At 41.0% G+C, this 55,247-nt stretch carries 74 protein-coding genes (2 of these 74 running past the window's edge); 51 read left to right on the forward strand and 23 right to left on the reverse strand.

The window, feature by feature from the left end:
- Positions 1-48: the 5' portion of an acetyl-CoA carboxylase biotin carboxyl carrier protein gene (gene accB / locus CWI32_RS07940; protein ID WP_005096830.1), read on the reverse strand. 369 nt of this gene lie to the left of the window's left edge; 48 of the gene's 417 nt are visible here — the first part of the coding sequence; its start codon is at positions 46-48; its stop codon lies beyond the left edge, outside the window.
- A 16-nt stretch (positions 49-64) separates the two neighbouring features.
- On the reverse strand, positions 65-520 hold the full coding sequence (gene aroQ, locus CWI32_RS07945) for a type II 3-dehydroquinate dehydratase (RefSeq protein ID WP_100535034.1): 456 nt from the start codon (positions 518-520) through the stop codon (positions 65-67).
- 915 nt (positions 521-1,435) lie between these two features.
- Between aroQ and ybaK the strand changes: the two genes are divergently transcribed.
- The 3 genes from ybaK (at position 1,436) to CWI32_RS07960 (ending at position 3,877) form a co-directional block, all read left to right on the forward strand.
- Positions 1,436-1,903, forward strand: coding sequence for a Cys-tRNA(Pro) deacylase (gene ybaK, locus CWI32_RS07950; RefSeq protein ID WP_074382819.1), 468 nt, complete (start codon positions 1,436-1,438; stop codon positions 1,901-1,903).
- A gap of 172 nt (positions 1,904-2,075) precedes the next feature.
- The gene (locus CWI32_RS07955; RefSeq protein ID WP_100535035.1) at positions 2,076-3,329 is read left to right on the forward strand and encodes a YncE family protein; all 1,254 of its coding nucleotides are present in this window, start codon (positions 2,076-2,078) and stop codon (positions 3,327-3,329) included.
- A 62-nt stretch (positions 3,330-3,391) separates the two neighbouring features.
- On the forward strand, positions 3,392-3,877 hold the full coding sequence (locus tag CWI32_RS07960) for a hypothetical protein (protein ID WP_100535036.1): 486 nt from the start codon (positions 3,392-3,394) through the stop codon (positions 3,875-3,877).
- 112 nt (positions 3,878-3,989) lie between these two features.
- Here CWI32_RS07960 and CWI32_RS07965 read toward each other — a convergent pair whose 3' ends face one another.
- The 4 genes from CWI32_RS07965 to tusD are packed head-to-tail and all read right to left on the reverse strand — an operon-like array spanning position 3,990 to position 5,383.
- Entirely contained in the window at positions 3,990-4,301 is a 312-nt protein-coding gene (locus CWI32_RS07965; RefSeq protein WP_005171043.1) for a TusE/DsrC/DsvC family sulfur relay protein, read from the reverse strand.
- A gap of 14 nt (positions 4,302-4,315) precedes the next feature.
- Positions 4,316-4,600, reverse strand: coding sequence for a DsrH/TusB family sulfur metabolism protein (locus CWI32_RS07970; RefSeq protein ID WP_100535037.1), 285 nt, complete (start codon positions 4,598-4,600; stop codon positions 4,316-4,318).
- Positions 4,601-4,619: 19 nt separating this feature from the next.
- Entirely contained in the window at positions 4,620-4,970 is a 351-nt protein-coding gene (locus CWI32_RS07975) for a hypothetical protein (protein ID WP_074382816.1), read from the reverse strand.
- A 44-nt stretch (positions 4,971-5,014) separates the two neighbouring features.
- Positions 5,015-5,383 (reverse strand): sulfurtransferase complex subunit TusD, encoded by a 369-nt coding sequence (tusD, locus tag CWI32_RS07980; protein ID WP_005096839.1) that lies wholly within the window; start codon positions 5,381-5,383, stop codon positions 5,015-5,017.
- Positions 5,384-5,454: 71 nt separating this feature from the next.
- On the opposite strand from tusD, the gene CWI32_RS07985 reads away from it, so the two are divergent.
- Together CWI32_RS07985 and fumC are read left to right on the forward strand one after the other, a co-directional pair.
- Complete coding sequence (locus CWI32_RS07985; RefSeq protein ID WP_100535038.1) at positions 5,455-6,465, forward strand: NAD-dependent epimerase/dehydratase family protein; 1,011 nt, start codon at positions 5,455-5,457, stop codon at positions 6,463-6,465.
- A gap of 135 nt (positions 6,466-6,600) precedes the next feature.
- Positions 6,601-7,995, forward strand: a complete 1,395-nt coding sequence (fumC, locus tag CWI32_RS07990) for a class II fumarate hydratase (RefSeq protein ID WP_100535039.1) — start codon at positions 6,601-6,603, stop codon at positions 7,993-7,995.
- A 320-nt stretch (positions 7,996-8,315) separates the two neighbouring features.
- On the opposite strand, the gene CWI32_RS07995 is transcribed toward fumC, so the two are convergent.
- The 11 genes from CWI32_RS07995 to CWI32_RS08040 all read right to left on the reverse strand — a co-directional run bounded on the left by CWI32_RS07995 (position 8,316) and on the right by CWI32_RS08040 (position 13,558).
- Entirely contained in the window at positions 8,316-9,437 is a 1,122-nt protein-coding gene (locus tag CWI32_RS07995) for a phage integrase Arm DNA-binding domain-containing protein (protein ID WP_100535040.1), read from the reverse strand.
- A 3-nt stretch (positions 9,438-9,440) separates the two neighbouring features.
- A complete protein-coding gene (locus tag CWI32_RS08000) occupies positions 9,441-9,650 on the reverse strand; it encodes a hypothetical protein (RefSeq protein ID WP_100535041.1) in 210 nt (69 codons plus the stop codon).
- Positions 9,647-9,808, reverse strand: coding sequence for a hypothetical protein (locus CWI32_RS15200; RefSeq protein WP_167381274.1), 162 nt, complete (start codon positions 9,806-9,808; stop codon positions 9,647-9,649). The genes CWI32_RS08000 and CWI32_RS15200 overlap by 4 nt, the downstream gene beginning before the upstream one ends.
- Positions 9,801-10,172 (reverse strand): DUF551 domain-containing protein, encoded by a 372-nt coding sequence (locus CWI32_RS08005; RefSeq protein ID WP_100535042.1) that lies wholly within the window; start codon positions 10,170-10,172, stop codon positions 9,801-9,803. The genes CWI32_RS15200 and CWI32_RS08005 overlap by 8 nt, the downstream gene beginning before the upstream one ends.
- Entirely contained in the window at positions 10,172-10,468 is a 297-nt protein-coding gene (locus CWI32_RS08010) for a hypothetical protein (RefSeq protein ID WP_100535043.1), read from the reverse strand. Before CWI32_RS08010 ends, CWI32_RS08005 begins: the two co-directional genes overlap by 1 nt.
- Before the next feature lie 52 nt (positions 10,469-10,520).
- Positions 10,521-11,420, reverse strand: a complete 900-nt coding sequence (locus CWI32_RS08015) for a DUF2303 family protein (RefSeq protein ID WP_100535044.1) — start codon at positions 11,418-11,420, stop codon at positions 10,521-10,523.
- Between the two features lie 18 nt (positions 11,421-11,438).
- Positions 11,439-11,813, reverse strand: a complete 375-nt coding sequence (locus CWI32_RS08020) for a YfdP family phage-associated protein (protein ID WP_005103684.1) — start codon at positions 11,811-11,813, stop codon at positions 11,439-11,441.
- A 16-nt stretch (positions 11,814-11,829) separates the two neighbouring features.
- Positions 11,830-12,045, reverse strand: coding sequence for a helix-turn-helix domain-containing protein (locus tag CWI32_RS08025; protein WP_100535045.1), 216 nt, complete (start codon positions 12,043-12,045; stop codon positions 11,830-11,832).
- Positions 12,042-12,308, reverse strand: a complete 267-nt coding sequence (locus CWI32_RS08030; RefSeq protein WP_100535046.1) for a hypothetical protein — start codon at positions 12,306-12,308, stop codon at positions 12,042-12,044. The genes CWI32_RS08025 and CWI32_RS08030 overlap by 4 nt, the downstream gene beginning before the upstream one ends.
- Positions 12,305-12,640: a hypothetical protein gene (locus CWI32_RS08035; RefSeq protein WP_100535047.1), complete on the reverse strand. Its 336-nt coding sequence runs from the start codon at positions 12,638-12,640 to the stop codon at positions 12,305-12,307. The genes CWI32_RS08030 and CWI32_RS08035 overlap by 4 nt, the downstream gene beginning before the upstream one ends.
- 225 nt (positions 12,641-12,865) lie before the next feature.
- Positions 12,866-13,558, reverse strand: coding sequence for an XRE family transcriptional regulator (locus CWI32_RS08040; RefSeq protein WP_100535048.1), 693 nt, complete (start codon positions 13,556-13,558; stop codon positions 12,866-12,868).
- A 218-nt stretch (positions 13,559-13,776) separates the two neighbouring features.
- Between CWI32_RS08040 and CWI32_RS08045 the strand changes: the two genes are divergently transcribed.
- The 41 genes from CWI32_RS08045 to CWI32_RS08245 all read left to right on the forward strand — a co-directional run bounded on the left by CWI32_RS08045 (position 13,777) and on the right by CWI32_RS08245 (position 43,980).
- A complete protein-coding gene (locus CWI32_RS08045) occupies positions 13,777-13,962 on the forward strand; it encodes a hypothetical protein (RefSeq protein WP_100535049.1) in 186 nt (61 codons plus the stop codon).
- Positions 13,963-14,059: 97 nt separating this feature from the next.
- A complete protein-coding gene (locus CWI32_RS08050) occupies positions 14,060-14,719 on the forward strand; it encodes a Rha family transcriptional regulator (protein ID WP_100535050.1) in 660 nt (219 codons plus the stop codon).
- Complete coding sequence (locus CWI32_RS08055; RefSeq protein ID WP_100535051.1) at positions 14,716-15,528, forward strand: phage replication initiator YdaU family protein; 813 nt, start codon at positions 14,716-14,718, stop codon at positions 15,526-15,528. The genes CWI32_RS08050 and CWI32_RS08055 overlap by 4 nt, the downstream gene beginning before the upstream one ends.
- A gap of 35 nt (positions 15,529-15,563) precedes the next feature.
- Positions 15,564-16,133: a restriction endonuclease gene (locus tag CWI32_RS08060; RefSeq protein ID WP_252146099.1), complete on the forward strand. Its 570-nt coding sequence runs from the start codon at positions 15,564-15,566 to the stop codon at positions 16,131-16,133.
- Entirely contained in the window at positions 16,130-16,666 is a 537-nt protein-coding gene (locus tag CWI32_RS08065) for a hypothetical protein (RefSeq protein WP_100535053.1), read from the forward strand. The genes CWI32_RS08060 and CWI32_RS08065 overlap by 4 nt, the downstream gene beginning before the upstream one ends.
- Positions 16,663-16,923 carry a hypothetical protein gene (locus tag CWI32_RS08070; protein ID WP_100535054.1) on the forward strand — a complete coding sequence of 87 codons (261 nt, stop codon included), beginning with the start codon at positions 16,663-16,665 and terminating at the stop codon, positions 16,921-16,923. The genes CWI32_RS08065 and CWI32_RS08070 overlap by 4 nt, the downstream gene beginning before the upstream one ends.
- On the forward strand, positions 16,920-17,276 hold the full coding sequence (locus CWI32_RS08075; protein WP_100535055.1) for a hypothetical protein: 357 nt from the start codon (positions 16,920-16,922) through the stop codon (positions 17,274-17,276). The genes CWI32_RS08070 and CWI32_RS08075 overlap by 4 nt, the downstream gene beginning before the upstream one ends.
- A 50-nt stretch (positions 17,277-17,326) precedes the next feature.
- The gene (locus tag CWI32_RS08080; protein ID WP_100535162.1) at positions 17,327-17,704 is read left to right on the forward strand and encodes a hypothetical protein; all 378 of its coding nucleotides are present in this window, start codon (positions 17,327-17,329) and stop codon (positions 17,702-17,704) included.
- 13 nt (positions 17,705-17,717) lie between these two features.
- Positions 17,718-18,122 carry an antiterminator Q family protein gene (locus tag CWI32_RS08085; protein WP_100535056.1) on the forward strand — a complete coding sequence of 135 codons (405 nt, stop codon included), beginning with the start codon at positions 17,718-17,720 and terminating at the stop codon, positions 18,120-18,122.
- Positions 18,123-18,179: 57 nt separating this feature from the next.
- On the forward strand, positions 18,180-19,244 hold the full coding sequence (locus CWI32_RS08090; protein ID WP_100535057.1) for a hypothetical protein: 1,065 nt from the start codon (positions 18,180-18,182) through the stop codon (positions 19,242-19,244).
- A gap of 254 nt (positions 19,245-19,498) precedes the next feature.
- Positions 19,499-19,735, forward strand: coding sequence for a hypothetical protein (locus CWI32_RS08095; protein WP_004646432.1), 237 nt, complete (start codon positions 19,499-19,501; stop codon positions 19,733-19,735).
- Positions 19,736-20,593: 858 nt separating this feature from the next.
- On the forward strand, positions 20,594-20,812 hold the full coding sequence (locus tag CWI32_RS08100; protein ID WP_100535058.1) for a hypothetical protein: 219 nt from the start codon (positions 20,594-20,596) through the stop codon (positions 20,810-20,812).
- Between the two features lie 29 nt (positions 20,813-20,841).
- Complete coding sequence (locus tag CWI32_RS08105) at positions 20,842-21,063, forward strand: hypothetical protein (protein ID WP_100535059.1); 222 nt, start codon at positions 20,842-20,844, stop codon at positions 21,061-21,063.
- A 5-nt stretch (positions 21,064-21,068) separates the two neighbouring features.
- Positions 21,069-21,422 carry an HNH endonuclease gene (locus tag CWI32_RS08110; RefSeq protein ID WP_100535163.1) on the forward strand — a complete coding sequence of 118 codons (354 nt, stop codon included), beginning with the start codon at positions 21,069-21,071 and terminating at the stop codon, positions 21,420-21,422.
- On the forward strand, positions 21,422-21,601 hold the full coding sequence (locus CWI32_RS08115) for a hypothetical protein (RefSeq protein ID WP_100535060.1): 180 nt from the start codon (positions 21,422-21,424) through the stop codon (positions 21,599-21,601). Before CWI32_RS08110 ends, CWI32_RS08115 begins: the two co-directional genes overlap by 1 nt.
- A gap of 98 nt (positions 21,602-21,699) precedes the next feature.
- Positions 21,700-22,191, forward strand: coding sequence for a phage terminase small subunit P27 family (locus tag CWI32_RS08120; protein ID WP_100535061.1), 492 nt, complete (start codon positions 21,700-21,702; stop codon positions 22,189-22,191).
- 232 nt (positions 22,192-22,423) lie between these two features.
- A complete protein-coding gene (locus CWI32_RS08125; protein WP_252146100.1) occupies positions 22,424-23,917 on the forward strand; it encodes a terminase large subunit in 1,494 nt (497 codons plus the stop codon).
- The gene (locus CWI32_RS08130) at positions 23,917-25,182 is read left to right on the forward strand and encodes a phage portal protein (RefSeq protein ID WP_100535063.1); all 1,266 of its coding nucleotides are present in this window, start codon (positions 23,917-23,919) and stop codon (positions 25,180-25,182) included. Before CWI32_RS08125 ends, CWI32_RS08130 begins: the two co-directional genes overlap by 1 nt.
- Entirely contained in the window at positions 25,151-25,996 is an 846-nt protein-coding gene (locus tag CWI32_RS08135) for a head maturation protease, ClpP-related (RefSeq protein ID WP_100535064.1), read from the forward strand. The genes CWI32_RS08130 and CWI32_RS08135 overlap by 32 nt, the downstream gene beginning before the upstream one ends.
- Positions 25,997-26,059: 63 nt before the next feature.
- On the forward strand, positions 26,060-27,268 hold the full coding sequence (locus CWI32_RS08140; protein WP_100535065.1) for a phage major capsid protein: 1,209 nt from the start codon (positions 26,060-26,062) through the stop codon (positions 27,266-27,268).
- Between the two features lie 49 nt (positions 27,269-27,317).
- Positions 27,318-27,650 carry a hypothetical protein gene (locus CWI32_RS15245; protein ID WP_201951142.1) on the forward strand — a complete coding sequence of 111 codons (333 nt, stop codon included), beginning with the start codon at positions 27,318-27,320 and terminating at the stop codon, positions 27,648-27,650.
- A gap of 9 nt (positions 27,651-27,659) precedes the next feature.
- Complete coding sequence (locus tag CWI32_RS08150) at positions 27,660-28,133, forward strand: head-tail connector protein (protein WP_100535066.1); 474 nt, start codon at positions 27,660-27,662, stop codon at positions 28,131-28,133.
- A complete protein-coding gene (locus tag CWI32_RS08155; RefSeq protein WP_100535067.1) occupies positions 28,134-28,490 on the forward strand; it encodes a phage head closure protein in 357 nt (118 codons plus the stop codon).
- A complete protein-coding gene (locus CWI32_RS08160; RefSeq protein ID WP_100535068.1) occupies positions 28,472-28,942 on the forward strand; it encodes an HK97-gp10 family putative phage morphogenesis protein in 471 nt (156 codons plus the stop codon). The genes CWI32_RS08155 and CWI32_RS08160 overlap by 19 nt, the downstream gene beginning before the upstream one ends.
- Positions 28,939-29,313, forward strand: a complete 375-nt coding sequence (locus tag CWI32_RS08165; protein WP_100535069.1) for a DUF3168 domain-containing protein — start codon at positions 28,939-28,941, stop codon at positions 29,311-29,313. Before CWI32_RS08160 ends, CWI32_RS08165 begins: the two co-directional genes overlap by 4 nt.
- 67 nt (positions 29,314-29,380) lie before the next feature.
- Positions 29,381-29,866: a phage tail tube protein gene (locus CWI32_RS08170; protein WP_100535070.1), complete on the forward strand. Its 486-nt coding sequence runs from the start codon at positions 29,381-29,383 to the stop codon at positions 29,864-29,866.
- Positions 29,859-30,308: a hypothetical protein gene (locus CWI32_RS08175; RefSeq protein WP_100535071.1), complete on the forward strand. Its 450-nt coding sequence runs from the start codon at positions 29,859-29,861 to the stop codon at positions 30,306-30,308. The genes CWI32_RS08170 and CWI32_RS08175 overlap by 8 nt, the downstream gene beginning before the upstream one ends.
- Positions 30,309-30,349: 41 nt before the next feature.
- On the forward strand, positions 30,350-30,520 hold the full coding sequence (locus CWI32_RS08180) for a hypothetical protein (RefSeq protein WP_350337691.1): 171 nt from the start codon (positions 30,350-30,352) through the stop codon (positions 30,518-30,520).
- Between the two features lie 114 nt (positions 30,521-30,634).
- The gene (locus tag CWI32_RS08185; RefSeq protein ID WP_252146101.1) at positions 30,635-31,426 is read left to right on the forward strand and encodes a hypothetical protein; all 792 of its coding nucleotides are present in this window, start codon (positions 30,635-30,637) and stop codon (positions 31,424-31,426) included.
- Positions 31,427-31,512: 86 nt separating this feature from the next.
- The gene (locus CWI32_RS08190) at positions 31,513-32,196 is read left to right on the forward strand and encodes a hypothetical protein (RefSeq protein WP_100535073.1); all 684 of its coding nucleotides are present in this window, start codon (positions 31,513-31,515) and stop codon (positions 32,194-32,196) included.
- Between the two features lie 80 nt (positions 32,197-32,276).
- Entirely contained in the window at positions 32,277-32,930 is a 654-nt protein-coding gene (locus CWI32_RS08195; protein ID WP_167381275.1) for a zinc ribbon domain-containing protein, read from the forward strand.
- A gap of 62 nt (positions 32,931-32,992) precedes the next feature.
- On the forward strand, positions 32,993-35,569 hold the full coding sequence (locus tag CWI32_RS08200; RefSeq protein ID WP_100535074.1) for a hypothetical protein: 2,577 nt from the start codon (positions 32,993-32,995) through the stop codon (positions 35,567-35,569).
- Positions 35,569-36,045 carry a hypothetical protein gene (locus CWI32_RS08205; RefSeq protein ID WP_252146102.1) on the forward strand — a complete coding sequence of 159 codons (477 nt, stop codon included), beginning with the start codon at positions 35,569-35,571 and terminating at the stop codon, positions 36,043-36,045. The genes CWI32_RS08200 and CWI32_RS08205 overlap by 1 nt, the downstream gene beginning before the upstream one ends.
- Positions 36,045-36,569: a DUF1833 family protein gene (locus CWI32_RS08210; RefSeq protein ID WP_100535076.1), complete on the forward strand. Its 525-nt coding sequence runs from the start codon at positions 36,045-36,047 to the stop codon at positions 36,567-36,569. The genes CWI32_RS08205 and CWI32_RS08210 overlap by 1 nt, the downstream gene beginning before the upstream one ends.
- The gene (locus CWI32_RS08215; protein WP_100535077.1) at positions 36,566-36,940 is read left to right on the forward strand and encodes a hypothetical protein; all 375 of its coding nucleotides are present in this window, start codon (positions 36,566-36,568) and stop codon (positions 36,938-36,940) included. The genes CWI32_RS08210 and CWI32_RS08215 overlap by 4 nt, the downstream gene beginning before the upstream one ends.
- Positions 36,915-39,788, forward strand: a complete 2,874-nt coding sequence (locus CWI32_RS08220) for a host specificity factor TipJ family phage tail protein (RefSeq protein ID WP_100535078.1) — start codon at positions 36,915-36,917, stop codon at positions 39,786-39,788. The genes CWI32_RS08215 and CWI32_RS08220 overlap by 26 nt, the downstream gene beginning before the upstream one ends.
- A 39-nt stretch (positions 39,789-39,827) precedes the next feature.
- Positions 39,828-41,633, forward strand: coding sequence for a glycoside hydrolase family protein (locus CWI32_RS08225; RefSeq protein WP_157799538.1), 1,806 nt, complete (start codon positions 39,828-39,830; stop codon positions 41,631-41,633).
- A 1-nt stretch (position 41,634) separates the two neighbouring features.
- Entirely contained in the window at positions 41,635-42,705 is a 1,071-nt protein-coding gene (locus tag CWI32_RS08230) for a hypothetical protein (protein ID WP_100535080.1), read from the forward strand.
- A gap of 168 nt (positions 42,706-42,873) precedes the next feature.
- Positions 42,874-43,155, forward strand: a complete 282-nt coding sequence (locus CWI32_RS08235; protein ID WP_100535081.1) for a phage holin family protein — start codon at positions 42,874-42,876, stop codon at positions 43,153-43,155.
- Positions 43,152-43,415 (forward strand): DUF7940 domain-containing protein, encoded by a 264-nt coding sequence (locus CWI32_RS08240; RefSeq protein WP_252146103.1) that lies wholly within the window; start codon positions 43,152-43,154, stop codon positions 43,413-43,415. The genes CWI32_RS08235 and CWI32_RS08240 overlap by 4 nt, the downstream gene beginning before the upstream one ends.
- Positions 43,396-43,980: a glycoside hydrolase family 19 protein gene (locus CWI32_RS08245; RefSeq protein ID WP_100535082.1), complete on the forward strand. Its 585-nt coding sequence runs from the start codon at positions 43,396-43,398 to the stop codon at positions 43,978-43,980. Before CWI32_RS08240 ends, CWI32_RS08245 begins: the two co-directional genes overlap by 20 nt.
- 98 nt (positions 43,981-44,078) lie before the next feature.
- On the opposite strand, the gene CWI32_RS08250 is transcribed toward CWI32_RS08245, so the two are convergent.
- Positions 44,079-44,525 (reverse strand): right-handed parallel beta-helix repeat-containing protein, encoded by a 447-nt coding sequence (locus tag CWI32_RS08250; RefSeq protein ID WP_100535083.1) that lies wholly within the window; start codon positions 44,523-44,525, stop codon positions 44,079-44,081.
- A gap of 801 nt (positions 44,526-45,326) precedes the next feature.
- Here CWI32_RS08250 and CWI32_RS08260 point away from each other — a divergent pair.
- The 5 genes from CWI32_RS08260 (at position 45,327) to CWI32_RS08280 (ending at position 49,355) form a co-directional block, all read left to right on the forward strand.
- Positions 45,327-45,818, forward strand: coding sequence for a hypothetical protein (locus tag CWI32_RS08260; RefSeq protein ID WP_100535085.1), 492 nt, complete (start codon positions 45,327-45,329; stop codon positions 45,816-45,818).
- Between the two features lie 430 nt (positions 45,819-46,248).
- Positions 46,249-46,851 (forward strand): nitroreductase family protein, encoded by a 603-nt coding sequence (locus CWI32_RS08265; protein ID WP_100535086.1) that lies wholly within the window; start codon positions 46,249-46,251, stop codon positions 46,849-46,851.
- Positions 46,852-46,980: 129 nt separating this feature from the next.
- Positions 46,981-47,343 carry an immunity protein Imm33 domain-containing protein gene (locus CWI32_RS08270; RefSeq protein WP_100535087.1) on the forward strand — a complete coding sequence of 121 codons (363 nt, stop codon included), beginning with the start codon at positions 46,981-46,983 and terminating at the stop codon, positions 47,341-47,343.
- On the forward strand, positions 47,344-47,712 hold the full coding sequence (locus CWI32_RS08275; protein WP_100535088.1) for a hypothetical protein: 369 nt from the start codon (positions 47,344-47,346) through the stop codon (positions 47,710-47,712).
- An 881-nt stretch (positions 47,713-48,593) separates the two neighbouring features.
- Entirely contained in the window at positions 48,594-49,355 is a 762-nt protein-coding gene (locus tag CWI32_RS08280; protein ID WP_100535089.1) for an alpha/beta fold hydrolase, read from the forward strand.
- 7 nt (positions 49,356-49,362) lie between these two features.
- Here the strand turns inward: CWI32_RS08280 and CWI32_RS08285 are convergent, their stop codons facing one another.
- The 5 genes from CWI32_RS08285 to tssH all read right to left on the reverse strand — a co-directional run.
- Positions 49,363-50,319, reverse strand: a complete 957-nt coding sequence (locus tag CWI32_RS08285; protein ID WP_171304334.1) for a M15 family metallopeptidase — start codon at positions 50,317-50,319, stop codon at positions 49,363-49,365.
- Between the two features lie 167 nt (positions 50,320-50,486).
- On the reverse strand, positions 50,487-51,299 hold the full coding sequence (gene icmH, locus CWI32_RS08290; RefSeq protein ID WP_074383165.1) for a type IVB secretion system protein IcmH/DotU: 813 nt from the start codon (positions 51,297-51,299) through the stop codon (positions 50,487-50,489).
- An 8-nt stretch (positions 51,300-51,307) separates the two neighbouring features.
- Positions 51,308-52,672, reverse strand: a complete 1,365-nt coding sequence (gene tssK, locus CWI32_RS08295) for a type VI secretion system baseplate subunit TssK (RefSeq protein WP_074383166.1) — start codon at positions 52,670-52,672, stop codon at positions 51,308-51,310.
- Between the two features lie 8 nt (positions 52,673-52,680).
- Complete coding sequence (tssA, locus tag CWI32_RS08300; RefSeq protein ID WP_100535091.1) at positions 52,681-53,790, reverse strand: type VI secretion system protein TssA; 1,110 nt, start codon at positions 53,788-53,790, stop codon at positions 52,681-52,683.
- Positions 53,791-53,836: 46 nt separating this feature from the next.
- On the reverse strand, positions 53,837-55,247 hold the 3' portion of the coding sequence (gene tssH, locus CWI32_RS08305; protein ID WP_100535092.1) for a type VI secretion system ATPase TssH. The gene runs 1,256 nt beyond the window's last position; only the last 1,411 of its 2,667 coding nucleotides appear in the window; its start codon lies off the right edge, out of view; the stop codon is at positions 53,837-53,839.

Genomic DNA, 55,247 nt, shown 5'->3' on the forward strand with positions numbered 1-55,247 from the left:
AGATTCAATCATCAAGTCGATGAGTTTCTTGATTTTACGGATATCCATGAGACAGTATTCCTAATTAAGATTTTGTAGAAGATTGTATTTTTTCAATGACATAGTCGAGCGCAGCAGCATAGCCTTTTGCACCCAGACCACAGATCACGCCGATGGCTTTATCGGACAAGTACGAATGATGTCGAAATGCCTCGCGTGCATGGACGTTTGACAAATGGACTTCAATAAAAGGAATGGCAACGCCAAGCAGGGCATCGCGAACCGCAACAGAGCTATGGGTCAATGCTGCCGGATTGATAATGATATATTCAACGCCGTCGAGTTGGGCTTGATGAATTCGGTCAACGATTGCACCTTCCCAGTTGCTTTGGAAGGTATCGAGTTGTAATGTGGCCTGTTGAGCCTGAGCAGTCAGTTGCTGATTAATATCGCCAAGCGTAAGATGACCATAAACTTCTGGTTCGCGCTTTCCAAGCAAATTTAAATTCGGTCCATGAATAACCAAAATGGTCGAACTCATCCAGCATGCTCCAATTAAAAAGTATCGAGATTTGTTTGCAAGATAGCTGCAAACTCTGCTTATTATTGCATGATTTTCTACATGACTATTTATAATTTCTTTGAATTGACGTAGAAAGCATATCCTAAACAGTGGCGCTATAATGAAAACTTTGCAGAGATTTGGCAATGTTAAAAAATTACAATTCGCAGGGTATTCAGATTGTTTTCATTGTAAACCCAATTGGCAAAAACAGTTAATATCCTTTATGTAACTGTATCTTCATGTTAAGGATCAGCTCTGCTGTTTGATCATATTTTTAATCTTGCAAAAATTCATGTCTGGCCTAAACGATTAGGACATTCAATCGAGAGATCCTTGATTTGCGTGAGAGGATGACTAGCCTAACTTTGCCTTTAACCGTGCTTCCCTTAATGTCAAAATCTCATCTTGAAAAGATGGAGAAATACTTAAAAAGGCAAGATAAGACAATATGTTAATAAGCTTATTTTAATATTTTAGTCTGTGTTTTTATATGCATTTTATTACAAAATACCAGATAAAAATGAGTTACTTCAATTTAGAGATCCGTTTTATGTTCTGTTTCTAAATTTATAAAGCTGACTAAGAAACAGACATCGAATTTAAAGAGATTTATAGCGAAGGGTTTGGAAAAATTTAGATTGTCGCTATCTTGATGAAATGACGAATATGTTCATTTCAAAGCATTCTAAATCGCTAGGCACAGGCGCATCTGATATCTAGATAGTGGCAAAAACACATATCTTTGTTGGTATTTTGCACGCCACTTTCTTTGCAAAAAATCTCAGAAACAGCTTGTAGTCATGCATATGGAGCAGAGGTATGGGGCAAAAACATTAACTTCTTGAGCGAATATTTATATACTAAGGCGATCAGACTTGAGCCAGAAGTATTATGACACCTGCATGTAAACTCTTAAAAACTCAAAAAATTGAATATAGTATTCATGAATATGAACATGATGCCAATGCGAAAAGCTTTGGTTTAGAGGCTGCAGAAAAATTAGGATTACAAGTCGAAGAAGTCTTTAAAACGCTATTGGTAACGGATGAAAAACAGTATTTCGTTGCCGTGTTACCAGTCAATCATCAGCTTAATCTAAAAAAAGTAGCGGCAGCTTGTGGTTGCAAGAAACTGCAAATGGCAGATCCGAAACATGCCGAACGTTTAACCGGTTATCTGGTCGGTGGAATCAGTCCAATCGGACAAAAGAAGCGTTTAAAAACAGTCATTGATGTATCGGCAGAAAAGCTCAATAAAATATATGTGAGTGGCGGTAAAAGAGGCTTGGATATCGGACTGAAACCGGCTGATCTTGCCAAAGTGCTGAATGCACAGTTTGTCGATGTGCTGGATGTATAAGGTCAAATTCCCCTGAAGATTTATATGAATAGCGTTTGAAGTGATCTTTTTTTGGTCGGAAAAATCAGCAAATCATTTTATACCTTTGTATATTAGGTCACGAATAAGCACAGCGGAAATGTGCGCAATAAAGAATTAAAAATAATAAAAATGATTATGCGGAGCATAAAGGATGAAAGTTCAAAATAAAAAATGGCCACGATTCTGTCTGACCTTATCTGCAATGGCGATACTGTCTGCGTTTCCGAGTGTACAGGCCGCTTCTGCGCCTTCAGCTGCACCTGCCAATTCACAGCAGGTTTTCTTTGTCGGAAACAACTGGGATGGCACAGTGACTGTGATTCGTCCATCGGGTGATTTTGGCAAAATTGGCGTCATTAACATGATTCCTGACCGTAAAGAGCGTCTCAAAGAAATTCATCTCAATCCTATCAAGCTGATTGCCTATACCTATATTCAGGCCACAGCGGGTGAAGGTAATGATCAGTTGGTAGATGATATGTACTCGACGCCAGATGGTCAGTCCATCGTGGCATCGCGTCCAAGTTTCGCCGATGTGGTCTCTATTAATATCAAAACAGGCAAGATGAACTGGCGTACACCGGTTGAAGGTTTTCGCGCCGATCACATGGCGGTTTCGCCAGATGGTCAACGCGTGGCGGTGTCAGCATCTTCAGGCAATGTGGTACATGTCCTGGATATTCACACTGGCAAAGAGTTAGGGCGTTTTGCTACGGGTGATAAACCGCATGAAAATATCTACTTCGATGATGGTAACAAAATCCTGAACTCCGCGATTGGCAATGTTGAAACGTCAATGGATGCACAGTGGCAGGATTTCACCAAAGGAAAACGCTACATTAGCATCGCGGATGCCAATACCCATCAAGTGCTGAGAAAAATTGATTTCAGACCTGCACTCGATGCATTTGGTCGCAAGGATTTATCCAATTCAGTTCGCCCAATGGTATTTAGCAAGGATGAAACGAAACTTTATGCCCAGGTTTCATTTTTTAATGGTCTGATTGAGTACGATCTGAATCAGAACAAGATTAGCCGGATCGGACAGCTCCCTGGTAGTGATAGTATCCCGAAAGACCGGACAAAATGGGTCAATGATTCGCGTCATCATGGTTTGTCAATCAGTGCTGATGGTGAAAAGCTCTGTGTTGCAGGAACCATGGATGACTATGCCACAATTGTAAATCGCAAGACGCTGACTGCGGGCAAATTGATTCCTGCCGGCAAACCCTATTGGGCAACGCGTAGTCCAGATGGTAAAAGCTGTGTGATTTCCGAAAGTGAAACCGATGTGGTGACCGTGATTGATTTTGCCACAGGGGATAAAGTGCTCAGTGTACCAGTTGGGAATCATCCACAACGTGTCCGGATCGGCTATGCACCAGTAGACTGGTCAACGCCGTAGTCGAGCAACGATACAGGCAGCGTTTTGATAAGAGCTGTCTTTATTGGGTTGAGGAGATCAAGATGAAAGATAAGACCGTTCTTTTATATCTCATCATCGGATTACTCTTGTTCGGCATTTTGGTGGCTATTGCTTACCAGATACGACAAGACATCTATCGGACTGATTTTTCCAATCAAGCCCAAGCCCATCGTGATCAGGTTGCCCGACTTGAAAAATCACCCAGCTATATGTCTCTGAGTTTTAAGAGCAATAGCCAAAATACACAGGCTGAACCAAATAATGTAGCTACAAAGCAAAGCCTATTGTTAAAGCAGCAACAGTTATATCTAGACTTTGCTCAAATCCTCAGTGCTTTAGGTCAGGGGCAACAACCAGATCCTAGACAGGTCAGTTTGCTGGTTAGTCTACAGCAGACGCTGGTAGAAGCTAAACTGGTGACTCGAGACGAGGCGAAAGCACAAATTGAGTTTCTGCTGAAAGTTCTGCCAGAAATGGATCATGAATTGCATCGGGCTTTGCGAACCTTAGAACAAATCCGAAGTTGACGAATTCAAGCCACGAAGATCTTTTATTATTTTAGATGTGAAAATTGCTTTCATAAAAAAGCCCAAATGAGAATTCAGGCGTTTAGATATAAGTATTGAAGACAGCGTACTTTTATAAACAATTCGCAGGCTTGGGTACGCCGGCCAAACGGCTTAAGTGACGGGCCACCAGACCAGTATTAAACTTTTCCTGAAGCATGGCATTGTTAATGTCAGCACTAACCGTTTTCATTAGGAATTTAATTAAGGGACGTGTGGCCGGTGAATGGCCAAACTGCTGATAGAACTGACGCACTGCTTGCAGAATTTCAAAATGCCACGGGGTTAAGTTCAGTTCCAGGTTATTGGCCAGGACTTGCGCGACTTCTTCACTCCAAATGGTGTAATCGATCAGATGACCATCTTGATCCAGTTCTAAATTCATATTTAACTCATTGATTATTTCATTGAAATACAGCGATTAAACCCGAGGCAAAGATCGGCAAAATCGGCAAAATCGAGAAGCTTGACCTGATCCGGCAAAGACTGTGTCAAAAGCTCTGCATCATTTTCCAGCATGTAAATTTGCGGCAAATTTTGTAGAAATGAATGCTCCAGCTGTAATACGGCTTCACCCATCAGTACGATCTGATCACCTGGGGTATAAATTTGAGCGAGTTGTTCCAGAATCTGCGCCGTTACCGCATAGTTCGATTGGATCAGATAAAGTGTGTGATTTGACATTTTATATATCCTTTATTCCTTACCAATACAGCACATGATCAAAGCCTTGAATAAACGCTGGGCTTAGCTCAATAAATTCAATCTCTTGTTCGTTCTGAGCCACAAAGGGCGAGTTCTGGTTTTTCTGTTCAATCAGAATTGGAGTGAGGTCATAAAACTCAAAACTGTCGACCATATTCGATGCCAGTTTAAAGGCATGTTGTAACTGATCAAATTGCAGTTCTGAGCGTAGAAGACTAAGGCCTGCACCTTGTAGCAGAACTTTCACTTCCGCACCAAATGTCGCCAAAACCATGGTCGCAGACAGGCTTTCATGCACTTGCAGGCTGGTCAGATTGGCTTGGGTTAATATAACAAGTACAGATTTCACACAAGATTCCTTGGAAAAGCAACACATTCTAAAAAATGGAACATCTAGAATTGAATCAGACGTTGTGAGGATTGAACAGCATCGGCAAGTTCACCTAAACCGACCAATTCAAAGGCATCCGCCAGATTATGCTGCTGAATATTGTGACGTTGAGCATTGTCCTGATCTGTAATCCCTCGCGCCAGTGCTGCACTTACACAGACCGGTAGGCGAATATTGAGTGCTTGCCAGGCATGTGTAAGATGACGTTGATCGTCGGGCACCCATTGCAGTGCATTTGCGACCGACACGCCGTCCTGATAAAAGAATACGCGGAATTCTTGGTTTTTGTTGTGTAATGCCTGCGCCAAACCAAGGGCATGCCAGGCATAAATAGAAGTTGGTGCGGAGGTAACAAGAATTAAGGTGCTCATCGAAATTCACTACAGGCTTGATCAATAGCAACAGCTTGATCTGGGCTTCATCAGAAAGTAGGTAGTATACAATGATTTTAGTGACGGGTGGATTAGGCTTTTTAGGCTCACATATTGCTTTAAGTCTGTTAGCACAAGGATTAGAGGTCATTGTGGTCGATAATTTGGCCAATGCCAACTTGCAGACGCTGGAGCGACTTGAATATATTTCCGGGATGTATGTGCCTTTTATCAAAATTGATATTCGCAATACGCCTGCATTAAACAAAGTATTTGAACAGCATTCGATTCAGGCTGTCGTACATGCTGCCAATTTTAAGTCGCTAGAAGAATCAGTATTAAAACCCCTTGAATATTATAATGATAATGTCAGCTGTATTATGAGCTTAATGCGCGCCATGCAACGTACCGGCGTACGGCATCTGGTGCATTTATCCAGTCTGGCAGTCTATGGACAATCCGGTACGGATCTCAATGAAGATCTACCTTTTAACTATACTTATCCCAATCCCTATATTAAATCGCAACAGATGGTTGAGGAAATTATTCGGGATACTGTCAAAACAGATAACGAGTGGCGCATTGCCATCTTAAGACTATCTAATATTAGCGGCGCCTTCGAGCATGGTGTCCTAGGCGAGGCGGTGCCACCTTTACCGAAAAATATTGTGCCTTTGGCAATGCAGGTCGCTGCGCAGCAGCGCGAATATCTGGAATTACGCCGTCAGGCTTATACTGCGGATGGAACAGTAGAGCGGAGTTTTCTGCATGTGGCAGACAGTTGTGATGCGGTGATTAAATCCTTGCAGTGGCTATGGCAACAACAGGAATTAAAATGTGAAGCCTTCAATATTGCTGGAACGCTCATTTCGATACAGGATTTGTTGGATCAACTGGCAGAAGTGACCCAGTCTGTAATTAGAACAGTCGATGCCTTGTCTTATCCTCATGCAGAGCTTGACCAGCTAGGCGCGAATATTGAAAAGGCACAGCAGATTTTGCATTGGCAACCGCAGCGTTCACTGAAAAAGATGCTTGAGGATGAATGGCTATTTTATCAAAATATACTGAGAGGACAGTAAATGAGATAAGTAAAAAATATTTGATAATAATTATCATTTACATATTTAATATAATCGATTACTTTTCATTAATCTAGCAAAGTATCGTGATAGATGCTTTTAAAATCAGCGATATGTAAAAAATTGAGGTTGAACATGCAAACACGTATTGAACATGACACCATGGGCGAAGTGGCCGTACCGAGTGAGGCTTTATGGGGCGCTCAGACCCAGCGTAGCTTGCAAAACTTCAAGATCGGCAATGAACGCTTGCCACGGGCCATGATTGGTGCAATGGGACTGGTAAAAAAAGCTGCAGCCTTGACCAATGCTAAACTGGATCAGATTCCTCAAGAGCTGTCGGGCTATATTGTGGATGCAGCAGATGAGGTGATTAGCGGGCAGTGGGATAGCCAGTTTCCACTGGTGGTCTGGCAAACCGGTTCAGGCACGCAAAGTAATATGAACTGTAATGAGGTGATTGCCAATATTGCCAATCAAAAATTGGGCAATCATTTAGGTGCGCAAAAACCGGTTCATCCAAATGATCATGTCAACCGTGCCCAATCGACCAATGACTCTTTCCCGACTGCGATTCATGTCGCAGCGAGTTTGCAGATTAATCAACTTCTTATTCCAGCGCTTACCCGTCTACGCGATACCTTGCATGCAAAATCTTTAGCCTTTGCCGATATTGTCAAAATTGGCCGGACGCATTTACAGGATGCGACACCTTTAACCCTAGGTCAGGAATTTAGTGGTTATGTATCCCAACTTGATCATGGCTTGATTCGCTTACAGCAAGCTTTACTGGGTTTGTATGAATTGCCATTGGGCGGGACGGCTGTTGGTACAGGTCTAAATGCCCATCCTGATTATGCAGTTCAGGCCGCAGAGACACTGGAGAAGCTGACAGGTCTACCATTTGTCACTGCTCCGAATAAATTTGAAGCTTTGGCCGGCCGTGATGCTGCGGTATTCGCATCTGGCGCATTAAAGACTTTAGCAGTTAGCCTGAATAAGATTGCCAATGATATTCGTTGGCTGGCCAGCGGGCCTCGCTGTGGTTTTGGTGAATTGCGTATACCTGAAAATGAGCCGGGTTCTAGCATCATGCCCGGTAAGGTGAACCCGACGCAAAGTGAAGCAATGACCATGGTGGTTGCACAAGTTCTCGGAAATGACACCACCATTAACGTGGCAGGCGCATCAGGTAACTTTGAACTGAATGTGTTTATGCCGGTGATCGCCTATAACCTGTTGCAATCTATCCAGCTTTTAGGGGATGCGTGTAACAGTTTTAATGATCATTGCGCCGTAGGTATTGAGCCGAATCATGAGAAAATTGAACATTTCCTGCATGATTCTTTAATGCTGGTTACAGCCTTGAATCCGGTGATTGGTTATGAGAATGCAGCCAAGGTTGCCAAAACAGCTTATAAGGAAGGAAAAACCTTAAAACAGGTGGCTGTTGAACTTGGTTTAGTTACCGCTGAACAGTTTGATGAAGTTGTGCGTCCTGAACAGATGGTCTCACCGAATGCCAAATAAGGGCTGTAGCGCTTTTATTTTCAATCTTTCCTCCTGTTTTATCATGGAATAGTCAGCAGTGGTTTTTATCTCAGGCAGAGTTGCGTACAATAGTGCTAGATGAGACTAACCACTGATGATTGTTTTATGCTTGATATTTATTTATTATATCGTTTATAGGTTTTCAAGCGTCTGATTTTAAATAGAAAGCTACTATTAAAAATGCTTAAAAACATGTCAATTTGGGTGCTTATGTGAACTATGTAAAACAATAACTTACGATATAGTTTTGCAAGGCAATCTTATGTCAATTAAATCAATTTGAGGGCTCCCCAGGGAGCTTAGTCAAAGAAGGGTAGATCGATACCAACATCTGCATCGTTCCATATAACTTCATGCCCAGACGCGTATTTCTCAGTCATTTTTTCTGAAGCATGTCCCGCCAATACCTGAGCCGATTTTCCTGCCTTTTTATGTAAATGAATAGCTAGTGCACGGATTTCATGAAAACTTGGAATTTGTCTTCCACTTAAATCAGGATATGCATTCGATTTTTTAACAGCATTAAGAAACTCGCGAGAAACATACTGTGCTTCGAGTTGAGTCCAGTGTTCTTTGGATTGGCTTTTGTTTTTAGTTTTACCTATTGGCACTCGATGGATGATGAAAGGACTAACCACATCATCTTTGCAGCGATCTAAAACCTTTTGCAGTTCTGTATTAATTTTTATTCGTACATATCCTGCACCTTCAAGCAATTCAAAATCGTCCTCAGGATCATCTGTCGTTTTTTCTTGTGCAACGTGCAAATACCCATCCCAAATATCCGACCATTTCATATTGATGATATCGATTCGACGCTGGGTAGTTAAAAGGGCAAGATCAATCGCATTTTTTAACCATTGCGGTGCTGCACTCCGCACATCCTGAAGACCTTCGAGAGTATGTCGCTTACGTTGCTTAATCCGATAACGCTTTATGGTCTGGGCCGCTGGGTTGTCTACAACTAAACCTTTGCTAATCGCAAGATCAAAAATTTGAACAAGCAAACTACGTGTTTCAATACTTGTTGAGGCAGGCAAACTATCAAGTAGCTTATTAACCCTTAAAAGCGTGATTGAACTAAGTGGAAGTTCTTCCCACTCCGCACATCGATTTAAACTATGTGTGTATGTTCGAATAGAGTTAGGAGCAAGCGGTCTGCCATCTTTTCTACGTTTTTCAGCCAAAAACTTTTTAGAAAATTCACCAAAGGTCACTTCACCAATGACAGAAGCCACCAAATCAATAGATGGCACTAATAGGTCATTGAGCTTACGTGCTGCGATAATGGCTTTAGCTTTATCATCCCCCATACCGTGAAATTTACCCGTCAAAGGGTGGCGGTATCTCCAAGTGTTGATACCGCTCCGATATAAGTTAGCCGGTAAGTCTTTATTGCGTTTGGTGCGCGGACGAGCCATTTTTTAGTTTCCTAAAACTTTATCAACTAAATCATTACCAGTTTGCTTTTGATAAACGTTCCAATTGATGTACCACAGTTTGCCTTTTTGTTCGGCAGGTAGCCGACCTAGTTGGCATTGTCGCACAATTGTTTGGCGAGCTGGAGGTGTACCATCCTCACCGTATACCCGTTTAATAAACTCTGAAACTTTAACTAGACAAGCTTTACTCACGACACTTCTCCTAAACTCAGTCTTACACTCTCAGGCAACCCGAAAAAATCATTTAGAGTTTTATCAAAACCACCGTCAGCAATAAATTGATCCATGAGATTTACCTGCTTATCGATCTCTAATTCTTCATCGGCAGTGTTTTGTTGAACTTCAGTCATTGGCTGGCTCCTGTGTTTCGGGTGGCTCAGGCAGTGGCGCCCAGTGGGTGACGTTTGACAAATGAAATCCAAATTTTGTGTATTGACAGAAATTATAGGCAGTTGGGTTATGTCCTTGTTTTTCTAAAAAGACCATCACATACACCCCAATCTCAGGGAGTTTATCTTCAACTGAGATCCATTCAGGCACCGCTTGGGCTTTGGTTCTATTCAACCCAATGAGCCAAGAATCCCATGCAACTTGAGTTGGTTCATGCAAATACTCATCACACTCATCAACCGCAAAACCATAGCCTGCAAACTCAACAAGACCTGTATCAGTTAAATGCTGCTCAAATGCTTCTCTTTCTTTTTGAATATCCATCACGCTGCCATCCTTAATACTTTTGGTGCCTGAGCCCGTAAAGAAACCAGTAAGGGCTTACCAACTTTCAAATACTGCTTAAGAAAAATGGCATATCGCTTTTGGGTGGCTTCACTCATCTTTCCAGTGCTATCAATTTCAAGCGTAGGTTTATTTGATTTACTGTATCGAACCAAGGCTGCATGCTTGACCAGTTTTGGTTGATACCCGTCATTCAATAGCCAGTTTTCAAAAGGTGCAGCCAGGCTAAAATGAATTTTCTTGGTGCCTTTGGGTTCAATGGGTGGGTAATTCATTTCACTATCCTTTAAATGACCATGCGCAGTGCATGGCCATCCGGTCTAATGGTTAGATATTTGCAGAGCCTTCAAGGATCGTCACAAATGATGGAACACCTGGTAACGCCGTTTCAGTATCATCATTATTGAAAACGGTTTTGCCTTCGCGGATATAAGTCACGGTATCTTCCATAGACTTTTCAATCGCTTTTTCGAGCTGGTCCAAGTCGTACCACAAAGCAATATTTCCATCCTTGATGCGGTAGCGGAAACGAGCTGGAAGGGCATAGTGCTCACCACCACGATGTACCTGAATACCAAATACAATTTGCTCAGGAATATTCAAGTTGCCTTGGCGTCCTGCACTGGCTTCAATGTTTTCGTTGTAGGTCAGTGACACTTGGCCATTGTCAGTACGAGTACCAGATTTAAAATCGATATTGGTTTTGGCCTGAAGGGTATTCACGATTTCATAAAGCTCAGCTGCAGCAGGCTGATTCACATACGGCATTACATCTTCAAGGAATAATGCAAAATCCATCTGTGACATTTTTCGGCCAGAGTTCGCTACAACTTTTTCAAATTCTGGAGTTTTACTAACGATGAAATGGGCAGTGTGCTTGCAATGGCGTTGATAAGCATTCGAACCATAACCTGTAACTTTTTCGGCTTGATGGAAGTCCAGTACCGCTTGAATTTTTCCACCCAACACATCTACAAAAACCATTGAGTCTTCATCTGCAAAGCGATTAACGTAGGCAATCAGGTCTTTTGCTGTATGCAAGATTGTTGCTTGCTTAAGTTGAAGTGGGCGCTCCAATGTTTCTTCAAAGGTGTGTACGCTGCTATCGTCAGATGTAACTACGAAAGGTAAAACGCCACCAGCTGCCTGTAGAGAAGTTTGACCAATTACGAAAGCATCTTTATGCACTGTTGTACCTGCTTGATTGTTTTGTTCAGAGTTATTCATGTTGTTAAGGCCTTTTAATTAGCTGAGGTTTTTGAAAGTTGGTTTTTTGGTTTCCGGCAGTGCTTTCACATCTACTGGGCCGCTTGATTGGATCTGTTCAAGATTCAATTTCTGTTGGCGTGGATCTTCACGAACCAGCTGCTGTTTTCCATCGGTGAATAGAACCGTTGGTTCTTTATCGAACTTAGGAAGAATCGACTTAACGTCATCCATAATTTTGTAGACGCCGTTGCCGTTTGGCTTAATGGTCAAAGAGATAGTGACCTTGCTTTGCTTGCCGGTATCCGCCGTTGCCTGAAGTGCTTCAGTAAGCAACTCGTCAATTTCTTCAGCCACAGTACCGTGACGTAAATTTTCAAGTGTTTGAGCGAAAGAGGTTTTGTTTTTTGACATGGTTATTCTCCAGAAATTACTTGTGTAAGCCGTGTTGAATTAATTTTTTGCGAAAAGTTCCGCGATTTAAGCCCAGTATTTCGGCAGCCTTTGTCTGGTTGCCATAACACTCGGTCATTACTTCTTGGAGCAATGGTTTTTCAAATTGAGCCAAGGCTTTGTGGTACGCCGTTCCGTTGTTGGCTTCAAAAAATGCAGCAGTGAACAGGGGTGTATTTATTTTTGCGTTCATGCTTCCTCCTCATCCCATTCAAAGTCTTCGCCAAGCTGATCAGAGTTATCTGTATCGACCAGAATCACAGAGATAATTTCCCAATCAGGAATTGAATTCTGTATTTTTTCAATCAACTCAATGAGTTCAACATCCAGCTTGTTAGTGATTGTTCTAATTTGAGTGGCTGAACCAAGCTTTGCTAATTCTTCACCAAATGCTTCTACTGCTTGCTCATTGGTTAAAGTTTTGCGAATACGCACTTGATATTTTTTAGTACTCACTTCACACCCCCAGCAATCGCAGCATTAATTTTTTCAATCTCATAACGATCAACGTAAGCATTAATCGTCTTGTCAAAATGAACCACGTTCAGAATGTCCAGAAACTCGACTGAAGCATCATCCAAGCGGTACTCGACATAGATGCTGTAATTGTTAGCCTTGACAGTAGCGACACACACTTGATTGCAGTGCATGCTTTCAACTTCGTAATGCTGTGCAGCGATGTCGATTTGCGGCTGGTCTTCGATAGACTCAGCTTGAGCGAAGCAGCCTGATAGCAATATGGCTATCGAAAGCAGTGCTGCCTTGATTGGGATCGTTTTTACATTCATAATAATTTCACTCACGTAAGGGTGGGTCACGCTCCAGGTAGTTGTCGCTACGCTGGGGCTTTTTATTGTTTACGATTTTTATGTTAATTATAGTTAACTATTTAGTCAAGAGATGAGTTGAATAAAGTTTACTTTAGTTAATTTAGACGCAAAAAAACCCCCTTTAAAAGGAGGTTAATTTGTTAATAAATGTAAATCAGAGAATTTGTGCTTAAATTTTTAAAGTTAATCTGCGAAATTTAATGACTTACTTAGGATCGCTTCAGCCTTGCCATAAATTTCACATACATCAGGTTCAATGAAGTCGACCATATTTGTAAAGGGAGCCTCTTTATTGATGGGTTGTAAATAATCACCAGAGGTGTCTTTGTGTAAAACACGCAGTACTGGGTTATTTTTTATTATTGCCAAGACTAGGTCTCCATTTTCATAAGACGCTGGTTTAAAATTAATAGCAACAAGTGATGTTGGTGGGATTCTCGGAAGGTTAGCATTGCCGATATCCTTTACCCAAACCCCATCTCCTTGCTCAATTCCTTTTGGAAGAGGCATCACTTCCAGATCAGAAGGTAGAGTAAGTTCTTTATTGTTACCACTTTTTGCTACGTGCATTTGCAAAGATTCTCCTATTTCTACAAGGTTTATAATTGGTCCATAACGCACTCTCGAATGTGAAGAATCTTTACTTTCTTGAGAGTGCGATATTTGAATAGGTTCTTTTCCTGATAAGAGATATTCAACTGATGTATCTAATAGTTTTGCTAAATCATGAATATATTTTGATGAAGGTACACTTTCTCCTTTTGTCCACTTTGTTACAGCTGCTTTACTAACCTTTAAAAATCTCGATATATCTGCACCAGATATATGTCTGCTTTCCATTAGGTGGATTAAGCGATCTGCAAAATAAAAACCCATGTGATGATCTCCGATTTATTTTTTTACAAGGCTCATCTGAGTCCTCATACATATGTCTTGTGGCTTAAACCTGCCACCAAGGTTTACTTAAATAATTTAGTTAACGAATTTAGATGTTTAAACCCCCAAACGTTAACTTATATTAACACTGGTTGTTGAAGCTTGCATTGACCTGTGTTAACTTAAATAAACTAAAAAAGTAAATTAAAGTGAACGAAATGAAGGTGTCTGATTTAAAGAAATTTTATGGAGTGAGCTCCAACATAGAGCTTTCTAAAAAAATCAAACGAACGCGAGTGACTATTTGGAAGTGGCAAAAGCAAGGAATTCCAGTACGAACTCAGGCCGTATTTGAAGTTGAATCGCAAGGGCGGTTGAAGGCTGAGCTTTCAAGAGCTTCTTAATTTTTGGTGGGTGGTATGAGCATGCACATCAAATACAAAAAAGCCCATCTGCTGTAACAGATGAGCTCGATGTTCAAAATCTTGAAGGAAGTGAACAATGAATATGTTAGCACAAACTAAATTCAACTTAAAAACAATGAGTACTCGAGAGGTTTCGAGTATGTCTGGTAAGCAGCACTCTCATGTTATTCGGGATGCCAAACAAGTAATTGATCAGATTATAGATGATCCAAATTTGGATGATCCTTTTTTTCAAACTATTCAGGATGGGCGTGGCTACATATCTGAAATCCATATGGATCGGAATTTAACTTTGTGTTTGGTTTCTGGATATAGCGTCTCACTTCGCATGGCGATAATCAGAAGGTGGGATGAACTAGAAAACCAAAACGCCATCCAACTTCCTCAAACATTTGCAGAAGCACTTCAATTAGCAGCCGATCAGGCTCGAAAAATTGAACTCGACAAGCCAAAAGTGGAGTACTACGAAAAAATCGTAGTACGTGACACCTTGCTTAACGCCACTCAAGTAGCCCAGAAACTTCGAATGTCAGCCATGGCAATGAATAAATACCTTGATCAATTCGATGTGTATAGCCGTGGTGTCAAACGTGCGCGTGTATTCCAGCAATGGTTTATTGATAAAGGCTTTGGTGAGCTTAAGCAAACTGAGCTTGGATTTTCTCAACCAATGTTCACTACAAAAGGCGAAGCATGGGTAATTGAGAAGCTTACAAGTGAAGGAGTGGTGGTATGAGTAGTTTTGTTCCTAATAGCTTTCAACTACCTAATGCTCTCATTGATGACGGCGTAATGGCTGAAATGAAAGGTGCAGCACTGGCAATCTATATTCTGATTGTTCGCAAAACTCGTGGCTGGCAGAAAGAAACTGATGCAATCAGTATTTCGCAATTTATGAAATTTACAGGCTATGGAAAAGATGCTGTGATTTCTGGTGCTGAAAAATTAGTTTCACTTGGTTTGGTAGAAAGAATTGGTCGTGATCACCAGGCAACACTCTACTCCTTAAGTGATCTTGCTGAGCGTGAAATTTCCAACTTGTCGGAAAATCCGACTACTGCAAACTTGTCGGAAAATACGACAGGGGTAGTCGGAAAAACCGACATCAACTTGTCGGAAAATCCGACACACAATAACAACTCAAAAACAACTAATACAAAAACAAATAAAGATAAGGGTGATCAGAAGAAATCTGGTTCTGAAAAAACTGAGAAATCCACCTCTAAAAAACAACCGTTGTTTGATGCAAAAGCAATTGAGTTACCAGTGAACGTAAATCGTGATCTATGGATTCAATATGTTGATATGCGAAAAACAATCAAAAAGCCAAACACTGAATTCGCTGTAAAACTTTTAATTAATAAATTAACTGACTTCGGTGAATTAGCAAATCAAGCGTTGGAATATTCAATTATGGGTGGTTATCCAAGTGTTTACCCACCTAAACAACAAACTCCAGTTCAAAACCAACAGCCAATGCAGCGCCGTCGCTTTGGCAACCAGGTAGATCCAAATCAGATGCGCACAGTGGGAGAGTCAAACTAATGAGCAATATTCAATTATTCGAGAACGCTTTTGCTGTGAACTTTCCAGTTGAAGTAGCAGAACTGGTTTTAAACCGCATTGGTGATGTCTACGGCGCTGAGTTCACTAAAAAATACGCAGGTTATTCAGATGAAGAGCTTGTTCAGTTGGCATGCACTGTTTTGAGTGGCCTGACTCCGGCTGATATCACTCGCGGCATCTTGCGTATGAATTCTGAAGAGTGGTGTCCAAACCTTCCGAAATTCCGTAGCTGGTGTGAACAAGGTGGTGACTGGTGGACTGCAGATATGGCATGGGCCAAAGCGTTGCAGTTTGAAAATGATAAAAAATCGGAAATTACGACACTTGCGAAACGTAGCCTGGATGAAGTGCGCCATATCCTCAACGTAGAGGGGCAGAAAGCAGCGCATTACGCCTTTAATGCGATTTATCAGGACTACCTTGCCCGGGCTAAGGAAAAAGGCCGTGTGCAGGAAATGTGGAAGAAAGAGGGCAAGACTAAGTCTTTAATTTATGACGAGCGCAATCGTAAAGGAGTGCCGTGTCCGCCTGAGTTGGCTGCAAAAGTGAAAGGTGCTTTTAAGCGTGCGGGGAGAGCAGCATGAACGAGATCCTAGAACAGCGCATCACATCAATACAGATGGGCAAAAACATTACTCATGCACAGATGGAAGCTAAACGTGGTTTGCGTGACCAGCTGGAGCGTGACTTGGAGGAATTCTTTACACGTGGTGGTGAGGTTAAGAAATTAGATCGCGGCTTTACTCATTTTAAAAATGGCATTCTTCCAGCAGGCGCTGCAAATGCTGTGAGAAGTGAGCAGGATCGGATTGATCGCGAAAAGGCCATTGAAGCGAAGAATGAAGAAATTCGAAAGCATAAGGCGGCCCTTAAAGAGCAACGCCGATTAGCATCAAAACAAAAGGTTGAGGCTCAAATGAAAGAACAGGCTGAGGTACTAGGTCGGTTTGTTAGTAAGTACCCAACCAAGGAAGACTTTAAGCGACTTTCTGAAATAGTGGGTTATCAAACTCGACATTTGCGTGATGCTGCGAGAGGCCATACGAAACTTGCTGTTGATCGATGGGAATTGGTTAAGAAGGCTGTGAAAACTTTTAAATCGGTAGGTGCTGTATGAATTTAATCGAAAAATATGGCGTAGATGCTCAAGGCTTGGTGCGGCGCTATGGTGGCATAGAAAGGTGCCGTGAGATTGTGGAAAAGGCTCCAGAAGGTGCGGAGTGCTACTCGTGGCGTTTGGGGGATTCTGGCATTAGAGACAAAACGGTTTACCTGGATGATCTGAGAGCGGCAATCGCCGATCACGACCGCATTGATACATGCAGTGATATCAAGAACCACATCAGCCCGAATACGGTAGTAATCAATCAATGAAAATTCATGACCGCGTAAAAGTTAATTTTATTTCTGAATCGAGTACTGATTTTTCAGGAAAGCAATTCACTGGTGAAGGAATTATTGATCGTATTGAAGATGGTCGTGTATTTGGCCGTTTAGATACAGGCATTCCGTTTATGTGCGCCGTAGCTGATGTGACCATCATTAAACAACAAGATAAGCGCAAAGAATTTGAAACCTTTTTTGCTGCCCAACCATTTTACCTTCAGCTTAGATTTATCTACGGCGAGCGCTTATTTGATTTTGATCAGGGGATTGGGTACCGCAATTTAACGGTGCAGATCGCATATGTGTGTTGGTGCAAAGGGGATAAGGAGTTTGTGATTTGAAAATCCTCATCGGCATCGATACAGGAGTTAAAACCGGTTACGCCGTGGCAATGGACCATGGCACCGGTGGGGAGTTGCACCAGGTGGAGTGCTTAAGCATCACCAAGGCAATGCGGGCTGTTCAGGAAATAAAAGCAATTCATGGGAAAGATAATTTAAAGCTGTATATCGAAGATGCACGAAAACGTACTTGGTTTACAGGTGGTAAGGAAAAAGCTCAAGGCGTGGGGTCGGTAAAGCGTGATGCGCAGATCTGGGAGGACTGGTGTATAGAACAAGAGTTCAATTACATCATGGTTCACCCAAAAGCAAATGCTACTAAAACCAAAGCGGATCTATTTAAGAAGATTACCGGTTGGACTGGCCGCACGAATGAGCATGCACGTGATGCAGCAATGTTGGTTTTTAAAAGATTTTGGAAGATTTGAGGGAAGAATATAAATGAGCGCAATTGTAGAAGTAAAACCAACGGTTCGAATGATGCAGAATGAATTGGCGCAGTGGGGTAAATGGGCGCGTCATGCTTCATACAATCCAAGTGAATTGACTTATACCTCACCTACTTATGGTTTGATGCGTTTGAAAGAGGGGCAGAAGTCGTCAGGTATTCAGGTGATGCTGGATGATGATGCTTTGGTTGCTGTTGATCACCTGGTGACGCAGTTGCGCTTTTCACGGCCAGATCTGTACCAGTGGATTGAGTTCCATTATTTGAAAGGGTATCCGATCGCCGTATTGGCAAGTAAGACCAAGGTGGCTCGATATAAGATTGATGGGTATTTATTGGCGGCTGAGAGTTGGTTGGATTGTCAACTAGGGAATCTAGCTAAAAATTTAATGACTTAAGATAGTAAATGTTTATAATTACGACAATTTTTATACAGTAAAATTCTCGGAATTATCATGACCACTGATAAGCTAATTATAAATAGTGAAGATGAAGCTTTAGAATTATTAGGCCGAGTACTCCGAGGGGAAGAAAAACTTGATATTCGTAATATTGAATTTGGTGATTGGGCAAAGCTAAAAATTCGTTTAACAGGGGATGACTTTCACTCCAGTATCAACGCTACTGTAATGAAGGGTTTGTTAGCGTTACAGGATGGTATCTATCAATCTTATGCGATAGCAAAAGATATGGACTCAACAAGGTTCTTAACGCAACAAGAGCGTTCGGATCTTGAAATAGATATCGAAGTTAGTGAAGGAAGTTCGATTCTAGGAGTTGATCTTCAAGAATTAGGTGAAAAGTTTATTACATCTACGGTGGATAAAATGCCTGGCGAATATATATTAATTGTTTTTATATTGTTTGGTCTTGGGTGGGCTAGCAATAAAGCATGGGCTACTTATATCCAAGCAAAAAGTAGTGAAAAAATTACAGAGCTTGAAGGCGCTGTGAAGCTAGATGAGCAAAAACAAAATATGCTCCACCAGCTTGAGGTGTTAAAAGAGGCTAATTCTAATGCATTAGAACACGCTAAAATCAATCAAGAAAATATGAAGTTGTTTACTCAAGCTATAGCAATGAACCCTAAGCTAAAGCAAATTGCTGAGGTGGTTGATGACTCAAAAGAAACTATGATACGAGCAATGGCTAACTCTGGAGCTGAAACAGTAGAGTTTCAGGGAATTGCTTTAGAAACTTCGGTGGCTAAAGAGCTTGTAACAACGCCGAAGAATAAATGGCTGCCTTCAAGATTGGATGGGGTATACCAAATTATTAATATCGATTATTCGAATACCGAGGCATATCGTATAAAGCTGAAGGATACTTCTAGTGATTTTGAAATTACAGCAATTTTCGAAGATTTAACTTCGAACAATGAGAATATTGATTTATTGACCACAGTTGCAAATTCTCGATTACCAATTCGTGTGAATATGAATGTTAGTAAATTTGGAGATAGCTATAAAGATGCGACTATTGTTAGCATTGCAAGTCTTCAAGAAGAAATGCCAGATTAATTGACTTGTATACAGCAACATGGCATATTTGTGTTATGGTTGGCGAAGTTATACAGCGTTGACCATATTGGATTGATCTCCAATTTTTGTGCAAGAAAGCTACTGTTTTTGATTGCACCAAAAAGCCTGCTTAGATGCGGGTTTTTTAATGCCTGGGCTATTTGAAAATAAGCTCGCCAAATGGTGGGCTTTTTGACATTATTTATTCATAAAATTAAGTGATAATGCCTTTTTGTTTTTGAGCTCTAATTGAAATGGCGATTTTAACTGTTAAAAAACTAGAAGATACTCTCGGTAAATTAGTGGCTGAAGGCGAAAAGCCTGAAAAGATTTTATTAGGCTATAAAGCGTATGGCGAGCTAATGAATGATCGTAGCTTTTTTGAGGAAGTGGCTGGCTCGGCAATGGATCCAAACAAACGAAAATATAAAAATATTAAAATTAAGGTTACTCAAGACGAATACCAGTTTAACGTAAAATGTCAAAAATAGGTTTAAGCATCAAGGAAAGCTCGCCAAATGGTGGGCTTTTTTATACTCATCATTTTAATAAATGTATTTGAAATACATATTTTAAAACTTGATTAGCAACATTTTTAAATAGGTCTATCCTTTATTCGTTGCAATTACTGCAACACACCCCCTAATCAGCGCAAAATGATAAGGGGAGCCCACATTGTCCCTCTACAATGTGGGCTTTTTATTGTGATTAATAAAGTAACATTATGCCAATGAACAAATTACGACCTTGTATAGTCTAACCTAACTAGATTCTATCGCTGTAGGATCTACTTGATTTCAGTCTCCTTCCACCAAAGGAGGTTTTTTTTATTAGGAGAAAAGTATGCTCCAATTTATATTCTGCTTATTTGGCCTGCATGGTGTGACTGAAATTAATTGTGATGACCAGAAAGAGTGTCGTCATTGTTTGAAAGAAGTTGAATAGCAAAAACCCAAGCAAAGAGCTGTTTCATAAAGCTGTAATATTTAAGCAATATAGTTGCTCTGCAAAAGAAGAAAGACGTTGTGACGCAAGTCAAACCCGTTTAATTGGAGAGAGTTAAACGGGTTTTTTATTGAAATATATTACTATTTTCCTTTTGTCGAACATATTACGACTCAAACCCCGTCATTAATTTGGCGGGGTTTTTCTTTTCTTATTGGTGGTGCGTATGGATGTCAAAGAAGCCCAAAAGAATCTAAATGAATTGCATGATGAGCTGGTGAAGTACCAGAACCTAAGTCGAGCATTCATGAATAGCAAACAGATGATGGCTATTGATGAAGTAATGGCAAACATCCGTACTCGCATGAAGAACATTCAAATCAATTTAAGTCGGAGATAGCGCCGTGGGTACAAGTGACCAAGAACGACTCGATGCCTTTAAGCGGGATCTATACCAGGACATAGCTGATCGTAAGCGATTGTTTGAGGTTGAGACTGGTTTGGCAATCAAAGATGTTGAGTTGGTATTTGTGGATGTATCCACTGTGGATCACGCCAATCAATACCTACTCAATGAAATCAATGTGACCTTGGGTGATTCAGATGACATGTGCATCGTGTGAAAGAAACCGTGAATGGATAAGGAAGCAAAGTGAACGAGCAAAAGAAAGAATGCGGCTGTGTATCGAACGCTTTACTGGTCGAGATGCTTCAAGCAATGAACAGCCAAAGCCAAGCGACGATAGCTCAAAACAATCTATTGGCAGAACAGAATAAAGTCATGGCTCGTATCGTGGATCAGAACAATGAGCTGATAGCGATGATGCAGACTGAAGATGATGAAGATAAACCTAAGTCGCCTTATTTGGATTGATGGATATGAGCAGACCATGCCGTGAGTTTCGCTGCCCAAACCTAACCAAGTCACCAAAAGAACAAGGCTATTGTGATAAGCATGCACATAAGCGCAGCAACTGGACAGCACGCCAAGACCGATCAGGATCAACTACGGCGCGTGGCTATGGCCATGCATGGCGATTACTGCGTGAAAGCATATTGAAGCGTGATAACTATCTCTGTGTGAAATGCGCCGTTGCTGGGCGTGTGGCTGAGGCCACAGACGTCGATCACATCAAGGCTAAGGCTCATGGTGGTACAGACGATCCAGACAATCTGCAAGCATTGTGTGCGCCGTGTCATAGAGAAAAGACAGCAAACGAAGGGAAGAAGTGATGAGTGAGCAAACAATAGAGCAGATGGTACATGACTATGCTGTTGCAAAGATTCATTCCGGTGAGCGAGTTAGTCAGTCCGACATTGAAGGTTTTTGCTTGTTAGCTCGTGATATTAAACAAGAAGCTAAGCGAGCACAAAAGGACATAGACGAAGATAGTCGTCGCCGTCGCTGGTAGGGAGGGGGTAGGTCAAAAGTTCAGGGCCTTTGCCTAAATGACCGCCCCCCTCCGTTCATTTTTACGTGCGCGAAATTAAAAATTCAGGGTGTTGACAAATGGGTGGAGTTTCTTCAGTTCCTGGTCGTGGCCGAAAGCCAAAACCGCAGGAAGAAAAACGGGCAGCTGGCAACCCGGGCAGACGCCCTCTCAATACCAATGTGCCTGAATTCGCAGATGTCGTTGATATTGATGTGCCGGAATATCTCTCGACAATGGAGTACGCGGACATGATGTGGCGTTCGGTTATTCCAGAGCTGTTAAAAAACAAAGTTCTTAAAATTACAGATATGCACAACGTGGAAATGTTCTGCATGGCTTACCACAACTTGCGCGTAGCCCAAAAAGAAGTAGTCCAAAAAGGACCGACACTGGAAACAGCGCAAGGCAGTACGATTAAAAATCCAGCCTTGACTGCAGTGAATGAAGCATCAAAACAGATGGCTTCTTTTGGGGCAATGCTGGGTCTGGATCCATCTTCCCGGGGGCGGTTAGGTGGTGGGGGTAATAAACCTAAAACAAATAAATTTGCGCAGGTGCTGAATATGTAGCGAGGCCGAAATGACAGCTTTCCCAAACGTTGGCATTGCAAATAGATGGGCAAAGCAGGTTGTTTCAGGAAAAATACCTGCATGTAAGTGGGTGAAACTTGCTTGTAAACGCCACTTAGATGACTTAATTAAGTCAAAAAATAAAGATTTTCCTTATAAATTTGAGCCAAAACTAGCAGAAAAGAAGATCGCTTTTATTGAGTTGCTGCCTCATACAAAGGGTGAGTGGGCAATGAAGCGCCTAAGTATCACGCTTGAGCCCTGGCAAAAGTTTGGTATTGGCTGCACATTTGGTTGGGTTCGTAAGAAAGATGGGTACCGCCGCTTCCGTGAGAGCTATTGGGAGGTGCCGCGTAAAAACGGTAAGTCTGCAATCGCTGCTGGTGTGGCTCTTAACATGTTTGCCAATGATGGCGAGTTTGGTTCAGAAGTTTATGCTGGTGCTACTACCGAGAAGCAGGCTTGGGAAGTTTTTAAACCTGCACGCTTAATGGCGGTACGTTCGCCAGACTTCATTGAAGCAGCTGGCGTACTGATTAATGCAGGGAGCCTAGAGATTCCAGATGAAGGTTCTATCTTTGAGCCTATCATTGGTGATCCACCTGATGGTCAGTCACCGCATTGTGCTGTAGTCGATGAATTCCATGAGCATCCAACATCTGCGCTGTATGACACCATGCAGACCGGTATGGGTGCACGTCGACAGCCTATGATTTTCACAATCACAACAGCCGGCTTTAATATTGAAGGCCCTTGTTATGATTTACGTGCACGTGTTCAGGAAATGCTCCTGGATACCGTACCAGATGATGAGCTGTTTGGCTGGATATGGACCATTGATGAGGGAGATGACTGGACAGATCCGGCAGTATTGGCCAAAGCAAACCCCAATTATGGGGTTTCTGTTTATTCAGACTATCTGGAATCTCAGCAACGCCGGGCAATTCAGAATGCATCAAAGCAAGGTGCTTTTAAAACTAAGCACCTAAACGTCTGGGTATCTGCAAAATCTGCATTTTTCAACATGGAAAGGTGGAAGGCTTGCGGTAATCCAAACCTGAACATTGATGACTTTGAAGCAACACCTTGCATGATGTGTGTGGATCTATCATCAAAAATTGATATTGCAGCACGTATTAACCTGTTCTATCGAATAGAAGATGATGGCCGACTGCATTACTACTGTATAGATCCTCAGTTCTATCTACCTGAAGACACGGTTTATAGCGGTGATGAAAAGCAGGTGGTTGAGCGATACCAGAAATGGTTCAACAAAGGTCTGCTGAATGTGTGTGATGGCTATGAGAATGACCTGAATCAAATTGCAAAGGAATTAATCGAAGATGCTCAGCGAGTGTCTTTGACTGAGGTTCCTTACGATGAGTGGGGTGGATTCCAGATTGCTAAAACTGTGGATGATGCCGGATATACCTCAATCAAGATGCCCAAAACTACAAAGACATTCTCACCAGCAATGAAGGAGCTTGAAGCTGCTATTGCTGCAGGTCGTTTTCATCATGATGGAAATCCAATTCTTAGCTGGATGATCGGTAATGTTATTTCTAAAACAGGAAAAAATGAAACCGAGTTCCCGGATAAGGAAAAGAAGTTTAAGAAAATCGATGGTGCTGTAGCGTTGTTAATGGGCATCAGTCGGGCAATGGTGCTTGCAGGGGAACCTACAGGTGATGAATTTTATGATGATCCAATTATGGTAGGTGTTTAATGAGTACAAAGAAGCCGGGTCGGTTTGCTCAAGCAGCTTTGCGCTTCCTTGGGCTTGATGGGCATCTGAGTCTGGAGCCTGAATTACTAAGGGCGCTATTGGCCACATCGAGTGGCAAGCATGTAACTGTAGATTCGGCGCTTCAATTGAGCGCCGTTTTTTCATGTGTGAGTTTGATTTCAGAAACTGTATCAACGCTGCCTCTTAAGATTTACCAGCGAAAAGCGGACGGTAGTCGGGATGTTGCAGTTAAGCATCCGCTCTACAATCTTTTGTGCCGGTCACCAAACTACGAGATGACACCCAGCCGGTTCATGCTGATGATTGTGGCCAGTATCTGTTTATGGGGAAACTCATATATTGAAATTATTCGCAGTGCATCAGGCCGGATTATTTCATTGAACCCATTGTTACCTCAAAACATGGTGGTGATCAGAAACAAGACCAATGGAATGCTGAAATACACTTACACCGAAAGCGGTGTTAATCGTGAAATCACTGAAAAAAACATGATGCATATTCGTGGTTTTGGTATCGATGGAGTGATGGGCTTATTTAAGGTCCAGAAGGCGCGTGAAACTATTGGAGCTGCACAGGCTGCTGAAGAAGCTGCAGCAAAGTTCTTTGAAAACGGGTTGCAAACATCAGGTCTTTTATCTGCCCAGGGGAAATTAACGCCGGATCAGCGTGAATCACTCAGAGAGAACATGACCAAATTCATGGGATCTAAGAATGCTGGAAAAATGATGGTGCTTGAAAACGGTATGGAATACCACGGCATCACCATGAATCCTGAAGCAGCTCAAATGTTAGAAACTCGAACTTTTGAGATTGAGGAAATTTGTCGCTGGTTCCGAGTACCGCCATTCATGGTTGGGCATTTAGATAAACAAAGTTCATGGGCTTCAAGTACAGAAGGCATGAACATGCAATTCCTCACCAATACCTTACGCCCTTTACTGGTCAATATTGAGCAAGAAATTGCACGGTGTCTGATTGGTGCGGCAGAGTTTGAAACTTACTATGTTGAATTTAGTGTGGAAGGTCTACTTCGAGCAGATTCAAAAGGCCGTGCTGAATACTATGCATCTGCACTTGATCATGGTTGGTATAACCGTAATGAAGTCAGACGTAAAGAAAATGAAGCACCTATTCCGGGTGGGGATATTTATACAATTCAATCGGCATTAATTCCGCTTGATAAAGTCGGGACCAATTACAAAGGTGATAATAATGAGCAAACGAAACCTGCTGCCAGTCGCTAATTTTAATGCAAAAGAAAAAGGTGGTGTTTCGCCGTTAGCTTTTGATCGTTGGAATCCTGCAATTAAAGCATCAGATGAAAATGAAAATACGATTGGTATTTATGATCCGATTGGTTATGACTACTGGGATGATTCTGGTGTGACGGCTAAGCGGATCAGTGCTGCATTGCGTTCACTCGATGGGGCTGATGTTGTGGTCAATATCAACTCTCCAGGTGGTGATGTATTTGAAGGTCTGGCTATTTATAACCTGCTTCGCGAATACAAAGGTCATGTGACTGTACGTGTTTTAGGGGTAGCAGCTTCAGCAGCATCATTTATTGCCATGGCTGCTGATGAGATTCAAATTGCCCGTGCTGGATTCTTTATGATTCACAATGCCTGGACCGGACTTTGGGGGAATCGCAACGACTTGCGTGAAACTGCAGATTTCCTTGAGCAGATCGATGACACGATTGCTGATATTTATCACGTGCGATCCGGACTGAGCATGGATGAGCTTAAAGCCGATATGGATAAAGAGCGCTGGATCAATGGGCGTGATGCTATTGATAGTGGCTTTGCTGATGCTTTCCTGCCATCTGACGTGGTTGTTGAAGATACAAAGAACTTCACTAAAGAAAAAGTCGCTGCTCATAAGGCAGATATCTTGCTTGCCAAAGCAGGAATGTCTCGAAGCTCGCGACGGGAACTTATTCAAGATTTAAAGGGTACGCCTGGCGCTACCAACCAAGCTACGCCAAGCGCTAGCAATGATGTACTCGAAAGTGTTCTTCAAAGTATGCGTAACGCTACCGAGAAATTCAGCACTTAAACCTGATAGCAATTTTATGACCGCCTATATGGCGGTTTTCTTATTTTTGAGAGATGAAAAATCATGACTGATCAAACTAAAGACCAAGCTGCAGCGGCACTTAAAGAAGTAAATAATCAACTTAAAGCGCTTACTGAAAAAGTTCAACCACTGGCTGAAAATGCTTTAAATGAAGCGAAAAAAGCCAATGATCTATCTGTTGAAACCAAAGAAGCAGTAGATAAAACGCTGACTGATCTAAACAACTTGCGCCAAGCCCAGAATGACCTACAGGTGAAGTTGGGTGAAGCTGAGCAATTATTTGCACGTGGTGGCACTGGTAATCCAGGTGCACAAGTGGATGCTCGTGCAGGTGATCTTGCTGTAAAAGATGAGCAGATTATTTCATTTGCAAGCAATGCAACTTCTGGAAAACGTATCAGTGTAGCTGTTCCCCGTAATGCACTGACATCATTTGCAGTAAACCCTGTTGATGGTTCGACTCGTATTGTGACTGCGCCAAATCAGCGCGTGACCATCCGTGACCTATTAGCTCCAGGTCAAACGGCCAGTAATGCGATTGCTTACTTACGTGAAACTGGATTTACCAATAACGCTGCACCAGTAGCTGAAAACACCACCAAGCCATATTCAGAATTAACATTCGAAGAAGTGCTGGAAGGTGTGAAAACGATTGCTCACATGCTGAAAGCATCTAAGCAGATCCTTGATGACTTGCCTCAGTTACAAAGCTTTATCAATGGTCGTTTGCTTAATGGCCTTAAGCGTGTTGAAGATGCGCAACTGTTATTTGGTTCAGGCACTGGTAACAACCTGCATGGTATTTATACTCAGGCAACCGCCTATTCAGCTCCAATTACGATTGCATCACCGACTCGCGTAGATACTATGCGTTTGGCCATGCTGCAAGCTGCTTTGGCGGATGTGTTTGCAACAGGTCATGTGCTACACATGCATGATTGGACTGCAATTGAATTACTGAAAGACACTACCGGTGCATACTTGTTTACCAACCCGTTCTCACCTAATACGCCAAGTCTTTGGGGGCTGCCTGTTGCTGAAACCAATCATGCAGCAATGGCTAGTAAATTTTTGACTGGTAGCTTTGCTGAGGCTGCTCAAATCTTTGACCGTGAAGATGCAAACGTGGTGATTTCAACCGAAAATGCTGATGACTTCGAAAAGAACATGATCTCCATCCGTTGTGAAGAGCGTCTTGCATTGGCTGTGTATCGCCCAGAAGCATTCGTAAAAGGCGAATTTCCAGCTTAATTAAAATCCCGAAGGGGCCAGTCGGCCCTTTCACCTTGGAGTTTAGAACATGAAAATTAAATTCTTAGATGCTGCAATGCTTGGAAACAAGGTTTATGTCAAAGGTGATGAGGCAGAAATTCCAGACATTACGGCCGGTGAACTCATCAAGAAAAAATTAGCGATTGATCCTGAGCAGGCGGCAGCTGATAAAGCTAAAGCTGATGCGGAAAAGAAAGCCAAAGCCGCAGCCGATAAAGAGGCTAAGGCCAAAGCGGATGCAGAAGCTAAGGCAAAAGCCGAGGCTGAGGCGAAAGCTGAAGAGGAAAAGTTGAAGGCAGAAGAAGAGGCTAAGGCCAAAGCTGCTGCAGAAGAAAAAGCTAAAGAAACTAAAACAAAGTAAGGTCATATCATGCCAGTTATTAACATTGAAAAAGCTATGGTTCATTTGCGAGTAGATGAAGATACTGGCGGTGATGTCCTGGCAAAGTTGAATTCGGCAGAAGATAAAGCGGCTCAATATTTGAACCGCTTTTTTTATGCCACTTCAGCTGCATGGACAGATGCGATTTCTCTCAGTTTAGACCAGCTAAATTATGAGCTTGTGAAATACAAAGAGAGTTGCGATGCAGCTAATCTGGTTACAGATCCAGTCTCAAGAAATATGCTGTTATCTGCGGCTGAAAACCTTAAGAAAGAAGCTCAGCGCAATACCAAAATGGCTATGCAGGGCATTGTTATCAATCCATCTATTGAAGCTGCTGTTTTACTGATCTTAGGTAGCCTTTATGAAAATCGGGAAGATGAAACCAGCACTACGGTAAATGAGTTGCCGAAAGGCGCTTTGTGGTTGCTCGATCCATACCGTTTAGATCTGGGGGTATAGATGAGAGCAGGTCCTTTAAGACATCGCATCCGTATTGAAGCCTTTACCGAAACCCAAGACAAAACCACAGGTCGTATTACTCAAGCCTGGACAGAGTTTTGTACAGTCTGGGGAAAACACGAGGCTTTATCTACGCGTGACCAGCTGCAAGCTCAGGCAATTGATTCGAGCATGACCGCACGTTGTCGCATTCGTTACAGCTCAAAGGCAAGTCAGATTGATTCGACCATGCGTCTATATTTCCGGGATAAGTATTGGAAGATTGACGGTGATCCGGTGCCAGATAATGAAAGTGGCCTTGAATGGTTGACACTCAACCTTGCAGAAGGGGAATCAGAATGGCATCAGTCGAGTTAAATATTGAAGGATTGGATGAGTTAAATAAGAAACTTAAACAGCTTGGAAATAGCAAAATTGCCAAACGTATTGCACGAAAAGCTGGGCGCCAAGCAATGAACCTAGTTCGTGATGCTGCACGTAGCAATGCAAAGGCAATTGATGATCCTGAAACACGGGAAAAGATTCATAAGAATATTGTGACCCAAGGTGGTAAGAGCCGTAATCCCAATGAGATTAAGATTCGAGTGGGGGTGAAAGGTGGGGCGGGTCAGAATCAATACTCTGTCAGCACGGCTGGTTTAAGTGGTGGAGATACTCGGCACTTTAGATTTATTGAGTTTGGTACCAGCAAGATTCCAGCCACTCCATTTTTAAGACCTGCTTTAGCTAATAATGTTGATAAGGTCACAACCAAGTTTGTCCAGGTATTTGATGCTGAAATCACCAAAGCATTACGTGAGGCTATATGACAGCACCTATTTTCCCATTACTTAATGCGAGTGATGAAGTTAAATCTTATCTGAAATCTGGCGGGATTTTACGTGCATTTGAATTTGGTCTTGCACCAGATAAACCAAAGCCGCCGTACCTGGTATGGCAGGATATATCTGGTATTCCGCAAAATCATTTAGATTGCCCGGCAAACATCGATCATGTGACGATCCAAGTTGATATCTATACGACGAATGCTGATGACCTGCGAAATATCCGTGAAGCGGTTCGTAGAGCTTTTGAGGCTGATAACTCGTGCACTGTAACTAGTCTGCGAGGTAATGAGCGCGATCCAGACAGCAAAATGTACCGGACCGGTTTTGATTCAAACTGGTTTGTAGGTCGATAAAAAGAATTTTCCACATAGCACCCAAACGGGTGCTTTTTTTATGCCTAAAATTGAGGAGTAGCTACTCATGGCGAAGAAAGGTGTTTTATCTCAGGGTACGCATGTATGGATTTTACATGGCGATACTCCAACACTGACAAAGATGGACTGCGTTAAGGCCTTAGCGCTTGGTGATGACAGTACCACAGAAATCAGTACAACTTGCTTGGAAGAAAAAACCACAGCAACATCGGACTGGGGTTTGACCACACCGGGTGAAGGCTCAATTCAAATTGATACCGATCCTAAAAATGCGACTCACATGAAGCTACTGGAACTGGCAGCGGATCGTGCTGAAGTTGGTGTGTATGTAGGTTGGTCGGATGGTGATGTGCCACCAGAAATTACCGGGAACACCGTAACCCTTCCAGAAGATCGTACATGGTCGTCTTTCCGCGCAATTCTGCGTAAAGGCTCACCAGTATTTGATGCTGATGCTCTGGTAAACCACACCGTGCCAATGAAGCGCCAAACTGAAGTGACTGATGAATTTAAGGTGGTGATAGGTGGCTAAGTTAAATACATCCGAACTTTTAGCGCTCTCGAGCACAGCCTTATCCGACCTATCCCCAAAGTCTCCGAAATTCATCATTAATGATGAGGAGTTTGAAGTAGATATTTTGGTTAAAGCTTTGAGTTACGATGAAGTGACGAATATGTTTAAAGGTGAAGATCCTGAAAAAATCACTGTCGCGGATGTTGTAAAGCGACGGGTTTTGCTTACAGTCTTTAATGCGGATACAAAGAAGCCACTGTGCTCTACGATTGAAGAGGTTGGAAACCTTCACCCAGCCATTATTGGTGCGATTCATGACGCTTCGAATGAAGTGAATGATTTTTTGGGAAAGAACAAATTGAAGTTGAAGAGTACGAACTCTGGTGTGAACTCGTCCTCAACGGAATCGGTGGAAGAACCATCGAGCAAGCAAAAAAGAAAATCACTCCAAAAGAGCTAAGGATTTGGCAGGCATATCGCAATAGGTATGGCTCATTTAATTTGGGTCGTCGCATAGAGCAGGGCGCGGGTAACTTATACGCGCTTTATTTCAATGGCAAGGTCGAAGAAGACAAGCGTGTTGATGCTCGTATCTTTATGCCTCATGAAACAATGCCAGAGCTAACCTTTGAAGAACAGCGCATGCAAGCCATTAAGAAGAAATCAGCGTAGGTTGGTTTCTTTTTACAATTTATTTCTTTATTCATATACTTGCCCTGATGATTTAAAAATATGCGACACAAAATGTCGTTAAATATGTATAGATTTAAAATTAAGGGGTGAGTGGTGGGTACAATAGAATTAGATGCACATGTTGAGGATGCTATGTTACAAGTCCGCATAAACAACACCAGACCAATTGATCTAATTGATTATGCTCAAAGCATGCTGAATTTAGGCAATGAGTATTCTAGTTTTATTAATAAGACAGATATTCACTTATCCTCTGATGATATAAAACTATATGTAAAAGAAATTCGCACCGGGTCAATAATTACCGAGCTGGTTGCTATAGCGCCAACGCTGATGCCATTTATGGAACACAGCAATACCGTGCTGGATTTCGCAAACCATATCAAGGTTAGTTTTGATTACTTACTTGGAAAAGGAAGTAAGCCGCAAGACCTAGATAGGGATGGATTAAAAAGAATCTCCAAGTTTGTTGAGCCGATCGCTAATGATAATGGCTCGGTTATGCAAATTGATGCATCGAATAATAAAGGGGAAATTCACATCCACCTTAATAGTGAAGGTGCAAATGCTATCCAGAATAGAGCACATAAAGAGCTTGAGAAAATGAAAGAACCGGTTATTGGGCTTCATAAACAAGTGGTTTTATATTGGTCGCAAGCTAGAAATGATAATAAGAAAGGCGACAAGGCGGTAATTGAAAGCATTTCGGATAGAGAAGTTAAGGTTATCTATGATACTGAAGAGCTTAAGTACCGGATGATTCACGAGCAACCACATATATTTGATACTGCATACGTAGTAGATGTGTATGTTGAAACCATAAGGGATAAGCCAGTAGTTTATAAAATTGTAGCCTTTCACGATACCGTGGATATTCCAGACTAATAATTACATCAAACCAAACCACTCCCCGGAGTGGTTTTTTCATTCTGGAATTAGTATCTTATGATTTCTTATAAGAGGGAAATCACGTGAAAAAATTATTAATTGCAGGGGCGATTGGTTTTGGGCTGGTTGGGTGTGCCTCACCGGCATATAATTATCAAGCAACTCCAAAACACGTTAGTAAACCACCTTTGAATACAGTAAATACTGCATATGTTGGCGATAAGATGTTGGAGCAGGGGATATTTGTTGATCGGGAGGCTTTGCACGTTCCATCTAGCACCAAGCTTAGTTTCGCCTACACATTAACCACGGGTTACTATCAAAAAAGCGGTGAGGATGCGAAAGGTAATTACTACCTCCCATTAAACAACATCCCGAATGGCGGAATGGTTCAAAAAAGCGCTTTAGCAGATCCTTACAAAGCGGTAATGCTGGGAGGTGATGGAAAGTTATGTGTTATCACAGCATTTAACGTTAAAAGTTGTGGTGGGGAGCATCAAGCAAAACAAACTGTAATTGGTATTGCTTCCGATAACTCATTCCAGCAAACATTAATTTATAGCGGTAAGGTGGGGAATAAAATTAATGTTGGCTATCGAGAGTTTTCCAGCAATTTAGCGCGTCCTGCCTTTAATAATGATGTAGAGTACGACCTTAATCAATCCAAGCAAATTGGATATAAAGGCGCCCTGCTAGAGGTTGTGGATGCAAACAACCAGAATATTACTTATAAGGTTTTAAGAAACTTTAATAAGGTTGAAGATTAGTGTAGACCGCCCAAGTGGCGGTTTCTTTTTATCCCGATAATTAGTATCTTGTCCTGAATAACAAATATTTGGGGTGAGTTATGGCTATAAAGCCTTGCAAGGAATGCGGTGCGCCGGTAAGTGATAAGGCTGAAAGTTGCCCGATGTGCGGAGCAAAACAACCAAAAGCAACCAGTGTTTTGACTTGGGTGTGTGTGGGTATTTTGGGGTTGGCTGCCATAATTTGGATGTATTCTGATAAGGCACCTGGTACATCATCAGGGGCGGTGTCGACAACTCAAGCAACGGAATCGGAAAATGTAAAACCAAAAAATTGGCAATACGAGACATCCAAAGATGAGATGCGAGGTATTGAGTCTAAATTTGCAACCACAGTTAGCACCAATACGGTTGATTTTGACTTTCCATACAATGGTGGATCAAAGTTGATACTAGCTTTAAGAAAACGCGGATCAGAGGTTGATGTGATGGTAAGTATCACCAAGGGTCAAATTCTTTGTGGAATACAAAATTGCGAGGCCGCCTTTAAATTCGATGATGGCGCAGTGCAATCTGTAACCATGTCTGAGCCCGATAACCATTCTTCGGATTTATTATTTATTGCTTATGATAAGACCGAAAGTAAGATTATAAGCCAGTTAAAAAATAGCAAAAAGCTAGTAATCGAAATCCCTTTTTATCAAGAGGGTAGAAAGCAATTTACATTTGATGTGAGTGGCTTGGAATGGAATTAATTACATAGAAGATAAACAACAAAGCGTCCGAAGGGGCGCTTTTTTATTGCCTAGAGGTTTATATGAGCACCAAACTTGGAACCCTCACCTTAGATTTAATTGCTAAGATTGGTGGCTTTACTGGGCCAATCAGAGATGCTGAAAGACAAACACAATCCAGTTTTGACAAAATGCGCAAGCATGTAAATACCTACGGGACAATGGCGGTTGCTAGTGCTGCTGCTGTTGGCGCTGGCATCCTTGCAATGGCAAACGAATATGCAAATGCCGCTCGTGAGCTACAGACTTTTGCTTCCATCTCAAATACAACAACACAAGAATTTCAGAGAATGGCTGTGGGCGCTGAGACCATGGGTATCAGCTCGGAAAAGTTATCTGACCAGTTAAAGGACTTTAATGAAAAGTTAGGTGAGTTCATCACGATTGGCTCTGGTGGTGCGGTTGATTTCTTTGAGCAGATCGCGATTAAAACAGAGGGTTCAGCGGAGGCTGCAAGAAAGTTAGCGCTTGAGATGCAGAATCTTTCTGGCCCTAAAGCACTTCAACTCTATGTAGATAAACTTGAAGAAGCAGGCGTTACTCAGCAACAAATGTCTTTCTATTTGGAGAGCATGGCATCCGATACAACCAACCTTATTCCACTCTTAAGAGATGGTGGTAAAGGTTTTGAATATTGGGCTGATGCAGCTGAGCGTGCTGGTGTAATCATGGATGAGCACGCCATAGAAAAGGCAAATGAGCTTCGTGTTCAAATGGATTTGCTTAATCTTCAACTGCAAGGCGTTAAAAATCAATTTATTCAAGGTTTAATGCCAGCACTTGTGTCAGTTGGCGATGGTTTGTCTGATGCTACATTGCAAACTAATCTAATGTCAGATGCCGGTGAAACACTTGGTGAGGTGTTTAAGGGCGTCGCAGCAACAGGAATGGGTGTTTATGCTGTTGTAAAAATGCTTTCCAATTCTATCGCGGGGCTTGCGGCTCAAGCTGTTCAGTCCAAGCAGATGGTAGATAAGGCGGCAGAAGGTCGAGGAGTTCTTGCTAATCTTCCGGGCGTGAAGGCTCTCAAGGCACTAACCTTGGGTGTGGCTAATGCTCGAACAAATCCTGATAGCGCAGTGCAAATGGCGGTACAAGATAACGCTCAGGTCGCAGAGGATGTGGCAAACTCTATTAATCGTATTTATAACGATGCTGTTAATCAGTCTGTTTCAGCTATGGCGAAAATCCAAAACAGTCAGGCTGGTGTAACAAAAGGCTCTGATGAGTGGATTAAAAAACAAAACGAAGCAGCCAAAGCCACTAAGGAAAACAACAAGGCTCAGCAAGAATTAAATAGGTTGCTTGAAGAGCAAGCCCGGGCGCGTGATTCAATCTCCTATGATTACATGGATGATTTTGCGAAATTCTCTGTTGATCTTAAACGCGAACTTGAGGAAATTCAAAAAGCCAATTTCGGGTCACAAGAATCTGAATATCTAGCCAAAGCAAAAGCTCGTTATGAATATGAAGAGGAGATGTATCTTCGCCAGATCACTGAGGAAATTAATACCTTTAAGTGGTCTGAAGAACAGAAGCTTGATTATTTTTATGAGACTCAGCGAATTATTGTGAGTGAGTCCGGAAAATACAATGATGAGCTTAAGCAATTAAAACTCAAGGCGCTTGATGAGCAGTACGCAATCGAACTTCAAAAAGCTCGTTTCCATGCTCAAAATGTACAACAGGCCATGCGAGAAAGTATTAAAGGCCTTTCTTATGGTGTCGATGAAATCTTTGCTCAAGCCACAATGTCACCACAGGACTATGATCGCTGGTCACTGGAAAATGATCGCTCAAATGCTCAATTGGGTTTAAAGAATGAGCGCGTTAGGGTTGAGCAGGACATCATGACCAGTGATGCCTATTCGACTGATGATGAGCGCTATGCTGCGTTATTAGAGGCGCATCAAGAGTATCGTGATGCAATGGCTGCCATTGATGTTGATTATCAACAAAAGACGAAAGATTTGGAGTTTCAGCAATATAACGAAAAAATGGGCATGTACAGCGAAATGTTATCCCAGGCTAGTTCGATTTGGGGCAACATGACTCAACTCGTCAAGGATAGTCAGGGTGAGCAGTCTGGCGCATTTAAGGCGATGTTTTTAATTCAGCAAGGAATGGCCGCTGCCCAAGCAATTATTTATGCTAACGTCGCATCTGCGGCAGCGTTAGCACCACCTCCTATTGGTTTAGGGCCGGTTGCTGGTGCTCCACTTTCATCCTTGATCAAGATCAATGGATATATGAGCGCAGGTATTATTGCCGGCCAAACCATTGCAGGCATGGCCCACGACGGTATCGACAATATTCCGAAAGAAGGCACATGGCTGCTAGATAAGGGTGAACGTGTTGTTGATAGTCGGACGAATGCTGACTTGAAGAACATGATTGCCAATAACGATGGTGGCGGCCCTCAAATCAATATCAATGTCCCACCAGGCTACACAGCTGAACAAAGTCGAGGCGCTGACGGTGCTGTGACGATTGATATTGTAGAGAAGCGGATCAAGCAATCTTGGGGAAATCTAGGTAATCCAAACTCGTATGAGTCAAAGCAGGTACAACGCAATACCACAGCGGGAGTTAAACGATAGTGAATAGTTTTGCATTATGCCCGTTACAAGCCGGGTATTCCTTTTCACCTGGCAACAATATGTTGGAGCAGCAACTTCTTGGCGGGTTCGCCCGTCAGCGAAGAATGTTTGTAAATAACGTGCATGTGGTCAATGTGTCTGTACTGCTGAAAACCAAAACCCATGCTCAGTATTTCTGGGCATTTTGGCGATTGCACACGCTCGATCCAAAGCCGTTTTTATGGCGACTGATTACAGACTCAGCCGAAGCGCAGGACCATACCTGTCAGTTTGTGGCTAATTCCATATCAGTCGGTGAGCGTAATGGTGTGGCTTATCCCGTGTCTTTTCAGGTGCGATGTAAGCCGCTGAACAATGGTGATCTGGCCTTTGATCAACAGATTGTGGATTTATGGGAATCAGGCAGTCCACTAGAGATGCTGAATTTACTTGAGAAGCTGGTCAATGAGAGCTTCCCGGATGCCTTGGGGGTGTGATGATTACCGTTGATGACATTAAAGACTTTCATCTCGATAGTGCGGCCAGTGTAGTTTTACTGGAAACACTTGAGATCAGTCATTCACTCTGGCCCAATCCGATTCGACTTGTCACCAATCACCCAGATGGTGTGTCTGTCACTCTGGAGAACGGTCAGCCGGCCACATTTGAATTTATCCCAGTGATGATTCAGCGTGGCAATACCTCTGATGATCTGGATCAGTCCCTGAAAATTACAGTCGGGGATTTAGGTGAAGTAGTACCGCCACTAATCAAGTTGATTGAAGATGCATCGAGTGACGAAAAGCTACAGGTAATTTATCGCTCGTTTGCTTTTGATGCCGCCTCCATGGTGCTTACCAAGCCCACACCAATTGAATTGATCCGTGGTCTGCATGTGGCACAAATGAATCAGGATCATCAGGCTACGACATTTGAAGCTGCAACTTCTGGGAAAAACAGTGTGAAGACAGGTCGAACCTATAACTTCAAGGACTACCCAGACCTGCGAGGATTAATATGAAAAGTGTTGATGCCTTGCTGGACAGGCAATACGACCCAAAAAAATACCATTGTGTCCATTTTCTGATTGAAGCAGCACAGTATCTCTTTGAAAAAGATTATTCAGTAAGCTTTCTTGGTTTGACCGGTGATCTAAAGCAAAGCATCCAAACTTCGCGTGACACCACAATCAAGAATAAAAGGATCGAGAGGCCAAAAGACGGCTGCATTGTCTTGATGACTAATCTTCTAAATAGCTCCCATGTGGGGCTTTTTTATTGCGGTCGTGTTTTGCACCTATCCGAAATTGGTGTGCATTTTCAGGAACTTCGGTCTCTAGAGCGAAATTATTCAAGGTTTAGATTTTATGAAGCTTCGTATTTATCCCAATGAGCTTGACCCGACTGAATTTAATGAAAGAGAGTATGAGTGCCTACTTAAAGACTGGATGAATATTCGTGAAGAATACCCAGAAGCTCGGTTATATAAAGACAGCATCTGTGCCCAAAACGATGTAACACCAAAAACCAAAGAAGAAGCGCTTCAGCTTCTGCATGCGGATGGTGATTATTTTGTGCTTTGCCATGCTGGGGAGCCACTTACCATATTCTTGGTTGTAGTAACCGTGCTATCAGCAGCACTGGCAATTTATACCTACATGAATATGCCTGAGATTCCCGATCAGGCATCAGGGTCTGGCAATAACAGTCTGGCTTCGCGCCAGAATAAACACCGCACCAGTGAGCGCGCTCCAGATATATATGGGAATGTAAAATCCATCCCGGATCTGATTGCACCTTTGTACCGGTATTACGCAGACAATGTTCAAGTAGAAGAAGCACTGCTTTCGATTGGCACCGGATACTTTGAGATTGATCCAGATCAAATCAAAGAAGGTGAAACCCCGATCAATACAATTGAAGGGGCAAGCTTAAGCGTTTATGAGCCAGATACACTGACCACCGGCGCTGCACAGATTCAGATTGGCGAAGCATTTACGGATGCACCAATTGTAGCTAAGCAGGTGAGTTCTGTTGATGGAAAACAAAAGTTAATCTCACCGAATAACACCCTAAAAATTTATAAGGGCGTGAGTTTCGCTGGGAATACGGTTTCTGTTTCAGGGTCAACTGTGCAAGGAAAGCTAGATAAGTATTCGTGGAATTCGATTACCAATGCTTTTTTATATCTACCTCAGTTTACGTATGCTGACTTTAATGACCACTTTGTCAATGGTGAGCAGATCATTATTGAGAATGCGATTTATGGTTCAGCGCCCAATGCCAATATTTCAGGTACCACGGATGTTTCGGCCGCTGGTATTTTAACAATCGCATCTTCTGTAAATATCAGTGAACCAGATAGCTATAAGAAAATTCGTATATCCTCGCTCACGATTGATGATCTTATAGAAGGACAATTAAATTTAGCGGGGGAATATTCTGTTTCCAGTATCACCAAGACCGGATCAACTGGAGCATGGTTCTATGAAGTTGAACTAGCATCCAGTTATATGGAGACCAATATTAATTTTGGCCGAATGTCAGCGGATGGTACCGGTATTTTGTCTGCTGTCTTGACGGACCATGATGAGAATATCGATCTAAGTGGCACATACACCATTTCATCGGTTTCGGCCAACGATATCACCTTGGTGAATCCTGCATCAGTCAATCCAGATTGGCTTCTTTTATCGAGCCTTACACAGCAGCAGATTGCAGATATGCTTGGGCGGAGCATCACCTTCAAAGGCACAAGCGAAAACTTTATTGGTTGGTACTATGCTGGAAATAAAGACACCGAAGGCATGATGCTGAACTTTTTGGCAGCCAACGGCATTTATGAGGGGGATCGAGCTAAGCAGGTTGCTATTGAAGTCCATTACCAGCAGGTGATTGATGGTGTGCCGACTGGACAAATCTACAAAACAGGTATATCCATGCAGGGTAAGGCCAACAACCGCGATCAAGTGGGGGCAACGGTACGTGAGGCATTACCGTTTACCGGTCAATTCCGTTTCCGTGCCAAGCGCATCAATGATAATGGCAGTAGTGCAAATCTGATTGATGATGTGGTGTTTGAAAGTGCTTATAGTTTTTATGAAACAAAAAAATTGACTTATGAGCATGACACCACGATCAGGTTAAAGCGCCTTGCCATTGGATCAGGGACTAATGCATCAGAACTTAATCTGCCAGTAACCCGAAAGCTTTATTCATATCGTGATGGTATCCAGTCAGCCGAGCGCATCCCGACCAGTAATTTCGCAGACATCGTTATCAATATGGCCCTCGATCCATTTATTGGTCGTTTTGATATATCTGAAATTGATGTGCAGTCGCTGTATGAAGTGTCAGATGAAATAGAAGCTTATTTCGGTACGCCAAAAGCATGTGAGTTTAATTACACTTTTGATAACAAGAATAGCAGTTATCAAGAGATGGCCTTTGCTGTTGCCGAAGCGGTTTTCTGTACTGCACGCCGGGAGAATGGCAAACACTTTTTCACCTCTGAGAAAGAAACACCAAACTCTTTGATTTTATTCAATCACCGAAATATTAAGCCTGAAAGCCTCACTAAGACTAATCTGTTTGGTGTGCCCGATGAATATGAAGGTATTGAGTTTAAGTGGCGTGATGCAACTGATGATTATGCCGAAGCAGTGATTAAGTTGCCGCACGATGGCTTAGCCAACTACAAAACCATTGAAAGCAATGGCGTGACTAATGCTATTCAGGCGCATTTTTTAGCTCATCGAGCTTGGAATAAAATGCAGTTCAATCGTAAAACCATTGAATTTACCGCATACGGTGAAGCTGATTTGGTGACGCGTAATGACCGCATTGCTATCGTTGATGATGTTTTTAAAATGCTGGGCAGCGGCGAAGTAGAGGCACAAAACAATACAGTCTTAACACTTGATAATCCTATCAATCTTGAGGCTGGTGAAAGCTATGTCATTCACTTGCAATTAAAAGATGGCTCGGTTGATGTAATCAATATTGTTAATCAACTTGATGAAAATCGGGTTGAATTGGCGCGAATACCGCTCATGCCTTTGGTTATAGACAAGGTGGTTAATGCTACCTATAGCATCACCAAAGCCAGTGATCAGGAGAGCGAAGCATATTTAATCCAGGAGAAATCCCCGAGCGCCACCTTTGAAACAGCGGTGAGCGCAATTAAGTATGACACCCGCTACTACAGCAACGACAAAGACCACATAAACAATTTGATTTAACAGCCGCCTTAGGGTGGTTTTTTAATGCCGGAGAGAAACATGGCTGACCAAGTATTAACGAAGCAAAAATTAATTGATGCTGATGAGGATGCGCAGTCGCTAGATGATTTTATTAATGGTGGTGATGAGCAAATAGTTGTCACGCGACTATTAAAGGAGTATCCAACACTAGCAAATGCTATCCGCCAAATCTATGAAAAAGGCGGAAAGTTCTACCCGACACTAGCAGAAGCAAATGCGGATATTGCGAACATCCGAACCGATGTCTATGTAATCACAGGTGATAACGGTGCTTACTACAAAGCAGCATCCGAGGCGACGAGTTTAACTAAGAGTGTTTATGATCCTCTTACTCAATCAAAAGATTACACAAAAGCATCTTCACGGAATTTAAAAAAATTCACAGACGAGAATACACGTTCAGTCATAAACAGCAGCAGTGTTGAAAATTTATTTGAATTTAGTGATTCACAAGATAGACCTGTTGTTGCGTTTACAGAATCTGGCGATATTTTAACGCCAGATTATGTATTAAGCGAAATCGGTGAAAAATCAGAAAAAGCAAATAGTTTTGTTGAATCAGCACTGAAAAGCAATTTACAAGAAACCATGAAAAGTGTGCAAATTAATGGTCGTGAAAACTTATACAGCTTTAATGACGAGTCTGGTGCTGAAGTAATCGCATTCACAAAAAACGGAGACATTATTTTTGATGGTGGTGTTTCTCTAAGAGATTACACTAAGAGCGAAAATAAAACTCACTTTACTGCAAAAGAGTTTATAGACGAGTCATTTAATCAGGCGGTTTTATCGGGTCTAGCTTTTAATCGTGCAAAAACATCCTATTTATTTGATGGCGCATTTAAACAGCAATTTCGGATAAAAAATGAAGCGGACTTTTTAGGATTAAAAATATCCCAAGGCGCAGTAATTGATATAGACACTCCATATTTTGAGAAACAGACTGACCCTATTCAGAGTTCACAAATAGTTCATCCGTTTATTTGTACTTTCAAAAATCATGTGCACGGGTTTAAACATATTCTATTAGCTAATCCATTTCACAATACTAATGATCTTTATGAAAATCCGTGCGTTTGGGGAACGAATGATTTAAATGATTTTGTGTTATTAGATAAATTTGATCAGCCGCTGTCCGAATTTTTACCAACGGGTGTGAGAAATTACAATTCAGATAATGCAGCAATATTCGATCACACAACAGGTGAATATGTTGTCTTATTTAGAAACTCAGAATCTCAGGCATTAGGATTATATAATCGACATTATCTTTTGCGAACTTCTGATTTTATCAACTTCTCAAGCCCGATTAAAATGCTTAAAGAAGATGGAAGCGACTTGTCGGGATCAACACTAAACCTATCACCAACGATTTTATTCAACCCTGTTTTAAAAAAATGGGTAATGTATCAAGTTGAATGGGATGGTGCAGCTCAAGGGTTGTCATACAGAACAAGTGATCACTTGGAGTACGGATGGAGTCAACCATTACCTATAGCTAAAAACCCATATATGCAGCCGTGGCATTGTGAAGTTAGGTATTGCGGACAGCACTTTATAGCAATAGTGAATGACATTAACAGTGCAACTGCTGCTCAAAACGGCTTCGGGGACTTGTTTCTAGGAATTAGTTCAGACGGCATAAATTTCACTTGGTCAGATTCTATATTTAGCGGAGGTTTTAATAATCCATATAAAGCCACAATCACACATGAGATTGTAGGAAATTCGGTAAAATTTCATATTTTATGGACAAGCAATGGGAATGATTTTGCGGGCTGGCGTTTATATCATTCAGAAACAAATTTAATTGAGGTTGTTTGAAATGGGACTAACATTTAAAAGTAATATTGCAAGTGTAAAAAAATTGTCTTTAGCATCGGGGTTTTTAGGCCCACAAGATTTTAAAACTTATGCTGATTTTAATACTCAAGAATATTTGAAAAATGGGAATGACGTTACATTAAGTAACGTCATCTCATCCCAACGGCCGGCGGTAAGTTACGCTTTATCAAGTGACGTGTTAGATAGTTTTTCGATAGTGCCGATTAATACACCGATTCGATCATACATTTATGACTATAAGACATTCGGTATTTATCCAGATTGGTCGGATCGAATTAATAGAATGCTAGATGTTTCATCTGAACAAGCATGGATTGGCTCTGCTGCCGAGGATAACGTGATTTATAGCATATACAGCTTAGATATGGGCAATGCAACCGTAAACCCATTGGAATTCGATGTATTATCCGGCGATGGTTCACCAGAATACCCTATGTTTTTCAAACAAAAACTAGGTAGTGCGCCAAAATCTGCAAACATTATCAGATTAAATGGTTGTATCTCATGTGTTGTTCAAGCTACATATAAGGGAGAATCACTATTAGTTCCACACAAGGATCAAACACCTACAGCAAATGAAACTCTAGCCATTAACGTTGATGGCGGCACAGATGGCACTGTATTTCTTAAACTCGCTTCATCAAAAAGGAAGTCATCAGCAGGTTCGTCACTGATCCCATTATTAAAGTTAGAGCAAGATTCCAGCAAATATTTAGCGGTGGTGGTTCAGCCCGACAACTACCTGGCAATGCGTTATTTCTTTGACGGCACTGAGCAAGCTTTTTTCAAATCGAATAGGCTGATGTTTGATCGTGGCGACATAAACAAGCTGTCCTTGAGTTGGTCAAACGGCGTTATATCCTTGTCAGTTAACGGTATTGTTGAGTTTGTGGCCTCATTATCAATGGGGGTAACATTTCAACCTGCCACCTGTACAGTAATCAGCCCTATACAGGGATGGGTGGAAGATTTTTCAAATCTGTCTTTGCTTGAAATGGCTTCGTATGATAGACGGCTTGTTACGACTGAGCTTAGTAAGCTTACAGGTTAGATCAAAACGAACATCTTAGAAGTTTTTAAATAAAGCCAGAAGTGGCTTTATTTTTATTTAATACAGGTCAACTCTGCTGCCAGTCAGCCAACAACAAAAGAGCAAGTGGAAGAAATCAATCTCTAGCACCTTCGGGTGCTTTTTTATTGCCAAAATTTAGGGGGATTCATGGAAGACCATGAAAAGAATCTGCTTTTACTGATTGTAATAGGGGCGAGTATTGGTTTTGCCAAACTACTTGTTTCAGATGAAAAACTGACATGGCGCTTGACGATTGGCAGAACGATTTTGGGCGCAGCAACATCAACAATAGCAGGTGCCATCATTCTGCAAATCCCAGATATTAATCCACTAGCCTTGATTGCAATTGCATCTGCTTTAGGGATTTTAGGAAGCACATTTATTGAAAACTGGCTTAAATCACAATCATCAAAGTGGGGTATTAAATGAAACTTATTGAAGACTGGAAACAGGCTTGGAAACTCAAGTCAGTACAAGTGGGTGCACTAAGCGCCTTTTTTTATGGCCTGATTTTATTTTCAGAGCAGTTTTTAAATATCTGGAATGTAATTCCCCAGGAGCTGAAAAACAAGATTCCTGAGAATATTGCTGAATGGATCGGCATGCTTGTCGGTGTGGCTATGGTACTTGCTCGACTTAAAAAGCAACCTGAATTGCATGGTGATAACAATGAATCTAGCCCAAATTAAAAAACTCCAAAGGTCAGTAGGCGTGCATGATGACGGTATTATCGGGCGTGGCACCTTGACTGCGGTATTCAAAAAATTAGGTGCCAGTCAAGCGCGTGCTGAAGAACTCGGTCTTGCTGCCAATGTTCATTTCCGCACGTATGGCATCCTGGATAATTCACTTCGTTTTATTCACTTCCTTTCACAACTGGCGCACGAATCTGGCAACTTTCGTTATATGGAAGAAATCGCATCTGGTGCAGCTTATGAGGGCCGAAAGGATTTAGGCAATACGCAGCCAGGGGATGGGAAACGGTTTAAAGGTCGTGGGCCAATTCAACTTACCGGCCGCGCAAACTATCGCAAGTATGGTCAGCAGCTCGGCATCGACTTTGAAAACAATCCTGAAGTTGTGGCCATTCCAAGCATCGGTCTTATGGTGGCCTGCAAGTTCTGGTCTGATAACGGCTTGAATGCCTTGGCTGATAAAGACGATGTGTTGACCATTACACGCCGGATCAATGGTGGCACCAATGGCCTTGCAGATCGTAAGGCCCATCTCATGAAGTTGCGCCAATGGGTGTGAAAATCATTTTGCTGTGCCTCCTCTTATCAGGTTGCACAGCTCATTCGATTACGACGAATGTGAATGTGGGGGTATGTGTTGGGGTGGTTTAAGTTGAGTTATGATAGCCCCATATTATTAAAATATGGTCCAAAAGTAGCTAAAAGAATAGGGCCATATTCCTTTGAAAAATTAACAACCCTTTCAGTAATAGATGTAAATTGATCTATTTTAGAAAGTGCACTTTCTTCTAGTATCTCTACACGCTTCTCAGCCGGACTAGTATCTAATTTCTCAAATAAATTTCGTAATTCATTTAAATCAACATTTTTTGGTATGCCAAAATAATCATAAGGGCTGTACTGGCTTACCCGAATAGCTTCTTTTTTCGCATTTTGTATATGATTATGAGCTATTTCGCCCTCAAAAACTTCATCAATATCAATGCCAACATCCACATTGTTCATCCTATTTCCATATATTTGCCCATCAATTAACCCCCTGGTTTGTATCCCAGTGCCACAATTTAGGAGGGTGTTTCCATAAATTTTTGGTCCTTTACTCATTTCGCTACCACCTAAATATATATATATATATATCTTAAATAATAAGTAATTATGTTAAGCCTAAAAGTATTACTCATCTTATTATTTAAAGACATTATTTCCACCTTTTAAGCCCAAACCCCACCCAGACTCCCTCCTAAAAATCTCCCCATTCTTAATCGTGTGCTCTATGTAAAAGTAGGTCCATGTTCTCATGTAAATTCCTCAATAATAAAAATAGGGATCCTGATTGTTCTTAGCCACCTTATTGCATTCTTTACATTTAATACTCTCAATAGAGTAGAGCCCACGAGTCTGCTTACCCTCGGCAGAAGCAATAATAGAAAAGTGTTGAGTGTCGTTAAAACTATAGTCATCCCATGCTCTACATACAGAGCACTTAATAATTTTTCTATCACAGTAAATGTGTGGTTGTTCCATTATATTTCCCCTCTATCTCAATCAAAATAGATGATATAATCTACTTACACAAGGATTCAAAGACTTGTGGATAAAGTCACGTTTAGACCAAGATTATCCCATATTAAAATAACCTATTGTTTTTGCTATAAAGATACTACGTTGACATCGTAGAGCTCTCGAATACATTTTGTTCCTTAAGCCAACGTTACGCCGTTGGCTTTTTTGTGTGCTGTATTTAAATACAACTGGTTTTTTAAAGCGTGCCTGATATTGATTAAAATGTCATAATTGCAAGTATATTCAACTTTTTTAAATGTTGTTTTGCAATGATTTTGCAATAGTTTTGCAAGGCAAAATTTTTATTATTGTAATTCAATATTTTATCTACGGAAATTTTCAATGCTTGATATTTATTTAACAGATGTTCAAAGAAAGGTGCAATTCAAGGATTATCCAGGTGAGCATCCTGTTAAATTTATTCTGAATTTTAAAAAGATTTTTCCGAGTGTCATGGAACTTCTTTTACCTGTGCTTCCGGATAATGAAAATCTGGAAGAAATGTCTTGGGAATCGACCAGCGATGATTTTGAGACTTTCCAGATGTTTTTAACCGGATGGGGCATTATTGAACTGCGTTTAAAAGCGATTACCCAGTTTAAAGATAAAGCATTTGCGGATCGTCTGGTTAAACAAGCCCAACAAAAACGCAAAGACTATCAAAAGCAGCAGGCTAAACTGACTACAGTTGAACTAGACTATCTGTTTATGCATGAGATGCATGCTCTGATTGATGCAGAACTGGTGGAACTCGGTGAGAAATTCTATTTACCGACTTTACGTGAGCTGTGGAAGACTAAAGTATCTGCTCAGATGTTGAACGCGAAGTTTTAAACTGGGTTTTTAGCTTTTATTTATAAAATTAATCCTCCAATTTTGGGGGATTAATTTTATCTGCAATATGAGATTTATTTCATGATGTGCTATCTCTTAAAATAGCCTAAGCAATATTGAGTGTGGTCATTGAATGTCTTTATTCTTATAATTTTACTCAGTAAGAGCGCATGTTGAACCATTGTTTAGCGTCGGGCTCTATCATAGGGCAGCAGTTTTAACGAATGTTCAAAAAATAGATGAAAATGATCATTTTTAGCTAAAAAATATATAAAAATATCAATTAAATAGCCTAGTAATTCAGCCCATTATTTTTTAAGGTATAAAAGCTTTATCTCAAGATGAGCAAAAGCTTCATTGATTAGCTATCCTTCATAAAAATAACTGAAGGTTCAAATTTTCCCGAAGATATATCCCAGGATTTTCAAAAATGTCGAATCAGTTTTTAGATTTAATTACTAAACGCCGTACTATTTATGCTATTGCCAAGAATGTTGAACAATCTCCTGAACAATTGACTGATTTGATTCAGACTGCAATTAAGCAAAGTCCATCTTCTTTCAATTCTCAGTCTTCACGCGCCGTCATTTTATTCAATTCAGAACATGAAAAGTTTTGGGGCTTCGTCGCAGATAAATTAAAAAGCTATGCCAAAGATGAAGAAAGCGCTGCAAAAACCACAGCAAAAATGGCCAGTTTTGCGGCAGGGGTAGGTACGGTATTATTCTTTGAAGATCAAACAGTGGTACAAGCGTTGCAGGAGCAATTCCCGTCTTATGCGGATAACTTCCCTGTCTGGGCAGAGCATTCTACTGCGATTGCGCAATTTGCCACATGGACAGCATTACATACTGAAGGCCTAGGTGCATCTTTACAGCATTATAATCCGATCGTAGATGAGCAGGTGCATGCTGAGTGGGACATTCCAGCCAACTGGAAGCTTCGCGCACAGCTGGTCTTTGGTTCAATCGAAGGCGAAACACATGCCAAAGATTATCTTGCGGACGAAGAGCGTTTTAAAATTTTCAAATAAGCCTGAAATTCATATCTGCGCTTAAACAATTTTAAGCGCAGATATTTTAACATCTCGACGAAATCCTCATCAGCATTGCTAAAATTCAGTTAAAATAGCGTGCTAATGCAAATAAATGAGTAATATCGAATGTCGAAAAACACGCAAAATCTATCACCTTTACAAGAACTGATCGCAGAGCAAAAGTTACTTTGTGAAGAAGTAGGCTCAGCTTATGTTGAAGTCACGGGTGATGATGTTGTTGCTGTGGCCGTACATACCTTAAAGCAGGATCCGATAGTTGGTATTCGTAAAAAGCCTGAGACAGCGGAAAATATCAGCTGGTATATTTATGGCGGAGAACCTTCAAGTGAAGATACTTTTGAAACGATGACCGTACGTGAATTACAGGACATCGCACCAGAAGTATTACCATATCTTGCTCTGGAAACAGGTTTTCGTTTCATGATTGATGCCGATGATTATGAAGATGTCTGGAAAGAAGAAATCTAAATGCTAAAAAAATCATCTTTCATTTGTGCAGGATTGTTATTCTTACTGAATAGCATGGTCTTTGCAGAACCACTTTCACAAAGTGCGTATGACCAGTTTATTTCAGAACAGACTAAAATCGTCAATGAAACCAAGCACATTTTAGATGAAGATGATCCAAAGGCCGATGCCAAAACCCAACGTCAGGCTTTTTGTAATCGACTGAAAGCCTATCAGGACATTCAAAAAGTTTCTGAAGAAAATAACAGCCTGGATATGGCGCCCATGATGGCTATGGTCGCCAAAAGTTTTCTTGATCGACAGGATCAGAGCCTGAGTAAATCAGGAATGACCACCACCGTATTCTGTAAAAATAGGGATGTTGAATAGGGCGAGTGGTACTTCTTCTCATCACGCATTAATGAAAATAAAGAGAATATTATTATTTTAATCTTGGCTGGATTTTGACCAAAAAATATCATCTTAAATAAGATGCATCTATCTGTAGGGTTTTTTGTAAAGTTAAACTAAAGTATAAACATGATTGTTACTCATTATATCGGGGATATATCCAGGAAATAAGAAAATTGATAACTATAATTTAATAATTAAACTTTAATATTTTTCTAAGCTTTGTCGAGAGATCTTTTAATACTGCATAATATTGTTGCTTGATCATGTCACACATAAGCATTATAGAAATGACTTCATAACGAATAGCGTGAATTTTGTCTTCATACATAAATGAATGGTATTCCAAGCAGGGTAGTGAAGTTATATCTTATATTTATGCTACAAAACTAATCCTGTTGTATTTATAAAATAGCCTAAGTATTTTATATATTTTAGCAGCAGATCTCGCTGTTAATTTATTACATGCTCTAAAACGAAAAAAGGAGTGTATTTACAAATTTCTGTTATACAAAATGATGGGCTAACTTTGAAAAAGTAGTGGAAGGGTAATCTATTTGTTCTAGTATCATCCTTATTCTGAAATTAAAAATAAAATATGGGTGCGATTTCTCTTAATCCCAAGGCTATTTTAAAAATGTATTAGCTCGTCTTTATATTGATGGGGCATTTTTCTTTAATTCAAATTAATAATTAAGCTTTGAACACTTTTAATCTGATGATAAATTTAGCCTAAGCAAAATTGATCAACCTGCTACAAATAGCCTAAGCAGATTTTTATTTTAAAAATTTGGCAATTGATTAATTTTCAATATCAACCCACTATTAACATTTAAATCAAGAAATCACGGAATTCTCAAATGATCCTTAACTATCAATTACACCATCATGAAACTTCAACAGTATCTCCAATGATCTTTATTCATGGTTTATTTGGTAGTTTGAGTAATTTAGGAGTATTGGCTCGACATTTTTCTGAACAGAGAACCGCGATCCAAATTGATGTGCGTAATCATGGTCTTTCTGGTCATAGCTCTGATATTAACTATCAGCTCATGGCAGAAGATGTATTGGAAACTTTATCCAGTTTAAATGTTCATAAGTTTGTCGTTGTTGGACATTCTATGGGTGGGAAAATTGCTATGAAACTGGCAGATTTAGCTCGTGAACAGACTGAAAAACTCGTCGTGCTTGATATTACACCGATCCAATATCATGAAAGTCATCATGCTGAAATTTTTAAAGCCTTATTTGCAGTACAGCAAGAAAATGTTGCTTCACGACTGGAAGCAGCAAAAATTATGCGTAAATATCTTCATGAAGAAATGGTGATTCAATTTTTATTAAAATCCTTTAATAAAGGGCAGTGGCTGTTTAATGTTCAGGCTTTATTTGATCATTATCCAGATATTATGGCTTGGGAAAAGGTCGAAAAAATTAATCGGCCAGCCTTATTTCTGCGTGGTGGTGATTCTTTTTATATCTCAAAACCAGAACATTTTGCAGCAATTAATGAACAGTTTTCTCAGGCAAAAATTGAAGTTATTGAAAATACCGGTCATTGGCTACATGGTGAAAAACCAGATGAAGTCATTAAATACATGCAAGCCTTTGTTAATTAAGTAATATTTAAGGCTGTAATGTATGTACCTGTAATTGACCTTCATGGATCAGTTGATGTGCCATCTCAGCAGTTTTCTTTAAACCGGGCATACGATATTCAGTATGTCCGAAATCTTTAATGGATTTCCAGCGGCCGCCCCAGGTCAAACCTACCGATTCAGCGACCTGACCATATAACTCATAACCGCGCATGGCCCAGGGATCACGTTCTGTAATGACTACTTTGCCATGCCGTTTAAAGGCAATATCTGCAGCCAATCCAAATTGATGATAACTCTGAAAGCCTTTGGCCTTGGTAATATTACTATCTGTTGCCAACGAATTTTGCCGTTCCGGACTCCGATAGCCTTCAAGTAAAACCAGCTCATAATCATGCTGTTCTTTCATGATTTTAAATACCATCAGTAAACGTTGCTTAAATCGTGGATTCATCTTATGCCATTTACGGTCTGCTGTACTGATATCTAAATGTGTATACATTGCTGGTCTATAAATATCTTTAAGATTTGAATTAAAGCTTTGTGCTGAAATAGCCGGATGATCTGGAAAATGCTCTTGTTGAAGAGCTTCTATAATGAGGTGGTCAGCAACTTCAGGCGGAGCCGTCAACATTTGCCCATCCAAAAGAGCATAAATTTGTGGATCAACTTTCCTTAAATATTCAGATTCAAATTTTCTGGCAGTTAAGGGCTGGGTAAAAGCGAGTAGCAAAATACTGCCAAATAATATTAATCCGGTAATCAAAATCCACCACTGCTGCACATACCAATGAGAATGCAGATGTTCAGGCGAGGCTGCCCGATAAAATTTACGTGAAAAATGTATTGCTTGAGTCAATTGCTGTTTGCTTTGCGGAATAAATCTGAGAAAAACACCCTGTATCCTTCGTCTAAATTCATAGGACAGCAGGGCGAACATTACCAAGCTCATTAGGGTGAAGCTACTCAATATGATAAAAATCATAAGTGAAATACTTGATCTAGTTCAGATTCCAACCCAGTCTTTTCTTAAGCGATATAAATTGTACAACGGCGCAATTCTTTGCAAAGATTGCATTCAATTTTTCTGAAGTAAATACTTTTAAGTTTTTATTTTTATGAGCTTTCATGGTATTGATCTGAAAAATTTAATTAGGGTAAATGAATCGTAATATAAGCTTGCTCAGCAGGAGCGCTAATCAGATTCTGATATTGAGTAAAAATAGTTATTTGTTCTGTCGATAAAACATATTTAAAAGCGACAAAGCTGAATACTGCAAATAAAAACAGGAAAATTAGAATCCAGAAAAATGGTAATTCTCGATGAATTATATGTCTGATTTGATCGGGAAGCGCGGAAAAAGGAGAAAAGGTCGTTTTCTTGACTTTGAGATAATCAATCTGATCTCCGACTCGAGCCACCAAACTATTCAAATGTTCAATCGATTCAATCCGGTATTTTCCCTGAAAGCCTAATAATAGACAGTAATGATAAACCTCTAATACTGCCAGTCGATCCTTGTCTTTATGACGGATGTTTTCCAGATATTCAAAGAACTGATAGCCAGCCAGTTGTGAACCAAACAGACTTAATTGCAACGGGCTCAACATCCAGGAATTCTGCAAATCAAAAAAGCGCTCATCCTGTTGTGTGACAATCGTTTCGTCCAGTAAAGCACAATAGGCATATTTGGCATCTTGAATATCTTCAGCTAAAAATTGTACCTTACGTGCCTGGCTTTCAAATCGGCTGAGCATCTGCAAAACTTTCTCACGGAATAATTCTATATCAGCAGGTATGTATTTATTTTTTATAAGAAAAATGATATAAAAACCATCATGCAATAAATCTAGCAAACTTGCCCCGTATGAGATATTGGTTTCGATAGATTGTCTTGCTATATCGCCGATTCCGTTCTGATCCTCTTCAAACAGTGAAGAAGGATTATTTGTGATTGTATTCATTTGAATATTCATCCATTCATAACCGCAATGAGTTCAATCGCAATATCCTGAAACCCATTCGGGATATAAACACAAATTGCTTCTGAATCCAGCATACGCTGATACAGTTCATTATTTGGTTCGATCTCAAAATAATGAACACCGGATCGTACCGGAATTGCCGTAGGAACCTGCATAAGATGCTGCACTGGCACAGCAGGCAAAGCTGCAATTACACGTTGTTCAACATCGATGGTACTGCCGACCTTAAAACGGACCGGAACATGCGCAATCAGATTATGCGCTGGCATTACGCTACTCGATACAGCCAGATATAACCTGGTATTTCGGCTGATTTTGTCTGTTTCTAGACTCCCAATCCAATAGGATGGACGTGTTTCTTTTAAACTGATACTGATATAGCGATTCGAGATAATCGTATCGAGTAAATCTCTGAGAATAATATCCAGCTGATTAAAGCTGTCGTAAAGTTGATGGTGTTGATACTGTGGCAGTTGATCAATCTCATAAGCAGTCGAGAAGGTGAGTAAAGATCCAGTAAGTCGTAGCAGTTCCGCATATAGTCGCTCCGGATGAATTTGCGGATACTGCAAAATATGGTTCAAGCTTGCATGGGCTGTATTTAAGGCATTTACCAGCCAGAAAGAGACAATATCTCCCGAGCGAAATTCAATCAATTTCTGTTCATTTTCACGGTTATTGGATTGAATCGTCTTAATTTTGGCTCGAATGATATTTAAGCTTCGCTTTAAATTGTCTAGCAGATACTCACATGCCTGGATATGTAGAATGGGAGGAATAAACTTATGATTGAGAATAAAATTTCCTGAACTTTGTCTCTTGATTTGAGCAACTGGGATATATAAATAGCCATCCAGATGCTGTTGAGGTATTTGTCCGAGTTCAAATAGCTTAAATTCAGCACGACGGCGTAACAGGGTGATTTCTGCAGTCGTTGCATCGGTAAATAAGTCGTGGGTTGAAATTAACTGCGAGTGATAGCGGCCAGCCTGAGTACTTTCGGCATGACTTACATTTTGTTTATTCGGTTGTAGCATCGGTAAAGCCAAATAAACCTGCATCTCTCCATGCAGGTTTAAAGCATCCAGTTGCACGGGTTCCGGTAATAAATCCTGTGCTGGTGCCTGATAAATTTCACCATCCTGCCAAATCATTTCAATTTTACTTAATGCCAGTATGTGCATATTGAACTGTGCTTCATCAAATTGGATGGACTGAATTCCATGAGCAAAAGGAAATGTCGCACGAATCATATGACTCAAACGTTGCTCATGATAAGCATCTTGTAATTGAAAATGTTGCGGTCTTAAAAATAGACCTTCGCCCCAAAGTACTTTTTCTGCTCTGAACATTTTAATATTTACCATTCATTCTTTGATTCATTATTGGTATGTACACCCAGTAATTCATGGACATGCTCTACAGGATTCTCATTTTTAATGACTTGAGCCAGCCATTCATGTAAGGGCAGCTGACTCCATTTAATTGTTTTTTGTAGCATATAGCTCACTGGGCTATGTGGTTCATTGATCTGAAAATACTGAGCAATCTCTTGTAATAACTGCATTGCCTGTTGACGATTGGCCAAATGGTTTTGGGCGTGGGGCTGAAATTTTTGCAGATTTGAATTTACATGTGAGATATTCATCACAACTGCTTCCGAAGTATGAGGTTGTGGTGAGTTCACCTGATCTAATATTATTTCGGAAGGTTGCGCAAATGTTTCGATTTTATAGATTCGCTTGATACTGGTGAATATTGCTTCGAGCTGAGAGTCTGTGGCTGCAAAACTTGGTGCATCCAGACCCAACAGTTGATCCAAAGTGGTTTTAAGTTTCTGCCACTCTGTCTGAATCTCCAAAAGATATTGATTATTTCGGCTCAGTATAGATTTGTCAGTATTTAGCAATAGTTGCTCAAAATATTCCAAGTCCTGAACAGGATCATTTTCAGAAGAATAATCCTGTTGTTTTAGCTGCATATTGCGCTGATGTAAAAGTGCTTCATATGTACTTAAACTATAAAAAGGTGCGGAGCTGACCAAAGGAATCTGTTTCATTAGCCTAGGGAATTGCGCAATCAAACCTTGCAACAAACCCAAACGCTGATCAAGATTATCCTCTTCAATAACAGGATGTATCTCTAACCAGTAGCGCCTCAGACTTTTTTGGCTTAGTTCTAATCCTCGAGCAATACCTTCAAAACCATATAGATGACTCCATGCCTGAATGAGCCAAGTATATAATCGAATATCCTTGGTTTTTTCGTACAATAATTCAATTATTTTGTCATTCACAAATTGCCAATCCGCTTGTTTGGGTTCAGCGATCCAGTCACCTTGATCCAATAGGGGATCATCCCAAGTTTTGGCTTTTTTAATCGCATGAAAATCATTTGAAAATGAACAATCCACACCACATGGCTGTTCAATGGAAATTCCTTGCAATAAATATTCAAATTTCAGTGTCATTTCTATACCCATTCTTATATTTATTTGTTTTTATTATTTAATCTGATCATACAACATCAGCTGTATTGCTTTTAAAACGAAATTTTTTAACTGTTTTAATTTTTGGATCTACACTGTAAAGGATTTCATCTTGCTGGACATCAATATGAATTAATTTAGGCAGCTTTTCTTCACTCATGGCCATGAGTATTTCTGTAGCCAAAGCAGGCAATATGGAAGCATTTAAAATATGATCAATATTACGTGCACCGCTATCAACTTCAGTACAGCGGCTGAGTAGTAGTTCAAGCACGTCTTCATTATAAGTAACTTGCATGGCATATTGCTGCTGGATGCGTTGGATAATCTTTGCTAGTTTATGCTGAATAATCCGGATTAACAGTTCATCGTGCAAAGGATAATAAGGCACGATCTGCATACGTCCTAGAAAGGCCGGTTTAAATTGCTGATATAAGCTTGGTTTTAATTGATCTATCAAAGTATTGGCATCTGGCCAGTTTTCCCTAGGTTGATTTAAACAAGCCTGCATCATGGCACTGGAACCCACATTCGACGTCAGCAGAATCGTAGTGTTTTTAAAATCGATTAGTCGGCCTTCGCCATCTTCCAGCATTCCTTTGTCAAAGACCTGATAAAATAACTCCTGCACATCAGTATGCGCTTTTTCGATTTCATCCAGTAAAACTACGCTATATGGATTACGGCGCACAGCTTCCGTCAATACGCCTCCTTGACCGTAGCCGACATAACCTGGAGGCGCACCCTTTAAGGAAGATACAGTATGAGCTTCCTGATATTCTGACATATTCACCGTAATCAGATGTGACTCACCACCATATAATTCCTGCGCCAAGGCGAGGGCAGTTTCAGTTTTTCCTACACCACTTGGGCCAACTAACAAAAACACAGCTTGCGGTTTGTTCGGATCATCCAGTTGAGCTTTAGACGTTTTAATGCCTTGTACCAGCTGTTGTAATGCATCATCCTGGCCCATGACACGTTGTGATAATTTATCTTGGAGCGTTAATACTTGCTGGATCTCATTATTCATCATTTTTCCTACCGGAATTCCAGTCCAGTCTGAAATGATTTGGTTAATGATAAGCGTGTTCACACCTTCAAAGACCAATGGATCTTGATCCTGAATCTGGGCTAAATGCCGGCGTAATGTTTTTATTTGATTCTGCTTCTCACTCTGTTCAGATTGAGCCTGTAAGGATTTGATTTGCTGAATTAGCTCCAGTTCTTGCTGCCATTGGCATCTCAGCTGTGAAATTTCCTGTTCTAAGTTGGAAATTTTTTCTGATAATTTAATTAAACGCTCTTGATGCATCAGGGGATCTTGATGCTCTTTGTGTAAAAGGCCATATTCCAGTTGAGAATTATGTAATTGTGCCTGTAACTGGTCTAACTTGACCGGTTGCGAATTTTGGCTCAAAGCCACCCGTGCTGCTGCC

This window comes from Acinetobacter pseudolwoffii (assembly GCF_002803605.1).
Taxonomy (GTDB): Bacteria; Pseudomonadota; Gammaproteobacteria; order Pseudomonadales; family Moraxellaceae; genus Acinetobacter; species Acinetobacter pseudolwoffii.

Coding starts and splice junctions, on each gene's coding strand:
- CWI32_RS08225 (WP_157799538.1), top strand. CDS start 39,828: ATGGCTGACCAAGTATTAACGAAGCAAAAATTAATTGATGCTGATGAG.
- CWI32_RS08160 (WP_100535068.1), top strand. CDS start 28,472: ATGGCATCAGTCGAGTTAAATATTGAAGGATTGGATGAGTTAAATAAG.
- CWI32_RS08035 (WP_100535047.1), bottom strand. CDS start 12,640: ATGAATGTAAAAACGATCCCAATCAAGGCAGCACTGCTTTCGATAGCC.
- CWI32_RS08015 (WP_100535044.1), bottom strand. CDS start 11,420: ATGAATAACTCTGAACAAAACAATCAAGCAGGTACAACAGTGCATAAA.
- CWI32_RS08010 (WP_100535043.1), bottom strand. CDS start 10,468: ATGAATTACCCACCCATTGAACCCAAAGGCACCAAGAAAATTCATTTT.
- CWI32_RS08115 (WP_100535060.1), top strand. CDS start 21,422: ATGAGTGAGCAAACAATAGAGCAGATGGTACATGACTATGCTGTTGCA.
- CWI32_RS15200 (WP_167381274.1), bottom strand. CDS start 9,808: ATGACTGAAGTTCAACAAAACACTGCCGATGAAGAATTAGAGATCGAT.
- CWI32_RS08135 (WP_100535064.1), top strand. CDS start 25,151: ATGAGCAAACGAAACCTGCTGCCAGTCGCTAATTTTAATGCAAAAGAA.
- CWI32_RS08090 (WP_100535057.1), top strand. CDS start 18,180: ATGACCACTGATAAGCTAATTATAAATAGTGAAGATGAAGCTTTAGAA.
- CWI32_RS08040 (WP_100535048.1), bottom strand. CDS start 13,558: ATGGGTTTTTATTTTGCAGATCGCTTAATCCACCTAATGGAAAGCAGA.
- CWI32_RS08265 (WP_100535086.1), top strand. CDS start 46,249: ATGTCGAATCAGTTTTTAGATTTAATTACTAAACGCCGTACTATTTAT.
- CWI32_RS08050 (WP_100535050.1), top strand. CDS start 14,060: ATGAATATGTTAGCACAAACTAAATTCAACTTAAAAACAATGAGTACT.
- CWI32_RS08155 (WP_100535067.1), top strand. CDS start 28,134: ATGAGAGCAGGTCCTTTAAGACATCGCATCCGTATTGAAGCCTTTACC.
- CWI32_RS08075 (WP_100535055.1), top strand. CDS start 16,920: ATGAAAATTCATGACCGCGTAAAAGTTAATTTTATTTCTGAATCGAGT.
- ybaK (WP_074382819.1), top strand. CDS start 1,436: ATGACACCTGCATGTAAACTCTTAAAAACTCAAAAAATTGAATATAGT.
- CWI32_RS08005 (WP_100535042.1), bottom strand. CDS start 10,172: ATGGATATTCAAAAAGAAAGAGAAGCATTTGAGCAGCATTTAACTGAT.
- CWI32_RS08080 (WP_100535162.1), top strand. CDS start 17,327: ATGGACCATGGCACCGGTGGGGAGTTGCACCAGGTGGAGTGCTTAAGC.
- CWI32_RS08245 (WP_100535082.1), top strand. CDS start 43,396: ATGAATCTAGCCCAAATTAAAAAACTCCAAAGGTCAGTAGGCGTGCAT.
- CWI32_RS08150 (WP_100535066.1), top strand. CDS start 27,660: ATGCCAGTTATTAACATTGAAAAAGCTATGGTTCATTTGCGAGTAGAT.
- CWI32_RS08170 (WP_100535070.1), top strand. CDS start 29,381: ATGGCGAAGAAAGGTGTTTTATCTCAGGGTACGCATGTATGGATTTTA.
- tssK (WP_074383166.1), bottom strand. CDS start 52,672: ATGTTCAGAGCAGAAAAAGTACTTTGGGGCGAAGGTCTATTTTTAAGA.
- CWI32_RS07985 (WP_100535038.1), top strand. CDS start 5,455: ATGATTTTAGTGACGGGTGGATTAGGCTTTTTAGGCTCACATATTGCT.
- CWI32_RS08275 (WP_100535088.1), top strand. CDS start 47,344: ATGCTAAAAAAATCATCTTTCATTTGTGCAGGATTGTTATTCTTACTG.
- CWI32_RS08125 (WP_252146100.1), top strand. CDS start 22,424: ATGAAGCGCCTAAGTATCACGCTTGAGCCCTGGCAAAAGTTTGGTATT.
- CWI32_RS08200 (WP_100535074.1), top strand. CDS start 32,993: ATGAGCACCAAACTTGGAACCCTCACCTTAGATTTAATTGCTAAGATT.
- CWI32_RS08020 (WP_005103684.1), bottom strand. CDS start 11,813: ATGTCAAAAAACAAAACCTCTTTCGCTCAAACACTTGAAAATTTACGT.
- CWI32_RS08070 (WP_100535054.1), top strand. CDS start 16,663: ATGAATTTAATCGAAAAATATGGCGTAGATGCTCAAGGCTTGGTGCGG.
- tusD (WP_005096839.1), bottom strand. CDS start 5,383: ATGAGCACCTTAATTCTTGTTACCTCCGCACCAACTTCTATTTATGCC.
- CWI32_RS08220 (WP_100535078.1), top strand. CDS start 36,915: ATGAAGCTTCGTATTTATCCCAATGAGCTTGACCCGACTGAATTTAAT.
- CWI32_RS08240 (WP_252146103.1), top strand. CDS start 43,152: ATGAAACTTATTGAAGACTGGAAACAGGCTTGGAAACTCAAGTCAGTA.
- CWI32_RS08065 (WP_100535053.1), top strand. CDS start 16,130: ATGAACGAGATCCTAGAACAGCGCATCACATCAATACAGATGGGCAAA.
- CWI32_RS07970 (WP_100535037.1), bottom strand. CDS start 4,600: ATGTCAAATCACACACTTTATCTGATCCAATCGAACTATGCGGTAACG.
- CWI32_RS07965 (WP_005171043.1), bottom strand. CDS start 4,301: ATGAATTTAGAACTGGATCAAGATGGTCATCTGATCGATTACACCATT.
- CWI32_RS08165 (WP_100535069.1), top strand. CDS start 28,939: ATGACAGCACCTATTTTCCCATTACTTAATGCGAGTGATGAAGTTAAA.
- CWI32_RS08095 (WP_004646432.1), top strand. CDS start 19,499: ATGGCGATTTTAACTGTTAAAAAACTAGAAGATACTCTCGGTAAATTA.
- CWI32_RS08285 (WP_171304334.1), bottom strand. CDS start 50,319: ATGATTTTTATCATATTGAGTAGCTTCACCCTAATGAGCTTGGTAATG.
- CWI32_RS08270 (WP_100535087.1), top strand. CDS start 46,981: ATGTCGAAAAACACGCAAAATCTATCACCTTTACAAGAACTGATCGCA.
- fumC (WP_100535039.1), top strand. CDS start 6,601: ATGCAAACACGTATTGAACATGACACCATGGGCGAAGTGGCCGTACCG.
- CWI32_RS08085 (WP_100535056.1), top strand. CDS start 17,718: ATGAGCGCAATTGTAGAAGTAAAACCAACGGTTCGAATGATGCAGAAT.
- CWI32_RS08215 (WP_100535077.1), top strand. CDS start 36,566: ATGAAAAGTGTTGATGCCTTGCTGGACAGGCAATACGACCCAAAAAAA.
- CWI32_RS08140 (WP_100535065.1), top strand. CDS start 26,060: ATGACTGATCAAACTAAAGACCAAGCTGCAGCGGCACTTAAAGAAGTA.
- tssA (WP_100535091.1), bottom strand. CDS start 53,790: ATGACACTGAAATTTGAATATTTATTGCAAGGAATTTCCATTGAACAG.
- CWI32_RS08025 (WP_100535045.1), bottom strand. CDS start 12,045: ATGAACGCAAAAATAAATACACCCCTGTTCACTGCTGCATTTTTTGAA.
- CWI32_RS08055 (WP_100535051.1), top strand. CDS start 14,716: ATGAGTAGTTTTGTTCCTAATAGCTTTCAACTACCTAATGCTCTCATT.
- CWI32_RS08120 (WP_100535061.1), top strand. CDS start 21,700: ATGGGTGGAGTTTCTTCAGTTCCTGGTCGTGGCCGAAAGCCAAAACCG.
- aroQ (WP_100535034.1), bottom strand. CDS start 520: ATGAGTTCGACCATTTTGGTTATTCATGGACCGAATTTAAATTTGCTT.
- CWI32_RS07955 (WP_100535035.1), top strand. CDS start 2,076: ATGAAAGTTCAAAATAAAAAATGGCCACGATTCTGTCTGACCTTATCT.
- CWI32_RS08045 (WP_100535049.1), top strand. CDS start 13,777: ATGAAGGTGTCTGATTTAAAGAAATTTTATGGAGTGAGCTCCAACATA.
- CWI32_RS08260 (WP_100535085.1), top strand. CDS start 45,327: ATGCTTGATATTTATTTAACAGATGTTCAAAGAAAGGTGCAATTCAAG.
- CWI32_RS08130 (WP_100535063.1), top strand. CDS start 23,917: ATGAGTACAAAGAAGCCGGGTCGGTTTGCTCAAGCAGCTTTGCGCTTC.
- CWI32_RS08230 (WP_100535080.1), top strand. CDS start 41,635: ATGGGACTAACATTTAAAAGTAATATTGCAAGTGTAAAAAAATTGTCT.
- CWI32_RS08250 (WP_100535083.1), bottom strand. CDS start 44,525: ATGAGTAAAGGACCAAAAATTTATGGAAACACCCTCCTAAATTGTGGC.
- CWI32_RS07995 (WP_100535040.1), bottom strand. CDS start 9,437: ATGGCTCGTCCGCGCACCAAACGCAATAAAGACTTACCGGCTAACTTA.
- CWI32_RS08235 (WP_100535081.1), top strand. CDS start 42,874: ATGGAAGACCATGAAAAGAATCTGCTTTTACTGATTGTAATAGGGGCG.
- CWI32_RS07960 (WP_100535036.1), top strand. CDS start 3,392: ATGAAAGATAAGACCGTTCTTTTATATCTCATCATCGGATTACTCTTG.
- CWI32_RS08280 (WP_100535089.1), top strand. CDS start 48,594: ATGATCCTTAACTATCAATTACACCATCATGAAACTTCAACAGTATCT.
- icmH (WP_074383165.1), bottom strand. CDS start 51,299: ATGAATACAATCACAAATAATCCTTCTTCACTGTTTGAAGAGGATCAG.
- CWI32_RS08210 (WP_100535076.1), top strand. CDS start 36,045: ATGATTACCGTTGATGACATTAAAGACTTTCATCTCGATAGTGCGGCC.
- CWI32_RS15245 (WP_201951142.1), top strand. CDS start 27,318: ATGAAAATTAAATTCTTAGATGCTGCAATGCTTGGAAACAAGGTTTAT.
- CWI32_RS08195 (WP_167381275.1), top strand. CDS start 32,277: ATGGCTATAAAGCCTTGCAAGGAATGCGGTGCGCCGGTAAGTGATAAG.
- CWI32_RS08110 (WP_100535163.1), top strand. CDS start 21,069: ATGAGCAGACCATGCCGTGAGTTTCGCTGCCCAAACCTAACCAAGTCA.